At 57.3% G+C, this 50736-nt stretch carries 46 protein-coding genes; 16 read left to right on the top strand and 30 right to left on the bottom strand.

Features of this window, described 5'->3' with window-relative positions; all coding sequences use genetic code 11:
• Nucleotides 1-110: 110 nt before the first annotated feature.
• The 6 genes from J4D97_RS20470 to J4D97_RS20445 form a co-directional block, all read right to left on the bottom strand.
• A complete protein-coding gene (locus tag J4D97_RS20470; RefSeq protein ID WP_343217151.1) occupies nt 111-614 on the bottom strand; it encodes an ankyrin repeat domain-containing protein in 504 nt (167 codons plus the stop codon).
• A gap of 60 nt (nt 615-674) precedes the next feature.
• On the bottom strand, nt 675-1211 hold the full coding sequence (locus J4D97_RS20465) for a DUF4136 domain-containing protein (RefSeq protein ID WP_185281074.1): 537 nt from the start codon (nt 1209-1211) through the stop codon (nt 675-677).
• A 117-nt stretch (nt 1212-1328) separates the two neighbouring features.
• Entirely contained in the window at nt 1329-1694 is a 366-nt protein-coding gene (locus J4D97_RS20460; RefSeq protein ID WP_208309191.1) for a hypothetical protein, read from the bottom strand.
• Between the two features lie 60 nt (nt 1695-1754).
• Nucleotides 1755-2732 (bottom strand): YitT family protein, encoded by a 978-nt coding sequence (locus J4D97_RS20455; protein ID WP_208309190.1) that lies wholly within the window; start codon nt 2730-2732, stop codon nt 1755-1757.
• Nucleotides 2733-2799: 67 nt separating this feature from the next.
• Nucleotides 2800-3240 (bottom strand): DUF4174 domain-containing protein, encoded by a 441-nt coding sequence (locus tag J4D97_RS20450; protein WP_208309189.1) that lies wholly within the window; start codon nt 3238-3240, stop codon nt 2800-2802.
• Nucleotides 3241-3284: 44 nt separating this feature from the next.
• Nucleotides 3285-4442, bottom strand: a complete 1158-nt coding sequence (locus J4D97_RS20445; protein ID WP_208309188.1) for an NAD(P)/FAD-dependent oxidoreductase — start codon at nt 4440-4442, stop codon at nt 3285-3287.
• A gap of 374 nt (nt 4443-4816) precedes the next feature.
• Here J4D97_RS20445 and J4D97_RS20440 point away from each other — a divergent pair, with 374 nt between their 5' ends.
• The 5 genes from J4D97_RS20440 to meaB all read left to right on the top strand — a co-directional run bounded on the left by J4D97_RS20440 (nt 4817) and on the right by meaB (nt 9202).
• Nucleotides 4817-5419: a L,D-transpeptidase family protein gene (locus J4D97_RS20440; RefSeq protein WP_208309187.1), complete on the top strand. Its 603-nt coding sequence runs from the start codon at nt 4817-4819 to the stop codon at nt 5417-5419.
• Between the two features lie 36 nt (nt 5420-5455).
• Complete coding sequence (locus J4D97_RS20435; protein ID WP_208309186.1) at nt 5456-5992, top strand: NUDIX hydrolase; 537 nt, start codon at nt 5456-5458, stop codon at nt 5990-5992.
• 147 nt (nt 5993-6139) lie between these two features.
• The gene (locus J4D97_RS20430; RefSeq protein ID WP_208309185.1) at nt 6140-6820 is read left to right on the top strand and encodes an outer membrane beta-barrel protein; all 681 of its coding nucleotides are present in this window, start codon (nt 6140-6142) and stop codon (nt 6818-6820) included.
• Between the two features lie 87 nt (nt 6821-6907).
• Nucleotides 6908-8020, top strand: coding sequence for a WD40 repeat domain-containing protein (locus tag J4D97_RS20425; RefSeq protein WP_208309184.1), 1113 nt, complete (start codon nt 6908-6910; stop codon nt 8018-8020).
• A gap of 213 nt (nt 8021-8233) precedes the next feature.
• Complete coding sequence (gene meaB, locus J4D97_RS20420) at nt 8234-9202, top strand: methylmalonyl Co-A mutase-associated GTPase MeaB (RefSeq protein ID WP_208309183.1); 969 nt, start codon at nt 8234-8236, stop codon at nt 9200-9202.
• Nucleotides 9203-9344: 142 nt separating this feature from the next.
• On the opposite strand, the gene J4D97_RS20415 is transcribed toward meaB, so the two are convergent.
• Complete coding sequence (locus J4D97_RS20415; RefSeq protein WP_208309182.1) at nt 9345-9836, bottom strand: hypothetical protein; 492 nt, start codon at nt 9834-9836, stop codon at nt 9345-9347.
• A 318-nt stretch (nt 9837-10154) separates the two neighbouring features.
• Here J4D97_RS20415 and J4D97_RS20410 point away from each other — a divergent pair, with 318 nt between their 5' ends.
• Nucleotides 10155-10883: an NADPH-dependent F420 reductase gene (locus J4D97_RS20410; protein ID WP_208309181.1), complete on the top strand. Its 729-nt coding sequence runs from the start codon at nt 10155-10157 to the stop codon at nt 10881-10883.
• Nucleotides 10884-11147: 264 nt separating this feature from the next.
• Nucleotides 11148-11372, top strand: coding sequence for a hypothetical protein (locus J4D97_RS20405; protein WP_208309180.1), 225 nt, complete (start codon nt 11148-11150; stop codon nt 11370-11372).
• Between the two features lie 57 nt (nt 11373-11429).
• Here J4D97_RS20405 and J4D97_RS20400 read toward each other — a convergent pair whose 3' ends face one another.
• The 4 genes from J4D97_RS20400 to J4D97_RS20385 all read right to left on the bottom strand — a co-directional run bounded on the left by J4D97_RS20400 (nt 11430) and on the right by J4D97_RS20385 (nt 17590).
• Nucleotides 11430-11834, bottom strand: coding sequence for a VOC family protein (locus J4D97_RS20400; RefSeq protein WP_208309179.1), 405 nt, complete (start codon nt 11832-11834; stop codon nt 11430-11432).
• Between the two features lie 127 nt (nt 11835-11961).
• A complete protein-coding gene (locus tag J4D97_RS20395; RefSeq protein ID WP_208309178.1) occupies nt 11962-14508 on the bottom strand; it encodes a DUF5916 domain-containing protein in 2547 nt (848 codons plus the stop codon).
• A gap of 194 nt (nt 14509-14702) precedes the next feature.
• Nucleotides 14703-17186, bottom strand: coding sequence for a M56 family metallopeptidase (locus J4D97_RS20390; RefSeq protein WP_208309177.1), 2484 nt, complete (start codon nt 17184-17186; stop codon nt 14703-14705).
• Nucleotides 17183-17590 (bottom strand): BlaI/MecI/CopY family transcriptional regulator, encoded by a 408-nt coding sequence (locus J4D97_RS20385; protein ID WP_208309176.1) that lies wholly within the window; start codon nt 17588-17590, stop codon nt 17183-17185. The genes J4D97_RS20390 and J4D97_RS20385 overlap by 4 nt, the downstream gene beginning before the upstream one ends.
• A 222-nt stretch (nt 17591-17812) precedes the next feature.
• On the opposite strand from J4D97_RS20385, the gene J4D97_RS20380 reads away from it, so the two are divergent.
• Nucleotides 17813-18235 (top strand): hypothetical protein, encoded by a 423-nt coding sequence (locus J4D97_RS20380; RefSeq protein WP_185281091.1) that lies wholly within the window; start codon nt 17813-17815, stop codon nt 18233-18235.
• A gap of 164 nt (nt 18236-18399) precedes the next feature.
• Here J4D97_RS20380 and J4D97_RS20375 read toward each other — a convergent pair whose 3' ends face one another.
• From J4D97_RS20375 to J4D97_RS20365, 3 genes are all read right to left on the bottom strand, one after another.
• The gene (locus J4D97_RS20375; RefSeq protein WP_208309175.1) at nt 18400-19209 is read right to left on the bottom strand and encodes a TlpA family protein disulfide reductase; all 810 of its coding nucleotides are present in this window, start codon (nt 19207-19209) and stop codon (nt 18400-18402) included.
• Between the two features lie 652 nt (nt 19210-19861).
• A complete protein-coding gene (locus J4D97_RS20370; protein ID WP_208309174.1) occupies nt 19862-20152 on the bottom strand; it encodes a YciI family protein in 291 nt (96 codons plus the stop codon).
• Between the two features lie 164 nt (nt 20153-20316).
• Nucleotides 20317-21024 (bottom strand): arylesterase, encoded by a 708-nt coding sequence (locus J4D97_RS20365; protein WP_432207221.1) that lies wholly within the window; start codon nt 21022-21024, stop codon nt 20317-20319.
• A gap of 312 nt (nt 21025-21336) precedes the next feature.
• Here J4D97_RS20365 and J4D97_RS20360 point away from each other — a divergent pair, with 312 nt between their 5' ends.
• The gene (locus J4D97_RS20360; RefSeq protein ID WP_347879375.1) at nt 21337-22005 is read left to right on the top strand and encodes an ABC transporter ATP-binding protein; all 669 of its coding nucleotides are present in this window, start codon (nt 21337-21339) and stop codon (nt 22003-22005) included.
• A 140-nt stretch (nt 22006-22145) separates the two neighbouring features.
• Nucleotides 22146-24740 (top strand): ABC transporter permease, encoded by a 2595-nt coding sequence (locus J4D97_RS20355; protein ID WP_243900430.1) that lies wholly within the window; start codon nt 22146-22148, stop codon nt 24738-24740.
• Nucleotides 24741-24903: 163 nt separating this feature from the next.
• On the opposite strand, the gene J4D97_RS20350 is transcribed toward J4D97_RS20355, so the two are convergent.
• The 5 genes from J4D97_RS20350 to J4D97_RS20330 form a co-directional block, all read right to left on the bottom strand.
• Nucleotides 24904-27369 carry a TonB-dependent receptor domain-containing protein gene (locus J4D97_RS20350; RefSeq protein ID WP_208309172.1) on the bottom strand — a complete coding sequence of 822 codons (2466 nt, stop codon included), beginning with the start codon at nt 27367-27369 and terminating at the stop codon, nt 24904-24906.
• A 385-nt stretch (nt 27370-27754) separates the two neighbouring features.
• Nucleotides 27755-28474: a hypothetical protein gene (locus tag J4D97_RS20345; RefSeq protein WP_208309171.1), complete on the bottom strand. Its 720-nt coding sequence runs from the start codon at nt 28472-28474 to the stop codon at nt 27755-27757.
• A 50-nt stretch (nt 28475-28524) separates the two neighbouring features.
• Nucleotides 28525-29313, bottom strand: a complete 789-nt coding sequence (locus J4D97_RS20340) for a DUF4097 family beta strand repeat-containing protein (protein ID WP_208309170.1) — start codon at nt 29311-29313, stop codon at nt 28525-28527.
• 157 nt (nt 29314-29470) lie between these two features.
• Nucleotides 29471-30319: a HEAT repeat domain-containing protein gene (locus tag J4D97_RS20335; protein ID WP_208309169.1), complete on the bottom strand. Its 849-nt coding sequence runs from the start codon at nt 30317-30319 to the stop codon at nt 29471-29473.
• A gap of 18 nt (nt 30320-30337) precedes the next feature.
• Nucleotides 30338-30874 carry an RNA polymerase sigma factor gene (locus J4D97_RS20330; RefSeq protein ID WP_208309168.1) on the bottom strand — a complete coding sequence of 179 codons (537 nt, stop codon included), beginning with the start codon at nt 30872-30874 and terminating at the stop codon, nt 30338-30340.
• A 217-nt stretch (nt 30875-31091) separates the two neighbouring features.
• On the opposite strand from J4D97_RS20330, the gene J4D97_RS20325 reads away from it, so the two are divergent.
• Complete coding sequence (locus J4D97_RS20325) at nt 31092-32621, top strand: PQQ-dependent sugar dehydrogenase (protein ID WP_208309167.1); 1530 nt, start codon at nt 31092-31094, stop codon at nt 32619-32621.
• Nucleotides 32622-32626: 5 nt separating this feature from the next.
• Here J4D97_RS20325 and folB read toward each other — a convergent pair whose 3' ends face one another.
• The 3 genes from folB to J4D97_RS20310 form a co-directional block, all read right to left on the bottom strand.
• Nucleotides 32627-32983, bottom strand: a complete 357-nt coding sequence (gene folB, locus J4D97_RS20320; protein WP_208309166.1) for a dihydroneopterin aldolase — start codon at nt 32981-32983, stop codon at nt 32627-32629.
• Between the two features lie 166 nt (nt 32984-33149).
• The gene (locus J4D97_RS20315; RefSeq protein ID WP_208309165.1) at nt 33150-34190 is read right to left on the bottom strand and encodes a DivIVA domain-containing protein; all 1041 of its coding nucleotides are present in this window, start codon (nt 34188-34190) and stop codon (nt 33150-33152) included.
• A gap of 140 nt (nt 34191-34330) precedes the next feature.
• Nucleotides 34331-35269: a WD40 repeat domain-containing protein gene (locus J4D97_RS20310; protein WP_208309164.1), complete on the bottom strand. Its 939-nt coding sequence runs from the start codon at nt 35267-35269 to the stop codon at nt 34331-34333.
• Between the two features lie 76 nt (nt 35270-35345).
• Between J4D97_RS20310 and J4D97_RS20305 the strand changes: the two genes are divergently transcribed.
• On the top strand, nt 35346-36008 hold the full coding sequence (locus tag J4D97_RS20305; RefSeq protein ID WP_208309163.1) for a 4'-phosphopantetheinyl transferase family protein: 663 nt from the start codon (nt 35346-35348) through the stop codon (nt 36006-36008).
• A 52-nt stretch (nt 36009-36060) separates the two neighbouring features.
• A complete protein-coding gene (locus tag J4D97_RS20300; RefSeq protein ID WP_208309162.1) occupies nt 36061-36660 on the top strand; it encodes a redoxin domain-containing protein in 600 nt (199 codons plus the stop codon).
• A gap of 178 nt (nt 36661-36838) precedes the next feature.
• Here the strand turns inward: J4D97_RS20300 and J4D97_RS20295 are convergent, their stop codons facing one another.
• The 8 genes from J4D97_RS20295 to J4D97_RS20260 all read right to left on the bottom strand — a co-directional run bounded on the left by J4D97_RS20295 (nt 36839) and on the right by J4D97_RS20260 (nt 45825).
• Nucleotides 36839-37717, bottom strand: a complete 879-nt coding sequence (locus tag J4D97_RS20295; RefSeq protein ID WP_347879374.1) for a transglutaminase-like domain-containing protein — start codon at nt 37715-37717, stop codon at nt 36839-36841.
• Nucleotides 37718-37899: 182 nt separating this feature from the next.
• Nucleotides 37900-39636, bottom strand: a complete 1737-nt coding sequence (gene poxB, locus J4D97_RS20290) for a ubiquinone-dependent pyruvate dehydrogenase (protein ID WP_208309161.1) — start codon at nt 39634-39636, stop codon at nt 37900-37902.
• A 201-nt stretch (nt 39637-39837) separates the two neighbouring features.
• Entirely contained in the window at nt 39838-40227 is a 390-nt protein-coding gene (locus J4D97_RS20285) for a DUF3592 domain-containing protein (RefSeq protein WP_185281108.1), read from the bottom strand.
• Between the two features lie 41 nt (nt 40228-40268).
• A complete protein-coding gene (locus tag J4D97_RS20280) occupies nt 40269-41438 on the bottom strand; it encodes a hypothetical protein (RefSeq protein WP_208309160.1) in 1170 nt (389 codons plus the stop codon).
• An 86-nt stretch (nt 41439-41524) separates the two neighbouring features.
• Nucleotides 41525-41992, bottom strand: a complete 468-nt coding sequence (locus J4D97_RS20275) for a hypothetical protein (RefSeq protein ID WP_208309159.1) — start codon at nt 41990-41992, stop codon at nt 41525-41527.
• A 58-nt stretch (nt 41993-42050) separates the two neighbouring features.
• Nucleotides 42051-43679 (bottom strand): acyl-CoA carboxylase subunit beta, encoded by a 1629-nt coding sequence (locus J4D97_RS20270; protein ID WP_208309158.1) that lies wholly within the window; start codon nt 43677-43679, stop codon nt 42051-42053.
• Between the two features lie 275 nt (nt 43680-43954).
• Entirely contained in the window at nt 43955-44992 is a 1038-nt protein-coding gene (locus J4D97_RS20265; protein ID WP_208309157.1) for an MlaD family protein, read from the bottom strand.
• Between the two features lie 71 nt (nt 44993-45063).
• Entirely contained in the window at nt 45064-45825 is a 762-nt protein-coding gene (locus tag J4D97_RS20260) for an N-acetylmuramoyl-L-alanine amidase family protein (protein WP_258049129.1), read from the bottom strand.
• Between the two features lie 145 nt (nt 45826-45970).
• Between J4D97_RS20260 and J4D97_RS20255 the strand changes: the two genes are divergently transcribed.
• The 3 genes from J4D97_RS20255 (at nt 45971) to J4D97_RS20245 (ending at nt 50677) form a co-directional block, all read left to right on the top strand.
• Nucleotides 45971-48937 (top strand): putative LPS assembly protein LptD, encoded by a 2967-nt coding sequence (locus J4D97_RS20255; protein WP_208309155.1) that lies wholly within the window; start codon nt 45971-45973, stop codon nt 48935-48937.
• 162 nt (nt 48938-49099) lie between these two features.
• Nucleotides 49100-49915: a 3-methyl-2-oxobutanoate hydroxymethyltransferase gene (gene panB / locus J4D97_RS20250; protein ID WP_185281113.1), complete on the top strand. Its 816-nt coding sequence runs from the start codon at nt 49100-49102 to the stop codon at nt 49913-49915.
• Between the two features lie 105 nt (nt 49916-50020).
• Nucleotides 50021-50677: an RluA family pseudouridine synthase gene (locus J4D97_RS20245; RefSeq protein ID WP_208309154.1), complete on the top strand. Its 657-nt coding sequence runs from the start codon at nt 50021-50023 to the stop codon at nt 50675-50677.
• The last annotated feature ends 59 nt before the right edge of the window (nt 50678-50736 follow it).

Here is a 50736-nt window from a genome sequence, read left to right as displayed (position 1 = left end):
AACACCGAAAAGCCCCCTATTTTCAGAAACAAATAAAACAGCCACAGGGGCCGGCTTTAAGCACTCGCAAAACCCCCGCCCCTGTGGCTAACTGGCTTTCAGTGGCTTTTCTACAGCAGCTCCAAAGCCGCTTCGTTGCCTTGCTGAATGGCTAGATCGTGGGCCGATAGGCCGCGCACGTCGCGGATGCTGGCGTCGGCACCTGCTTCCAGCAAAATGGGTATCAACTGGTTGCGGCCAAACAGGGTGGCAAACATGAGGGCTGTGCCGCCGTTGCCGTTCTGCAAATCCAGGTTGGCGCCGTGGGCAATGAGCTGCCGGGCAATTTCGGGGTAGCCTTTGAAGCATACGCCCATCAGGGCGGTGTTGCCGGCGCGGTCTTGCACGTTTACATCGGCGCCGGCCTCTAACAGCAGTTTCGTAGCCTCTAGGTGGTCGTCGTAGGCGGCAATGATAAGCGGCGTGAAGCCTTTGGCATCCTGCGTATTAACGTCGACGCCCGTGGCGAGCAGTTCGCGCAGGTAGGCTACGTCGCCCCGACGGGCGGCATCAAACAACAGGTCTTCGGGGCGAGCGGAGGTGAATGTATTTTCCAAGGAAAAAAGCTTAGTGATGATGCTGATACGATGGCCTACGCGGCTGGTTGTACCAACCAAGCGTAGCAGCAGGATGTTTTAGCGGGCGGGCACCGGGTAGCGCGCAAACAGTTCGTCCACACTGTTGTTGATCTGCTCTACCTGCCGGTGGGGCTTTTTGGTGAGGGCGCCGGCTACGTTGCCCTGCCACACCAGCGTGTTGCGGGCGGCATCTACCACATCTACAGTAGTGGTGCCCTCGCGGTAGGCCCGCACAGGCACTTGCTGGCTTTGCCAGCCGTAGCGGCGCTGCCCCGCATACGGAGGGGCCTCCCAAATTTGCGTTTCGCGGGTTTGCATCTTATCAGCTACCACTACCCCCACGTGCACCCACACATCGGGCTGGGGGGCGCGGCGGTAGCCCCGCTGCTCTAGCTGGCGGGCAATAGCTGCCTGCCAGATGGGTAGGGTGGGACTCATTACCTGGTAGCCGGCCTCATTGCGGGCGTCGGTGGTTGGAAAGTTGTAGGTGTGGTAGACCGTAAAATCGGTTCCGGCCATTTGGTCGACAGCCGTAACCTGTGCGCTGGGAGCACAGGCACCCAACCCCAGCAAGAGTGGCAGTAGCTTCTTCATGCACTTGTGTACGCAACACGGCCTTGGGCGGCCTACCCAGAGCGGCACTACGATGCACAAAGCCCCCACCACCAGACCTAGCTGATGGTGGGGGCTTTGGCTAACTTCTCCAACTGCCTAGCGCCGGGCAAACAAGCCGCGTGTGCCGTTTCCTTTGTACTGTTTGCAATACGGACGGTGTACGTAGCCATGTCCACGCTTGAGCGCCCGGGTAAATGGGGTACCTGCTAGGGCATCTCCCATCGAAAGAAGTACGGCAACCAACACAAGAAGGACAGCACGCAGGGCAGTAGAAGAGAGCATAGGTAGGGCAATAAATGAGGTGTAGAAAAGAGCTGTACTGCCGGGCTTACCCCCGTAGTAGTTCTTCAAAACAACCCACTTAAATAGCGAAAAACCTATTTTCTCGATGTTTGCACTCTTCTTATAGCTGAAGTGATTTATTGAGCCGATGAATTGATTCAATATTGGACATTTTTCCAATATTGAGAATAAGGTTTTCTGCTTGCACAGCGAAAACGGGTTGCAGCCAGTACCTCGCTCTTAGTGCAAGGGCCTCCGTTTCACCATACCGCCCTTGGTATCGCGCACGCTGCTCATCACTACAAAAGCATTGGGGTCAATCTTGTCGATTTCGTCGGTGAGGCGGGTCACCTCCAGGCGCGTTACTAGCGTAAAGATGATATCAATAGTACCCTGATCCTGCCCTTGTGTGTTGTACCCGCTTTTGCCCACGTAGAGGGTAGCACCGCGGCCCAGCTTCTCGGTTACCATGCGCCGGATGGCTTCACTTTTGGGCGAAATGATGGTCACGCCCGTGTATTCCTCAATGCCTTCAATGATAAAATCGACCATCTTGGCAGCGGCCAGGTAGGCAAGAATGGAGTAAAGGGCCGTGGTGATGGAAAGCAGCAGCGCTGCCACGCCAAAGATGACGATGTTGATGAGCAGGATAATGTCTCCTACCGTCAGGGGGAGTTTTTTGCTGAGGTACACGGCCAGAATTTCGGTGCCATCGAGCACGGCGCCCCCGCGTACGGCCAACCCAATACCAGAACCCAGAAAGAAGCCCCCGAACACGGCGGCCAGCAACTTGTCTTCAGCCAGCACCGAAAAATGCACGGAGTACAGCACTGTGGCCAGCCCCAGAATAGCGGCCAGCGTACGCGCCGCGAAGCCGCGCCCCAGCTGAAAATACCCCATCACCACAAACGGAATGTTGAGCACCACAATCAGCAACGGCAGCGAAAGATGGGTGGTGTGGTTGGTGAGCAGCGAAATACCCGTTACGCCCCCATCGATAAAGCCATTGGGTAGCAAAAAGCTCTCGAGCCCCAGCGCGGCCGAGAAGATACCCGCTACCATCATAAGGCCCTGTACTACCTGCTTGCGCCACCAACGTGGCCCGTATACTGCCGGATGGGCCTCGTCCTCGTGCGGCGGAATGATTTCGGTGGCCGCGGTGGCGGCAGCGCCTTTGGGCTGGTTTTGCAGCTCGGCGGGGGTAGGCTTAACAGGCATGCGAAAGGGAATATGGTCCCTATACGTAGGAACGGCCCGGAGTTGGGTGCCTTAAAGCACTATCCCTTTACTTATCGCCACGCATTTCCCGGCGACGCATGGGCATTTTATCAATGGTGCCAAACAATTCGTCGGGGGGTAGGGGCGTGGCGCTACGCTGTTTCACGCCGCCGTCTTTGCCGATTAGCAGCACCGTGAAGCTAGCTGCCGGCAGCTTCAGTTCCTGGCGGGCGTACTGGCGGTCGGCCGTGCTTAGCTGGCTTTCAATGACATCGAGCACCAGCATATCGCGTGCGCGCATTCCTTCCGGCTGGGCGGCAAGTAGGGCACGCTGGCGCTTCAGTGTGGCATCGTCGGCGGTAGGTGCGTGCAGGAGCAGTACGCGCTTTTTCCAGCGGTTGGCTTTCAGGGTAGCAGAGAGTGAAGCGGGCGGCGCGGCGCTCAGCAACACGGTCAGCAGCAGACCAATGCCGCCCAACATTCCCAAACAACGAAAAGTAGTATGCATGGCTACTCCTACGCAAACCATCAGCACCGGGATAAGCGCAGCCCCTACCCGGCTACCCGCAGCAGCCACCGTTTCAGTAGCGGCTGCCGGGCCACGGCAAAGCCTACGTTCATCAGCCAGGGCCGCGGGGCTACCAAGCGCATTAGGCGGTAGCTGCGCGCCAGCTTGCTGGTGATCTGGCGGGCTACCTGGTGCTCGTAGTCAGCTAGAAAAGTAGGGCTGAAATCGTTTTGCTGACAGCTCCGTACGGCCTGCCGGGCCGCCAGTATGCCGCTCTGCATAGCCGTGTCGATGCCGTGGCCCTGCAACGGGTCGATAAGCGAGGCCGCGTCGCCGCAGAGCAGGAACCGCTCCCCTGCCAGCGGGCGTGGGCGCCCGCCCAACGGCAGGACAAAACCCTCTAAATCTGATAGTTGCTGCGCCCCAGCAAAGCGCCGCGCCAGCTCGGGGTGCGTGGCCAATAGCTGCGGCAGCATCTTTTTCAGATCCACCCGCTGCCGCGCTACAGCTTCGGAGAGCATCCCAAACCCCACATTGTACACGCCATTGCCGACCGGGAAAATCCAGCAGTAGCCGGCCATGTACTCGTGCAGAAAGAAAAACTCGGTGGTGGTGCCATCTACCCCCGCAATGTCCGAGTAGTAGGCCCGCACGGCGGCGCAATGGTAGGCCTTGTCGATGGTGCGCTGGGTGAGACGGCGGGCCGCTACGGAGTTGGCACCATCGCAGGCAATGAGTAGGCGAGCCGTCAGTGGTTTCTGCTCCGCGTCGGCTGGTAGGAGCTGCACACCCGTTGGCGTGGTCTGGATGTCGCGCACCACATAGCCCTCCCGTATGATGGTGGCCGTATGGCGTCGTACTAACTGGAGTAAATGGTCGTCGAAGTGCAGACGGGGGCTATTGAAGGTAGGCAGCTGCCAGCGGATGCGCAGCTCGCGGCCGTTGGGCGCCACCACGCGGCTGTCGCGGGTGTCGGCGCGGGGCGTGAGATTCGCCAGCAACTCGGCGTGCCAGGCCGGATTGAGCTGGCGTAATGCTTTCAGTGCTAAGCCAGGAATGGCGTCGCCGCACACTTTGTCGCGCGGGAAGGTTGCCTTGTCTACCATCACCACGCGCAGGCCGTGGCCGTGCAAGGCCAGCGCGCAGGCTGCTCCGGCGGGGCCAGCACCTAAAATGGCTACGTCGTAGTCAGGAGTTTCCACGGGTGCAAGTTAGCAGGCGCTACTTACTTCCGGGTTTTAGAGGTTCTTATACACATAGTAGGATTTACACCCAAATCGGGTGCCGTTGCGGACTCCCGCGCCGTCTACCACATCAGCAGACTGTTCGTGCAACGTCAGCAAACGGCAACCGGTCGGCTCGGGCGCAAGTCCTGATATAGTATATACAATATATATTTACCAGCCACGTTCCTAATTTTTATCCTATTTATAAAATGATACGCCTGCTGCTTTCTACAGGAGCCCTACTTCTCACATTCTTTCAATCAAGCCCTTCTCAAAGCGCCTTTCGTGACGAACAGCAGCGTTTTCCACGCGTGCGTACTGCGTATGACCATACACTTTCTGGGCTGCGCATGCGTTTGGCGGCTCACGGCATTAACCCTAGTCAACCAGAAATATTTCTACGAGCTTTCAAGGTAGGGCGGCAGTTGGAGGTATGGGCGCGCACGCGGGCCACGGCCACGCCATTTGTGCTGGTTCGCACCTTTTATATAGCGGGCACGTCGGGCACGCTGGGACCCAAGCGCCGCGAGGGCGACGGGCAGGTGCCCGAGGGCTTTTACCAACTCGACCGCTTCAACCCTACCAGCGCCTACCACCTCTCGCTCGGCCTCAACTACCCCAATGCCAGCGACCGGTGCCAGAGCGACGCCCAGCACCCCGGCGGCGACATCTTCATTCACGGTTCCAACGTCACCGTTGGCTGCCTGCCCATCACCGATGCCGGCATTGAGGAGCTGTATGTATTGGCCACGGAGGCCCGGGCCGGCGGGCAGGATACCATTGAGGTGCACATCTTTCCGTTTGCGCTCACACCAGAAAACCTAGCAGCCCGCCGCAACAGTACACACGCCATTTTTTGGCAAAACCTGAGCGCCGGCTACACGTTTTTCGAGCAAAACCACCAGCTGCCCCATCTGGCTACCGACGCTAGGGGCGCGTATACCGTACGCTAGACGTTTGGCCCTCCCGGCTTTTCCTCCTTCCTCACCATGCCTGCCCCTACCCCACCCTTGCGCGATGCCGCCGTGCTTGTTCCGCTCTACCGTGATACTGCTGGTCAGCTGCGCCTAGTCGTCATTCGGCGCACCGATTTTGGTGTACACGGCGGGCAGCTGGCGTTTCCGGGCGGCAAGCGGGAGTTGCAGGACGCTTCGCTGGAAGCCACGGCCCTGCGTGAAACAGAAGAGGAAATTGGCCTACCCGCCGCGCAGGTGCGGGTGCTGGGTGCGCTGCCGTCCATTGTTACGGAGGTTTCGGGGTTTCGCATCTGGCCGTTTGTGGGCCACATCGAGCCGCCCACGCAGTGGCGGTGGCAGCCTACCGAAATTGCCGAGGTGCTGAGCGTGGTAGTAGACGACCTGCTGCTTCCCGACGCCCGCGTGACGGGAACCTGGCAGTTGTCGGGCTGGCCCGTGCCGATGGCAGTGTCGTTCTACCGGGTAGGGCCCTACCCTTTGTGGGGTGCCAGCTACCGCATGGTGCGGACGCTGCTGCCGCGGTTGGCGGCCGGCGATTTTACTATCTGATAATTAGATAGTTATATTACACTATACAATCACACACACGTATATATTTATCCCTGTATATGTCCTAGATTTGCCGAACGATTCGGCATGTTTTCATCCTATCTTTTACTACATCATTCAGTGAAAAAAATTATTACCCTTCTGGGAGTGGCACTCCTGTCTGGTTACGCTACTACCAGCTATGGTCAGCGACTTACAGCAGCAGGTATAAGCGGCAGCTTCAACATTGCCCGGCTGCATACAGGGCAAGGTGCTTTTCAGCTCGGCAATGTGACGGTTGATCCGCAGTTTGATCAGAGTAATGACGAAACCGGCAATGGCATTACCGTATTTGGGCGGTGGCAGCTGGGTGCGCGGCCGGGTTGGTACGTGCAGCCCGAACTAGGCTATGTCTCGACGCTGACTACCCCCGTTGGCCTTACGTATAGCTCCGGCAGCGGCCCTTATTTTGGGCCGCGGGCACGGCACCTGGATGCTCGTCTGTTGGGTGGGTATCAGGCGGGGCCGTTGCGTCTGTTTGCCGGTCCAACTGTTGGCTACTTCTTGCACAGTAAAGACTACGGTACCTTTTCCTCGCAAGATGCTGAGTTGCAGACGGCACTAGCTACCCTCCGCGAATCGGGACCCAAGCGGGTGCAAGCGGCCGTTCAGGCTGGGGTTGGCGTGAATATCTGGCGTTTTGATTTGAATGCCCGCTACGAATGGGGCCTAAGCCGGTATAGCCGCCTGTATGATACTCAGTTGAAGACCAACTATTTCACCCGCAAGCAGCAACAGCTGATTTTAGAGGTAGGCTTCCGCATCTTCAATAATCCAACCGCAGAGTAACCGCCAAGTTTGCACGATTCTGGCCGTGCCGTACGTTTGTAGCGCAATTGCCCCAGGCTTACTATTTCCGGGGCGGTTGCGCTACCTATGTTTCGACTGGTTTCCCACCTGCGTTTTCTCCTACCCCTGTTCTTCGGTTTGGCGGCTCTTACCGCCCGTGCCCAAGGCGAACAAAACTTCTGGTATTTCGGCCAACAAGCTGGTCTGAGCTTCGCCAACGGTGCCCCTACCCCCCTCAACGATGGCAAGATGACTACCTACGAGGGCTGCGCCGTAGCCACTAATAAGCGCGGGCAGCTGCTGTTCTACACCAATGGCGAAACCATCTGGAACCGCCAGCATCAGGTGATGCCCAACGGCCGTAAGCTTCAGGGTAGCAACTCCAGTACCCAAAGCGCCCTAGTGGTGCCCGACCCCGGTAGTGGCAACATCTTCTACGTGTTCACGGTAGCGCCCCAGGGCACGAATGTGGGTCTGCGCTACTCCATCGTCGACATGACCCGCGACAACGGCCTCGGCGATGTACCCCGTGCCAATCTGCTGCTCATCTCGCCGGTGGCCGAGAAGCTGGCCGCCGTGCGCCACCAAAACGGCCGCGATGTGTGGGTGGTGGCCCACCGCTGGAACTCCAACGGCTTCGTGACCTACCTCGTCACGCCCGAAGGGGTAGAGGCCGGCAAGCCCATTCTGAGTAACGTGGGCTCGATGCACGCTGGCCCCGGCCGCAACGCCATTGGCGCCATGGCGTTTTCGCCCAATGGCAATCAGCTGGCCGTGGCGCTGTGGCGTGAAGCCAACAAGTTTGAGGTATTCGACTTCGACCGCACCACCGGCAAAGTGAGCAAGCCCCGCTCCTTCGGGCCCTACGAGGAAGCCTACGGCGTGGCCTTCTCCCCCGACGGCACCAAGCTCTACGGCACCCGCAACGGCGCCGGTGGCGGCGACGCCCAGATCTGGCAGTTCGACCTGAAAACCAGCAAAGCCACCCAAATCGGTAACTCCGCCAACCGCAAGGTAGGTGCCCTCCAGCTCGGCCCCGATGGCAAAATCTACGTCGCCCGCGAAGACAACGGCTACCTTGGCGTCATTCAAAACCCTAACGCCACCGGCAAAGCCGCCGACTACAAAGACGACGGCCTGAGCCTAGGTGGCCGTCGCAGCAAGCTGGGCTTGCCGAGTTTTTTGGTGGAGCCGAAGTAGATTATTCTTGAAATCAGCTGTCATCCTGAGCTTGCGAAGGACCTTCTCACATGAGAACGGCCATCGTAACAACGACTCGTTTTACTGTGAGAAGGTCCTTCGCAAGCTCAGGATGACAAACGGTTTGCGAGGATAACAGGTGGTTTTACAGACGCAACCACACTTTTCGTCTGTGCGTCTTAGCTTGCGACTTCGCTCCCTACCCTCCTCGCTATGCCCAAACGCCTTGCCGCCCACGAATACGCCGATGGCCTCCTCGCCGGCAACCGCGTGCGACTGAGCCAGGCCATTACGCTGGTGGAAAGCACCCTACCCTCCGATCAGGAGCTGGCCCAGCAGGTCATGGCTTTGGTGCTGCCCCACACGGGCAAGTCGGTGCGGGTGGGCATCACGGGCGTGCCGGGGGTAGGCAAAAGCACGTTTATTGAGGCACTAGGGCTGCATTTAGTTGAGCAAGGGCACCGGCTGGCCGTGCTGGCCGTAGACCCTACCTCCCAGCGCAGCGGCGGCAGCATCCTAGGCGATAAAACCCGTATGAACCAACTGGCGGCGCATCCGGCGGCCTACATTCGGCCGTCGCCGGCGGGCAAGTCGTTGGGGGGCGTCACGCGCAGCACCCGCGAGGCGCTGCTGCTCTGCGAGGCGGCGGGGCACGACGTTATTTTCGTGGAAACGGTAGGCGTGGGCCAGAGCGAAACCGCTGTGCACGGCATGGTCGATTTTTTCTTGCTCCTGATGCTGGCCGGGGCTGGCGACGAGCTGCAAGGCATCAAGAAGGGCATCATGGAAATGGCCGATGCCATCACCATCACCAAAGCCGACCACGGCAACGAGCAAGCCGCCCGCCTGGCCCGACGCGAGTACCAAAATGCCCTGCATCTGTTTCCATTGGCCCCCAGCGGCTGGAGCCCCGTAGTAACGACCAGCTCGGCCCTCACGGGCGCGGGCGTGCCCGAGGTGTGGGAGGTGGTGCAACAATACGTGCAGCACACCCAGGCCAGCGGCTACTTCCAGCAACGTCGCCAGGAGCAAAACCTGCACTGGCTGCACGACACCATCCGCCAAACCCTGGAAGCCCGCTTCTACGCCCAGCCCGACGTGCAGCAGCGCCTACCCGCCATCGAGCAGGCCGTGCGCGAGGGACGCCAATCGGCCTTCGGCGCGGCGCAAGAGTTGCTGTAGGGGCGCGTTGCACGCGCCCGTCGTTGCTGATGTTGTTTACTAAGTACTTACCCCACGCCTACCATGTCGGAACCTAAAGCCTAAACGGCCAATAAAAAAGCCGCTCCCAGATAGGAGCGGCTTTCTCAATGCGTGAGACTAGTTACTGAGCCGTAAATGTCATGCGGGTCTCGGTGGTTACCCCCGCCGTCGTTTCCCTTTTCACGAGCACCAGCCGGGTGGCGGAGACCGATTCAATGGTGCTACCAATTTCCATATTTGCTTCGGCCCTAGACTGAGTAGCTGGCTTAATAGTAGCTTTTAGCGTCATGCCACTGTTCGACTGAGCCCAGGTGCCCGTGCGGGTCTGTGGGTTAGTTTCTTCACAGCGGGTGGCACCCTCGTCTAGTACGCAGACTCCATCAGTCTGGAACTGGTACACATTATCCCGGAGGCAGGCTGGCTCGTCCGTATAAAGGTCCTTGGCTGGCTCACTGCCTACTTTTTCGGTAACGGCTGTCATTTTCCAGCTTTTGGCCATCAGCAAGTCAGTGGCTGATAGAATAGGGGTAGGACCTATATCAGAACTATCATCGCAGCTAGAGAGGCCGCACAACAGGGCTAGGGATAGGGCTAAAAGAGTACGCGAATACACAAGGAAGAAGGTAGAGTTTAAAAAAGGACAAAAACAAGATAGGCTTTCTGTCAAACCTGGTGCCAATATCCTATACATGCTTTATAACACTTATTTGATGGCTCTATACGTTTTACCAAATTTGCACTTAATCCTATTACAGTATTATTATTTGCTGTAACACTAGCAGTGGTAGTTCTCATTTTGTATAACTCTCATTCGATAGGATACAGACTCTGAGTAAGCAGTAGCCATCAAGCCATCAAAAAAGCAAAACGCACACTTCCGTTGTTTACCTACCCGCACCGGCACAGTGCCGGCGCGTAAACCACCCAAACTATGAACATCGGAATCATCGGCGCCGGCAACATCGGCAGCGCCTTGGCCGTGCGGCTCACTAGCCTCGGCCATACGGTATACATTGCCAACTCGCGTGGCCCTGAAACGCTAGGCGACGTAGCCCAGAATACCGGCGCTACCCCCGTCACGGTGCGGGAAGCGGCCCAGCGCGGCAGCGACTTTATCGTGGTAACCATCCCGCTGAAAAACATCCCCGACCTACCCAACGACCTGTTCGAGGGCGTGCCCGCCGAGGTGCCCGTCATCGACACGAGCAACTACTATCCCCTGCTGCGCGACGGCCAGATGACGGAGTTGGAAACCGGCGACCTCACTGAGAGCGGCTGGGTACAGCAGCACCTGGGCCGCCCCGTAGTGAAGGTGTTCAACAACATCTTTGCCGAGCACCTCGAAAAGAACGGCCAACCAGCCGGCACACCCGGCCGCATTGCCCTACCCGTAGCCAGCGACGATGACGCCGCCAAGCAGAAAGTGATGGCCCTGGTAGAGGAACTGGGCTTCGATGCCGTGGACGGTGGCACCTTGCACGAATCGTGGCGGCAGCAGCCCGGCGGCCCCATCTACTGCAATGATTTGCCGGCTGACAAGGTACGCGAGCAACTGGCTAGCCTCGGCAACGAGCGCACAGCGGCCCAGCACACCGAGTTTCTGGACAACCAGGCCAAGCAGGAACAGGCAATGGAGGCGCAAGGCATTAAGCTGAAGTAGCCGACAGCTGGATGGTTTAGCCCGTCATGCTGAGCGCAGCCGAAGTATCTCGCGTGCTGATGAAAGATAACATCTACCATCAGCACGCGAGATACTTCGACAAGCGGACGCCAGATCAAGCATGACAGGCTTTATCTTGTTCTCGAAGTCAGAAATTTTATATATTTCAGATTCTGCATTGAACACATAGTCACTTATCTTCTAATGCTATACTTACCTGTTTTCGCCAAGGGTAGCCCGCTTTGAGTACCAACTCAAAGCTCCATGAAAAGAGTTAAAAAACTCCAACAAGCCTTTGGCACCGTAGATGAAGGTGCCTTCGTATCCTTCCCGGCCAAGCTTTCCAACGTGCAGGTGTCTCGTGTTATTTTCGGCAATGCTCGCGGCTGTGCTTACTGTTTTCCGCACGGTCCTGAAGTAGACAATGCTACGCTTGCTACTCTGCAACGGACTTGGAAACGGTTTCGGCGTACGCAATGGAAAGGTTAGTCCAACAAGAAAGCGCCGCTCTAATTTTGGAGCGGCGCTTTCTTGTTGGAAACAGTCCTACTTATTCTCCGCTGCAGCCGGCCCTAGCAAATCCCACTTGTTGCCATAGCAATCAGCGAAGACCACTACCCAGCCGTAGGGTTCGTGGCGGGGCTCCTCCAGGAACTGCACGCCCTGTGCTTCCATACGACGGTAAGCGGGCCAAAACTCATCGGTGTGTAGAAACAGGAAGACGCGCCCGCCTGCCTGGTTGCCGATGCTGGCCTGCTGCGCGGGGGTAGCAGCCTGCGCCAATAGCAACGGACTGCCGGTGCTGCCAGGCGGCGCCACCAGCACCCAACGCTTGTCGTCATCTAGCGCGGTGTCTTCCAGCAGGTCGAACCCCAGCTTTTCGCAGTAGTAGGCAAGGGCTTCGTCGTAGTCGCGCACCAAGAGGGTGATGCCGCCAATGGTTTGTTTCATACGTTGAAGGTAGCAAACGACTGGTAGGGGCGCGCCCGCTGTGGCGGAGGGTGCTTGCGAAAATCGTATACGCTTTACCCCTACCCCAATAACAACATCAGCAACGATGGGCGCGTGCAACGCGCTTCTACACCCGCTTGCGGCGCAGGGCCAGGTAGTCGAGGTAGTACAGCACCTTTACCGAAACGGAGTTATTCTGCGGGGTGTTGATGGTGTTGTTGAGGTTGGCGAAGTACAGCGGCGTGGCCTCGTTACCGTCAAGCGTGGCGGTGCTGGCGGCTTTCCACACGATGCTGATCTGTGAGCCGGGCGCAAACCACCACGCGTACACCATGTCCAGGTTGAAGGCATTGTAGGTATTGTCGCGGTTGCGGCGGTAGTCGACCAGGGTTTCCGCGCCGTCTTTGTCGAGGCGGGCGAAGTCCTGGTAGTGTACGTCGCTGGTGTAGTGGCGCAGGCGCAGCGTGAGCGACATGCGGTTGGTGAAAGTATAGGCCGTCGATAGCACGTTGGTGATGGTGACTACCCGCCGACGCCCCAGCGGCACCTGCTCACGAAACACCGAATCCAGCGGCTCCGAGGCGCTTAGATTACCGTTCACATAGCCAATCTGGTTCTGGCGTAAGTCCCAATTGACGCTATAAATAAACAGCAGCTGGTTGCTGGCGCGGTAACGCGGCGACACGCCAAGGCCGTAACCCATGCGGCGCGGACGCAGCAGGCGGTCGTCCTGCGCGTACCACCGCACGGCGGCGTTCACATCATACGCTACTTTCTTGCGATAGTCGCTGGAAATAAAACCATTAGCACCGGCATTGGCTGGTACACGCACGTAGTAGTCGCCGAGGGGCAGCGTGCGCGGCTCGTAGTAGTCGCGGGTTACGGGGCTGGCGTCTAGGTTAATGCCCGCTGTCAGGAATTTCTTCGTGAAAGTAGTGTTGGCCCCGCCGTAGAAAACCAAGTTCTGGTAGCGCGTGGGCTGGTAGAGCAACGAGTGGTCGACGCCCCACCACGTATATAAGTTGTTGACTTTCCAGAACCGGTTGTACTTGTTATAGCTGAAGTTGACGCCCTGCGTGATGTTGTTGTTGCCGAACAGGATGCCTAAATCGTTGGGGTTGTAGGAGGCCGATTCGATGCCGTGGCTGACAGTCCAGGTGAAGTTGCCGCTGATTTTGCCAGCGCTCAGCTTGTACTTATACCCGTTCTGGTCGTCGATGGGCGTATCAGTACCAAACTCATTGCCACGCCGGCGCGAGTACACCACTTGCCCGTTCACGGCGTAGGCGTTCTTCTTATCGGCCAGGCGAAACAGGCCGCTGGTCACGTTGGCATCGTAGGTGCGTCCGAAGCGCGTGACGTTGGTGTTGATGAGCGACACGTAGCTGTTGTTTTTCAGCGACTGATCCAGCACCATGATACTATAGTTGCTGAAGGGCTGGGTGAGCACCTCGCGCTCCTGCCCGGTTTCAGTGTCGCGCAGGGTAGCGTACACGTTGTTGCTCAACGCGTTGAACACGCCAATCCCCAGTCCCTTGCTGGTGCGGCCCGATACTTTGGTGGCGTTCAGCAGGCGCGTTTCGCCGGGGTTGCGGATGATTTTTTCGTTTTCTCCAGCCCGCACGCTGCCGTAGCCAATGGGCTGCGCCCCTACCCTACGCGAGTAGAACAGGCCACCTTTGTTGAACAGCTCCGTGCCCTCGGTGAAAAACTGCCGGTTTTCGTTGAACTGCACCTCAAACGGCGACAGGTTCAGCACTTGGTTGTCGCTCTGCACCTGCCCAAAGTCGGGCACCAGGGTAGCATCCAGCGTAAAGCTCTCGTTGATGCCCCACTTCACATCGGCGCCGCCATTGAAGCTGGTAGTGGTGCGGCGCTGGCCTTCCACGCTCACGGCGTTGCGGTTCAGGTAGGAAGAAACGTAGGGCGTGAGCGAGAGGCGCAGCGGCGGCTTCACGTCGCGAATGCCGCGCAGCTCGCCCCACTGGTTCACGAAGCCATCCACGGCGGGCTTCACCTCGTTCCAGAAAAACCCCTGGTTGTCGCGCTTGCGCTGGCGCATAAAGTTGAGGCCCCACAGTTGCTCCGGCACCCCGCTGAAACGAATAGCGGAGTAGGGAATCCGGATTTCGGCCACCCAGTCGGTGCCGCGCAGGGCAGTGCGCGAGTCCCACACGGCATTCCAGTTGAAGTCCTCGCCGCCGGCAGGCGAGTAGCGCGCATCGCATTGCACACCGCCCGTGGTCACGAAGAAGCCGTAGCCATTCAGCTTGTCGTGGTAGGTATCGAGGAAGATGCCGAAGAAGTCGGTGTTGCCGTCGAGGTCGTCGCGCTGGGTGAGCTGGCGCGGAATGGAATCGGCGCTAACGTCGTGCATCACGGCCCCGATGTAGAGGTTGGCGTCGTCGTAGAGAATGCGCACCTCCGTGGGGTGCCGCTCGGGTAGGCCGGGCGCAGGGCGGTTCTGGATGAACTGCGAGGCCACCGGCGCCTGCTGCCACACGGCTTCGTCGAGCACCCCGTCCAACTTAATGCCCTCCGTGATGCGTAGGGCCTGAAGCTGCCGCTTCGGGGCCGACGTAGCAGCCGTACTAGCAGACGTTGCCGGGTGTTGCGCCCTACTTACCAGGCACCACAAAAGAAGGCCTAGCAGCAGGCCAAAACGACGAAACACGGGAAATTGGGTGGGGGTAGAAGTGGGACGATGAGAGGAAAATCAGGTCAGTAGAGCAGCTACACGGCGCCATAGATGCATACCTGCACACAAGCGTTGCTTAGCGGCCGAAGAATAAAAGCGGCGGCAGCCAATAGTGCTACTGCTTCAACAAAAAAGGCCGGTAGCGTAGTGCTACCGGCCTTTTGTTCTTCTCATTCACTCACTGACACTTGCACCATGCGGTTGGAGTTGCCGCTCGTAGGTATATCATAGATTCGGCGGTATTTGGCCGTCATTGCCGCCGGTTGTGGCTTGCCGTTCACACGCAGGCCTTCTTTATCGAGTTGAAACTGAAAGCTTTTTTCATCGGCTCCTAATAGTCCGTCTTTGCGCAGTTGTGCGCGTAGCTCGTTAGTGCTGAGCGTGGGCGGGGTAGGCGGTGCGGGCAGTGCCGGCACGGCAGGAGCGGCCGGGGCAGCTGGCGGCGCAGGCGGTGCCGGTGGCGCTGGCATAGCAGCAGCGCTAGGCGCTGCCGGCGGAGCAGGTGGCGCGGGCGGGGTAGGCATCACCCGACCGGTACCGGAGCGCGTCACAGAACCTGATAACCGCGTGCTACCTCGCGGCCCACTGATGATGTTGGTGCGGCCCGTGCTGTTCTTGTTGATGTTCACGGAGGCCGTACCGCTCAGTTTGCGTCCGCTCACCGATTCGTAGAGCGCCAGATATTTCTTCTGTAGCGCAGCCGACTGCTTGGTGCCGTTCACGGTCAGTTCCGTTGGGCTAAGCCGTAGCTGGTAGCTGTCGGCAGATTTAATCAAGCCGTCTTTCAGCAGCTCCGTTTCCAAGGTTTCGTCTAGCTCGTTGCGTCGTTCCTCCTCTGCTTCTCGGCGCGCTTTTCCCATTTCATAACGGGCTTCCGCAATGCTATTTCCTAGCTCGTGCTTTTTCTCCAGCATCTCGGCAAATTTTTCCTGGACTAATTCCCGCTCCTCAACCGTTTTGGCATCTTGTGCAGCAGTGTGCAGCGAAGCTTCTGCTTCTCGCAGAGCATCACGGGTAATGGCATTGATATCGATGTTACTGAGCGCCGCATCGGCCGTAGCCAAGGCGTCGTGGGTGATGCCGTTGATGTCGATACTGGCTAGCTCGCGTTGCGCAATTCGTAGCGCGTCGCGGGTGATGGCGCTGACGTTGATGTTGATGTCCTCGTCAAAGCTCTCGTTTTGAGGCAACTGTACCACCTGCACTTGCTCGCCTTTGACTTTTTTGCCTTTGGGCTCGTCCAGCTCCACGCGGCTGCCATCTACGTACAGCTCTTTCAGGCGCCCTTTTTTGTCTTTTTTGATGACTACGGTGCCGTTGTTGTTGCCGCGCTCAATGCGGCCCAGGGCTCGCAGTTGGCGCATCACGTTCGGGTTCAGGGTAGTATCAAAGCTCACTTGCATGGCGCCGATTTGCGCCAGTGCTTTACCATCGGCCGAAATGCTGAGAATACGCATTTCGGTGGGTGCTACGGCCGGCGCAAGGGCCGTGGTTTCGCGTACCAGCACAGGGTCCGGTTCCACCGCAACTGTCTCAGAAGAAGCCGTGAGGGCATTGTACGAATCGGCTGTGGCGTGCGGACCGGCCAGCGTTACGGCTGTGCTCAGCAGCACCAACCCCACCAGCACTACGCAAGCGGCCATAAAGCCCTCCGTGAAGGTAGGGGCCGTGCGGCCCTGCACCAGCCGCCGGATACGGCCCAGTAACGAGCCATCGGGCCCTACTGCCGACAAGGCCAGCTGTGGCGTTGCTTTCGGGGTCAGGCTGTGCTCGGCCAACGCGGCCAGGGCGCGGGCCAGCGTGAGCGGGTTGCCGCCTACTAGCGTCGTAGCCATGTCATCGCAGCAGTTTTCGCGCTCGGTGCGCAGGCAGGCCGTCATAAACCACACGGCAGGGTGGTAGAAGAAGAGGATTTCGGCTACGGATTGCAGCAGGTTCATCAGGTAGTCGCGGCGCGCTACGTGGGCTAGCTCGTGGGCCAGAATGGCTTCCATGTACGTCTGGCTCAAACCGGTTACGGTGCCCAGCGGCAGCAGAATCACCGGCCGCAGGTGCCCTACCACCAGCGGGGCTTTCACCTTCGCCGATTCCAGCAGCTGTATAGGGCGTTGCAGGCCGGCGCGCTGGGCTAGCTCAGCCAATCGACGCTGCCAGTCCTGGCCCAGCGGCTGCACGCGGTAGTGGCGCAGACGCTGCACGTAGGCCAGTCCGCCCAGCAGGCGCAGCGTCATGGCCAGCAGACCCAGCAACCAGGCCGCTACCAGCACCGGCATGTTCTGATCGAAGTATTGCAACCCGCGCTGCCACACCGATGCGGTGGCAGTTGATCTGGCAGCAGGTAGCACCGAGGCTACCTCGCCAGTACCAGTAGGCGCCGCCAGTTTCACTACCTCATACGTGACAGCCGCTTGGGCTGGCGCCACGGGCGATGCCAGCAGATAGTACTTGCTAAACGTAACAGCCGACAGCACCAGCAAGGTGAGTAGGGCCACGGCGGCCGTGGTGTAGCGCACCTGGGCGCTGTGGCGGCGCAGCAGCAACAGCAGCCCTACCAGCGCCAGCGCCACTACGGCACCCTGCCAGAGCGAATGGAGTAGCGTCCAGCCCAGGGCGCGTACCAGGGCGGGCGAGAGAGTTTGTTCGAGCCAGTTCATTGCTTGTCTGCGTTAGGGTGGTCGGTATCGCCTAATTCATTCAGTAAATTCCGAATCTGATCTAGCTCGGCCTGCGAGGTGCGGCCGCTGCCCAGGGCCTGCATCACCAGTTTCATGGCCGAGCCACCGAAGGCCGTGTCTACAAACCGGTCGAGGAGCAGGCTTTGGGTTTCCTCCTGCCGCACGGCGGCGCGGTAGATGTGCGTGCGTGCGTCGTCGTCGCGCAGCACTAGGCCTTTTTCAAGCATGAGCTGCAACAGCTTGAGGGCAGTCGTGTAGCCAACTTCGCGCTTGCGGTTCAGCTCGTCGTTCACGAAGCGAACAGTGCTAGGGCCGTATTGCCAAAGCACTTGCAGGATTTCCAGCTCCGATTCGGTAGGCTTGGGGATGGGGGTTTCGGACATGATGTGTGGCGTTTTTTATATACGAATCAATTCGTATTACAAGTATATACGAAACATATCGTAGAAACAAGATTAATCTACGATTTTTTTCGTATAATATATAAATTGATTTTCTGGTCGCCTTATTAGCACACCATTTTTTCTCTTGCCTATAGTTTTATAAGAGCTTTGTATCCTGATTAGAGTACAGTAATTCTTATCTATTCATCTTGCCTAATCCTAATGAAACCTTTTCTACGCTTCGCTTTATTTGCTGCTAGCCTGTGCTTTATGCAGTGTACCCAGGAAGAAGCAACACCTACTATCGATTACGACCAAAAAAGCATCGAGTTGATGAATCAGCTTACCCCACAGATAGTAGGCGAATGGTCGCTTCAACGTGTATCCATCAAAAGGCAGTCGCACAATGGCAGCCAAGCCGAAATCGGTATTAAGCGCGATACCGTGCTGCAAAACTTAGCTATTCTTTCTATTAGGCAGGCCGCGGTTCCGCGAAGCAACCCTAAGTACCTACGCCACCCCGATTTTGACTGCACTATTCAGTACAAAGACAAGACTTATCCGCTGTCATTTTCGCTGCTTTCTAATCCTACTCGCATCGTACAGGGGATAGGGCCGCAAGCATTTTTTTCTGTTGCAGTATAGCTTTCCAACAGATTCACATGTAGTAGAGCCTAAGGAGGAATTTCTTCAGTTGTTGGGTCTGATTGACAATTTTTCTGTGGAAACCACGGCCAATCCGACTACCATGACGTGGCGTGGGCTGAATCGGGGTGTAGAGAAGATTGAGCTACGGAGGCGGTAACCGTCTATAAGGTGCTTTGCAGCTTTTTCTTGAGCTTGGGGTAGGGAATGTCCACGGCCACAATCTTGCCCGTCTCGTCCACGAGCAGGTTCGCCGGGATGGCATTGATGCCAAACCGCTGCATATCCTCCCCGCTCGTGCCTTTTAGCTCCGACAGGTGCGGCATCTGCAAGCTGTCCTCAGCAATAGCTTGCTGCCACTTGTTGTGGTTGGTATCCAGCGAGACGCCTACCATACCAAAGCCCCTGCCCTTATATTGTTTGTGCAGGCCGTAGTACTTGGGCATCTCCATGCGGCAGGGGCCGCACCAGCTAGCCCAGAACTCGACCAGCGTGAACTTATTCTGCTGGAAGACCTGCGCGGCATTCAGCTCTTGGCCATCTGGGGTCTTGCCAGCCAGGCTCTGCACGCGCTGACCCACAAAGCGCTGGTTGTTCACGTCGCGCTTTTCGTTTCTAGCCAGTTCTTCATCCAGTCGGCGGCCATAAAAACTCTGTTGCAACTCGGCCGGCATGGCCTGGTAGTATTGGCGGAAGCGCTCCGTCGAAGGCCGGTCGCTGCGGTTGTCGAGCATAGCGTAGAGCGACACCACGGAGGTAGGATGCTGCCGGACGAAGGCATCAGCCGCCGCGGCCAAATAGCCGGAAAACCTATAGTCAAAGTTCTTTACAGAATCGGCCCACTGCTCGACCAACGCCTTATCGCCTGAATCGAATGTCTGAGTAAACTTCGTCTTGATCAGTTCTCTGTCTACAGAGAATTGATGGCTGAGACTGTCTTCCAATAAAAAATACTGCTCCAACTCCTTTTGCAAGGGAGAAGGGGAGGAAATGACTACATATTTCTGGGGAGAATCAGCATCAGATACCTTGTGAAACTTCGTCTGAGCGCTACTTTCTATAGTCTTAATATGAACGGAGTCTGCTGGCAGATATACCGTCAACCAATCTGCTATAGTCTTATTCGTTTGACTTTGATAAAATATTTTATAGAAGCCAGGCTGGGCGATTTTGCCTTGCAACGTAAAACGTCCGTCTCGGGCTGCTGTACTATCAATAAGATCGTTACCATCAGGATTGTGCATAAAAAACAGCCTGACGTAGCAGTCTTTACATTCTTTTATATCAGCAACTATTTTGTAACTGTATTTCTCTTTTTTTTCTTGCTTGCACCCTACAAGCAAGGCTAGCAGGAGAAAAATCGGCAAGTACTTTTTGCTACAGTTCCACATACCTTCTGTCTGATTAATAGTAGTTAAACAATTGATAATAAGCTTTGGGGAATAATATATAAATTTCTATACATAGAACAATAAGCATCTTATTTATCACAAGCTAGCCCACGCAACAACCGCCCACAAACAACAAAGCGCTACCGACTAGCCACGGAGTAAGTAACTAGTCGGTAGCGCTCTGATTCGTCTCGTTTTATTCGCTCTTTTTAGGAATCAACGACACTGTTTGGCTTCACACATTCGCCATTCGAAACGGCTGTATCTCTACCTTTTCCCACACGCGGCCGGTAAGGTAGGGCTCGTCAAGCTGCCAGGCTTCTAGGTCATCGGTTGAAGCAAACTGCGCCACCATCATCGAGCCGATCATCTTGCCTTCTGCATCCAGAATGGCGCCGCCCGTGAGGAAGTTGCCGCTTTCTTTGAGCCGACGCGCTCCGGCCAAATGGTTTTCGCGCACCGCCAGGCGACGTTCCAGGGCCTCAGTGTCGGTGTAGTCGTAGGCGGTAATCAGGTATTGTTGCATGGTTTGTAAGGAAAGATTAAAGGAAACAACAAGTACCCCACTCCCGGCCCACCTCGCTTGATGCGCGACATCCTCCGGGAGAGGGGTGCCAGACGACGCTGATAGCCAATAGCTCTATCGGAACGCACCCCTCTCCCAGAGGGGGACCAGGGGTGGGGTCAACGCTAGCTACCCGCCGCCGGCTGGGGCTGTTGTAACACTGGCCTCAGAATACCCCACACGGTGCGCGCCAACAGCCGGTGGCCGGCGGGCGTGGGATGGATGCCGTCGCGCTGGTTGAGCTTGGCTACCCCCCCTACCCCTTCGAGCAGGAAAGGTATCAGCACAAGGTTATTTTTTTGTGCTAGCTCGCCGTAGAGCTGCTTGAACTCGGCGGCGTAGTCGGCGCCTAGGTTGGGCGGAATTTGCATGCCAGCCAGCACAATTTGCGCCTGCGGGCTCAGTTGCCGCACCGTGTCGATGATGGCTTGCAGGTTGCGGCGCGTGTCGGTGAGCGGGATGCCGCGTAGGCCGTCGTTGCCGCCCAGCTCTAGCACAAATACGGCTACGGGCTTGCGTAGCACCCAGCCTACCCGGCTGCGGCCGCCGGCGGTGGTTTCGCCGCTTAGGCCGGCGTTTACCACGGTGTATCTTAGGCCCGCAGAATCAATTTTTTGGCCGATCAGGGCCGGGAAGGCTTCGTCGGGTTCTACTCCCAGGCCGGCCGTGAGGCTGTTGCCGAAGAACAGAATGGTAGGCTTGCCCGTGGCGGTTGAGGCGGCGGGCTTGCTGGCCGCGGGGGGCGCGTCGGTGGTGGTTGGGGTGTCGTTAGTGCTACAGCCCGCCAGCGCGAGTAGCAGCCAGCCGCAGAAGACAGTCCAGGTTAGTTTCATCATCGAAGAAAGTAAGAAGTAGAGGGATAACGACAGAACCCGCCGCAAAGGTTAACCTAACCGGGGCAGGCGCGTTTGGGTAGGGGCCGCGTATGCGCTTTGTTGTTCTCTTATCCAGCGGTTTCACGCAGATGTAGTCGTTGAATAACTCGTGGTTGAATATCAGCTGGCGCGGACGACGAGACGCGAATACGCGTCTCTACACCGTTCGATGCATCCGTTCTACGAAACAGAAAACTCTCACACGCCTAAAGTATTCTGCGCGTTGCCTCGTTACCTAACTATATACTTCCTTCATTTGCCTTTCTCTCAGTGCTTAAAATAGAAAACCTTACCAAGTCCTACACCAGCGGCGGACGGGCGCTTACGGTGCTCCAAAACGTTAGCTTCGAGCTGACGGCCGGTGATACGCTGGCCATTGTTGGCTCATCGGGAAGCGGCAAAACCACGCTGCTGGGCCTGTGCGCCGGCCTCGACCGCGCTACCTCTGGCAGCGTGTGGCTCAACGGCATCCAGCTCGATAGCCTTAGTGAAGACCAGCGGGCGGCGGTGCGCAACGAGCATGTGGGCTTTATCTTCCAGAACTTTCAGTTGCTGCCTACCCTCACGGCCCTGGAAAACGTGCTGGTGCCCTTGGAGTTGCGCGGCATTTCCAATGGTACCGCCACGGCCCAGGGCCTGCTGGAGCGGGTAGGGCTGGGCGGGCGCGGGCACCACTACCCTACCCAGCTTTCGGGCGGCGAGCAGCAGCGCGTGTCGTTGGCGCGGGCGTTTGCCAATCGGCCTAAAATCCTGTTTGCCGACGAGCCCACCGGCAACCTCGACGCTGAAACCAGCGCTACAGTGGAGGAACTGCTATTTGAGCTGAACCGTGAAGCCGGCACTACCCTGGTGCTCGTTACACACGACCCGGAGCTGGCCAATAAAACTCAGCGCGTGATTCGATTAAAAGGCGGGCAGCTGATTTCTGACAGCCTGTAGGGGCGCGCTGCACGCGACCGTTGTTCAACGACAGGTGCGTGTTCTTCTTCGCCCTTTTCCATCGCGTGGTAGCGGGCGCGTGTAACGCGCCCCTACCCTAACCCACAACGACGGGCGCGTGCAACGCGCCCCTACTGCATATGACAAACTTCCTCTGGCTCTGGCGCATGGCCTGGCGCGACAGTCGCCGTAGCCGCTCCCGGCTCTTGCTGTTCAGCGCGGCCATTGTGCTGGGCATTGCGGCGCTGGTGGGCATCAACGGCTTCGGGGCCAACCTGGCGCGCAGCATCGATGAGCAGGCCCGCGAGCTGCTAGGGGCCGATTTGGTGCTGTCCAGCAGTCAGCCATTTCAGCCAAACTTCAAGCCCACGTTGCACCCACGCAACCAAGGCAATTTCATCCTGGACTACAGTGCAGAAGCGGCGTTTGCGTCGCTGGTGTCGTTTCCGCGGGGTGGGGGCGTGCGGCTGGCACAGGTGCGCGCCGTTACGGGCAACTTTCCGCTCTATGGCGAGTGGCTGACGGAGCCCACCAGCGCCGTGCAAACCTTCCGCGACGCGGCGCGCCGCAACCAGCCCGTGGCGTTGGTGGATGATGAACTCATGGCGCAATTTGCAGCCCATGTGGGCGACTCTGTGCGGGTAGGCAACGTGACGTTTCGCATTGCCGGACGGGTGCGCGAAACGCCCGGCCAATCCGGTTTCAGCGCTTCGGTAGCCCCTACCGTGTTCATCCCCGGTGATGCGGCGCAAGTCACGACGGGCAAAGCCGATTCCACATCGTTGCTGGCGCGCACCGCCCTCATTCAACCTGGCAGCCGCGTGCAATATAAGCAGTATTTCACTCTGGAACCAGGTATTCCGGAAGCCCGTCTGCGGGAGCCGTTGGAGGATGTAAAAGACCAGGAAAACGTCAATGCAGAGACCGTGGCCAGCCGCAAGCAGCAAACCGGCCGCTCCTTCGCCGACCTCACCCGCTTCCTAAACCTAGTGGCGTTCGTGGCTCTGCTGCTGGGCTGCGTAGGCGTGGCGAGTGCCGTGAGTTTGTACGTGCGCGAGAAAATCACCTCGGTGGCTATACTGCGCTGCCTGGGTGCCAGCGGCAGCCAGGCACTGCTGATTTATCTGTTGCAGGTAGCGGCCCTGGGCTTTGCCGGTGCTCTGTTAGGAGCGGCACTTGGCACAGCGGTGCAGCTATTGCTTCCCCGCGTGTTTGCCGATTTCCTACCCGTGGCGGTCGACATTCAGGTGTCGTGGGGGGCGGTGGCGCAGGGCGTGTTCACGGGTGTGCTGGTGGCGGTGCTGTTTGCCTTGCTGCCGTTGCTGAGCATTCGGCGGGTGTCGCCGCTGCGCACGTTGCGGGCGTCGTTTGAGGAAGACACCACTGCGCCCGACCCGCTGCGCTACCTCGTCTACGGGTTGATATTCGTGTTTATTACGGGTTTCGCCTACCTCCAAACCCGCGAGGTGAAGCTGGCCCTGGGTTTTGCGGCGGGCTTGCTGGTGGCGCTAGGCGGCCTGGCGGGCGTAGCAGCGGGCCTGCGCTGGCTGGTGCGCCGCTTCTTCCCTACCTCTTGGAGCTACGTGTGGCGGCAGGGCTTGGCCAATCTGTATCGCCCCAACAACCAGACGCTGCTGCTCATCATCTCCATTGGGCTGGGCGTGTTTTTGATGGCGACGCTCTACATCACCCAAGGCTTGCTGCTCAGCCGGGTACAGGTGGCCAGCGGCGAGAATCAGCCCAATCTAGTGCTATTTGACATTCAGCCGGCCCAGCGAGTAGGCGTGGCCCAACTGCTCACGCAGCGCCGCCTACCCGTATTGCAGCAAGTACCCATTGTGACGATGCGGTTGACGGAGCTGAACGGCAAGCCTACCTCCGAACTGAAAAAGGACAGCACCAGCGGCCGTTCGCGCGGCTCCCTTACCCGCGAATACCGCGTCACGTACCGCGATTGGCTTATCAGCTCCGAGCAGCTAGCCGAAGGAAAGCTTCCCTACCTCGCCGCCGATGGCACCCCGCATATTTCCATCGAAACGGGATTTTTTGAGCGCCTGAAGCTTAAGCTGGGCGACACGCTGACTTTCAACGTGCAGGGCGCACCGCTCCTGACCATCGTCAGCGGCACGCGCACCGTGGACTGGACGCGGGTGCAGACCAACTTCGGGGTAGTATTCCCTAGCGGCGTGCTAGAGCCCGCGCCGCAGTTCTACGTACTCCTCACCCGCGTACCCGACAACACCGTGCTTGGCAGCGTGCAGCGCGAGTTGGTGCAGCGCTTCCCCAACGTTTCGGCCATCGACTTGGGCCTGATCCTGCAAACCCTGGACGACATCCTGAGCAAGATTTCCTTCGTGATTCGCTTCATGGCCTTTTTCAGCATTGCCACGGGCCTGGTAGTGCTCATCAGCTCTGTGATTGTGAGTCGCTACCAACGCGTGCAGGAAAGCGTGCTGCTCCGAACCTTGGGCGCCAGTCGCCGCCAAATGCTGCGCATCACGCTGGTGGAATATGCACTGCTAGGGTTACTCGCCGCGGCCACCGGCCTTGTGCTGGCCGTGCTGGCGGGCTGGGCGCTGGCCTTTTGGGTGTTCGATATCGGCTTCACCACCGCGCCCCTACCCTTGTTGCTACTCGCTGCACTTACCACTGTACTGACCGTCGTCATCGGCCTCTTCAACAGCCGCGACGTGCTGACACGGCCGCCGCTGGCGGTGCTGCGCGGTGAAGGGTGAGTAGTGAAGTGGTGCGTTAAAACTCGGCTGTCATCCTGAGCTTGCGAAGGACCTTCTCACGCGTGAACGAGTCGTTGGTACGCTTGTCGTTCACGCGTGAGAAGGTCCTTCGCAAGCTCAGGATGACAGCCGAGTTTTAACGCACCATTTCACTACTCACCATCTATCCCTTCCCACCTTGCCGATCATCATTGCTGATGGTTTTGCGGGCTTTTTTGGGTGCGTCATCCATCTTGCCGAACTGCCAGTTGAAGCTCAGGCGCACGGCGCGGTTGTAGGCGTAGGTCACTTCTTGGGAGGAAAACAGGTCTGCCTGCGTGATGGTGGTGCGGAAGCGAATGGTGCGGGCAAATGGGTTGTCGAGGCCCAGCGTGAGGCTGCCTTTCTTGTCAAACAGCTCTTTCTTCACCGACAGGTTGTGCCACACGTTGCCGTTGGTACGGCCTTGCAGAAACACCCGCGGCGAGTTGATATATACGGCAGCCTGCGCGCTCAACCCATGCTCGAAGGTCCAAGCAGACGTGAGGTTACCGTTGTAGACCCAGCCTTGATTGGAAGCGCCCAGCTCCTTGCTTTTCACCGACACGTAATAGGCGTTGATACTGCTGTTCAGCGTCCATTTATCCGTCAGCTTGGTCGAGCCATACACGTTGGCGCCGTAGGTAGCGCGCTGGCCCACGTTTTCTGGGTTGGTAAAGAAGACCGTGGTATTGCTGGTATCGGTAGGGAAAACCTGGCTGGTGGGCACCGTGCGCGCCACCCGCTGAAACGCGTTGCTGGCACTGCGCGCATAAACCGACATGTTCAGCGTGGTTTTCTGGATGGTCGTGCTATAGCCCAACTCGTAGGCGTTGGTCAGTTCGGCCGTCAGGTTGGGGTTGCCGGTGCTCACCACGCGCCGATTGCTCACATCGATGTAGGGATTCAGCAGGTAGATAGATGGACGCTGGAGCCGGCGCGAGTAGCCCACATTCAGCTTGTGCTCCTTTTCCTTACCAAATTCGTGGGAGATGTTCAGGGTAGGAATAAAATTGGTATAGCGCTGCCGTACGCTGGTGCTGCTGGTCAAGAAGTCGCCATCCACGCGGGTGTGCTCTACCCTTGCCCCGGCTTTCAGGTTATAGCTTCGGAGCAAGCGCAGACCATAGGAAGCATAGCCAGCCACCACGTTTTGCTGGTAGTTGAACTCGTTGGAGCGCGACGGCAATAACGCAAACCCTTCCCCATTGAGGCTATCGGCGCTGATACGGTAGTCGCTCTGCTCGTTGCGCAGGATGGTTTTGGCGCCCAGCTCCAGCACGCTAGTGCTATCGAGGGGCTGGGTGTAGTCGAGTTGCAGGGTGGTTTCGCGGCTGCGGCTGCGGTTGTTGCCGGTTTCGAGGTAGTCTAGGCCCTGCTCGGGGCGTGTTTGGTCGAGGTTATAGGCAGAGGTGTTCGACACGTAGTTTTGCAGGGCCAGCAGGCTCAGCTCGTGCTTCGGCTTGAAAGTGTGCGTGTAGCTGCCATTCAGGCTCAGCTCTGGCCACCAGTTGGCTCCCCACGGCCGGCGAATGTCGCGGGCAAACTGGTCGAAGCTCAGCGGCGCCACGTAGGTAGAAGCCAGGTGCTGCGTGGCAGTAGAGCGGTAGAGGTCGGTGTAGGCGCCCACGGTCACGGCGTCCTTTTCGGTCAGGTCGTAGTCGAAGCCCAGGCGGGCGTAGATGCCACCACCACCGTTGCGCCGACTGTTTTGCTGGCTAAGTTGGGCCGTTTGGTTGTCTCCTAGAAAATCGGTGCGGTCGATGCTGCCCCGGCTGCGGTTGTAGTGAGCATAAGAACCCGCTTCGGACGTGATACCCAGCTTCCCCCGCCGAATAGTCAGGTTTGTATTGACATTGCTATAGCGCGTGCCCGCCGTGGCGTCTATCGAGCCTGTCATCCCCGTTAAGTCATTCTTTTTCAGAATAATATTAATCACCCCACCCGAGCCTTCGGCGTCGTATTTCGCGCCCGGCGACGTAATTACCTCCACCGCTTTGACCTTGTCGGCGGGTAGGCGGCGCAGGGCGTCGGCCACGCTGCTAGCCAGGATGGAACTGGGCTTGCCGTTGATGAGCACCCGCACGCTAGTAGAGCCGCGTAGCTCCACGTTGCCGTCGTTGTCAACCGTAAGTAATGGCACCTTCCGCAGCATTTCCGCGGCCGTGGCGCCCGCGTTGCTGATGTCTTTTTCGGCGTTGTAGACGATGCGGTCGGCGTGGGTTTCTACTAGCTCCTTTTGCCCTACCACCTGCACCTCACCCAGTTGCTGCGTGGTAGGTGTCAGCAATACTTGGCCTAGGTTTACAGTTGCCGCGCCCGGTGTCACGTTCTCCACCACCTTCGTCTCAAAGCCTACAAAGCTGATGGAAACGCTGTACTCGCCCGGTGCTACCTTCTCAAAGACGAAAGCGCCTTTGTCGTTGCAAACGGTCCCGTCCAGTGGCTTGCTGGTGGCCTTGCTCAGCAGCGCTACCGTGGCAAATTCCACGGGTTGTTTGGTGGTGGCGTTGAGCACCGTGCCTGTAATGCGACTGGTGCTAGTGGTTTGGGCTACAACCGGGCACAGCACGCCCAGCAGCACCCACAACAGAGCGATATATTTCATCATATCAGGGAGTTATAAGGAGCCAAATGGCTCTAATGAAGGCACGTAGTGGACCGTACTACCACTTAAGCGGGCAGTAGCAGCAAGAAGGCAGAGGGGTAGTAGAAAGCAACGCTACAGCAGTTGCGCGGTGCCTGGCAGTGGAGCCGATGGAATAGGAATAAGGCGGATAACAGGCATCTCAACAGGCACGCCAGCGAGAAAGTATACGAGCTATTTTGTCAGTACGAATAGTTTCGTAATACAAACATATAGTACGGTTCCTATAAATACAATAGCATCTACGAAATATTTCGTTGATTAAAATATTATTCTGCTGGAAGCCGCCCGGCACCTACAACCCTGACAGGGCTTCAAGCCCCTGTTAGGGTTACACAAGTCCGATTATCTACTTTCGCTTACGAAAGAACACGTCGCCGCTGATGGATTCGAGGCGGACGGCGGGGCCACCGTTGCCACCCAGCGTACCGCGTAGCTGATAGCCCACAATAGGGTTCTCTTTGCGGTTGACGAAGGCAATGTCCTGATCGGTATACACCTCTCCGGTAATGGTCTTAAACGCTACCTCGGCCCCCTGTCGGGCCGGCCAGCTCACATCCACGAAGCCGCTAATCGACTTGGCTTCCAGCGGAGCCGTCAGGTCGGTTACCTCAATATTGCCGCTGATGGTGTTCACGCGCACCGCCACGCCGGCCGGCACCGTCACGTCTACCTCAATCTTGAAGCACAAAGCCGGACCTTCTGCTTTGCCATTGCGCCAGCTGCCGCCCCACCGGGTGTAGCCCTGCCCGTCTGGACACTCTGCGCCCTGGCTGTTTTTCACCAGGTTATCATCGAAGGCCGAGGTGATGGTAACTTCCTCGTCGGTCTTGCTGGTCGTGAGCAGCAGCGCGTCGTTCAACTGCCCGCCGTTGATGGTAGCCGTGGCGCGCAGCACCACCTGCGAGCCGCTGCCCGCATGAATTTTAATGGTCGACGCCTGTTTCAGCTCCAAATTCAGCCGCTGGCCGGCTTTCATCGAAGCGGTTTGTTCCAGTACTTTTTGGGCGTACGCCCCCAGGCTGCTCAGCCCTACCAGGACCGACAGCAGTAGCAAAAAACGAAACATGGGAAGAAGAATAGCTGGTGAGAAGAAAGACTATACTCTGATGCTGAGAGCTATTTGGTTTTGCGCACGTACACGTCGCCGCTCACGTTTTTCAGCGAAATGGCCGTGCCGCCGCCGTTCACGGCCCCGTTGAGGGTTTGGCCGCCAATCTGCACGAGGCTGTTGGCATTGGCCGGCTTGGGTAGGGCCATGTCGAAGTCGGTGTATACCTCGCCCGAAATAGTCCGCATGGTCAGGGAGGCTTTGGTGCTGGCCGGCATGGCTACATCAATAGCGCCGCTGATGTTGCTGATGGAGCTGGGGCCGGCCTTCAATGTGGAGTACACCACCGTAATGTCGCCGCTGGTGCTGTTGGCTACCACGGGGCCAGTCACGTTCAGGAGCTTGGCATCGCCGCTTTTCATCATCACTTCCAGCTTGCCTTGCAGGTTTTGCAGCAGCACGTGGTTGCCGCCCCACTGGGCCTCGCGATACACCACATCGGCCGTGCGCGGCACCCGAATCACGTAGCCGCCCTCTCGGCGCGAGGCTTTCACGATACGAACGGTGTTGCCTTCTTTGGTCACACCTAGCCCCAGGCGGGTGTTATCTACCGTGGAGTTGTACACGGGCCGCAGTCCTTCGGCGCGCTTGGGCGCCTCCTCGGTGGCCTTACCCCCTTCACCCTTGATTAGTACTTCGTCGCCATCGTAGCCTTCTACGGTTACGTGGTCACTATTCTGCATTTCGATAACCACTTTGCATTCATTACCAGTGAGTTTGATTTTGAATTCCTGGGCCTGAACGGTTGAGCAGGCAGCCAGCACGCTGACGAACAAGAGAAACAGATGCTTTTTCATGGAGAGTTGACGTTGAGGAAGAGCAGGAAGCAACCATCCGAAGCCGCGGACTTCGGTAGATAGCACTGCGTGAGAGAGAAAATTTTGCTGAAGGATGTCGCTATTGCTGGCGCTACAGGGTAGGCGAATCAATGGGACAGTGTAGAGACCGTTCTGGTTAAATCAGGAGGCTGACGCCTTGCTTGGCTTGGTCGCGCACGGCGGGTAGGGCGTCGGGGCGTTGGGAGAGGCGCCGGAGCTGGGGCAGGGCCTGCTTGTCGCGCAGCTTCACCAGCAGCTCAATCAGCGTGATCTGCACGTTAGGGTCGGTCTGCACGGGTAGGGCCTGGATGAGAGCTGGCCCTACCAACGAATCGGCCCGCAGGCGGTAGAGGGCTTCGGCGGCGGCCAGGCGCACGTTGGGGTTTGGGTCGGCATTCAGAGTATTGATGAGCACTAGCACGGTAGGGTCGCCGGGGCGGGTGCTGCCGGGAGCGTCGCTCACCAGCTGAATGCGGTGACTGGCGGTGGCAGGCTGCTGGGTGGCTGCTGTGAGTTGCGCCGCTAAGGTCTGCGCTTCTTTGGCAGGCGCAACCGCTACCACCGGCACGGCTGAGCGGTTTAGGAGCAGCCCCAGCACGGTACCTACTGCCAACAGCGCTATGCTGGCGGCAATGCGCAGCCACAATGCAGTATTGCTCGCCGCCGACGGATACAACGGTACTGGCTGCTTTTCAGGCGCTGCTACCGGCGCAACGGTGGGTAGCAATTCCTTCTCCGCGTTCAGCATAGCCAGAAAGTTGTCGCGCAGAGCGAGTGGCGGCATGGCAAGCGGCTGGCCTTCGAATGCGTCCAGCAAAGTGGCATACTGAGCTACCCGTGCCTGACAATTGGGGCACTGGGGCAAGTGTGCTGCTACCCGTGCCCTATCGGCCGGCGGCAGGGCCTGAGCTGCATAGTCGGCCAGCAAGGGCTCCAAGGCAGCGCATTCGGGTGAGGTGAGGAAGTGGTTGTTATCGTCGGGCATCACAGAGCAGTCAGAGTATTAGCTGAAGTAAATTTTGCGGAGCGCCTCCAGGGCGCGGTGGGCTTTCACGCGGGCAGTTCCTTCCGAGCAGCCCAGCATCTCCCCTATTTCGGCGTAGTCGAAGCCCTGGAAGCGGTGCAGCACCAGGATTTCGCGTTGGGCTTCGGGTAGCAGCGTTAGGGCCTCTTGCAGGTGCTCACCATCGGAGCTGGCTGCCACCCCGGCCAGAGCGGCGCGGCGCAGGGTAGGCGTGCGCTCGGCCGTTTCCAGGTCGCCGGCCGGCACGGGCTGTCGCTGCCAGTGGTCGGCGTGCACGTGGCGGGCCAACTGGTACACCCACGCCCGGAACGGTTGGGCCGGTTGGTAGCTGGCGCGGTATTTCAACACCCGCAGAAACACGTTTTGCACGAGGTCCTGCGCCGTGTCGCGGTCATTCGTCAGTCGCAGCAGAAACCCAAACAGCGGTCCTTGGTAACGCTCGAACAGCGGCGTGAGCTGATCGAGGTCGTTGTCGCGGACCTGCGCCATCAAGGTTTCGTCGCTGGGGCTATGCACGGCGGAAAGTAGGCGTTTGAGGGAGAGTTGAAGAGAGTACCGTCGATTTCGGCATTCGTTACAAGCCCCGCAAAAAATATTTCTCTTCTGCTATATCCTATAACTCATCCATAACACCGCGCCGTGGATTACGTGTATGCAGATGCCTATTCTTTCCTGCTGCTAACCAGGCACTATTCACCTGTTCAGCTGATCTGCCTTCTTCCTTTCTTCTGCCATGTTTCGTTTGCTTCTGTACCTGTGCTTATTGGTTAGCTACCTACCCGCCCACGCCCAAACTAACTTCACGGGCCCCGCGGGCGAGAAGTTCACTCGTCGTATCGTAGCCAAAGGACTCAGCGACCCGTGGGAAGTGACCTACGGACCCGATAACTACCTCTGGATTACGGAAGCCCGCGGCTACCGCGTCAGCCGCATCAACCCGGCCAACGGCGCCAAAACCGTCTTGCTCGACCTCCACAATGCCAAGAACTTTCCGCGCTATGATAAAATCCCGGATAGTCTCGACGGTGGCAAGCCCTGGCCGCAAGGTGGCCTGATGGGCATGGCGCTGCACCCGCAACTATTGCAAGGCAAGCCCTACGTATACCTGGTGTATATCTACCATTTTGCGGGCGCTGCTGAGAAAGGCAAAGGCAGCAAGCCCAACTACGGCGGCAGTTTCTTCACCGCCAAGCTGGTGCGCTACGAGTACAACCGCCAGGCCCAGACGCTAGGCAAGCCCGTGACCCTCTGCGATACCCTACCCAGCAGCAACGACCACACGGCCGGCCGCCTACTCATTGCGCCCGTTGAAGGCAAAGATTATCTGTTTCTATCCACCGGCGACTTGGGCGCCGGGCAATTCTCCAACGGCGGCCGCCCCAACCATGCGCAGGAAATCAGTAGATACGAAGGCAAACTGTTGCGCTTCAACCTGGAGACCGATACCGACCCTACCCCTACCGACCAATGGATTCCAAACGACAACCCGTTTACGGGAGCCCGACAAAACGCCGTGTGGAGCTATGGGCACCGCAACCCGCAAGGGTTGGCCTATGCGGAAATAGGCGGCACCGGCCGGTTCTACTCTTCCGAGCACGGCCCCTACTCCGATGATGAAATCAACCTTATCGAGAAAGGCAAAAACTATGGCCACCCGCTCGTTCTTGGCTACGCCGATGGCAATTACGATGGGCTGGCTGCGGGCGTCAGCAACCACGATTCGCTACCGGGTCGCTGGCATACTACTTACCCTACTATCGGCAGTGAGCGGGCCAATGCAGACGCTATTGGGCCAGGCACCTACCGCGACCCCATCAAGACGCTTTACCCAAGCTCTGCTGCCTTTCTGCAAAAGCTCTACCGCAACGAGCAGCGCCCCAAGCCCGAGAAAATGCAGTGGTTTTCTGAAGCACCCAGCAGCCTGGCCATGTACACCGCAACGACCATTCCCGGCTGGCAAAACTCGCTCTTAATTCCTGGCTTGAAGCACGGCAAACTGATCCGACTGAAGCTGAACGCAGCCGGCAACAGTATCAGCGGCGACACGCTGATGTACTTCCAGGCACCTGCCCGCTACCGCGACGTGACCCTTTCGCCCGATGGACGCAAGATTTACCTGGCCTTAGACAGTGCTGCCATTAGCTCCGGCCCCTCCAAAAAAGACCCGAAGAAAGCAGCCATCAGCGGCTGTATCCTGGAGTTCACTTACCGCAGTGGTGGAATGCCCGTTGGCGAGGCCGATAAACCGAAACGCACGCGGTAACAAGTTTACCGCGTGCGTTCCAGCGTGATGCGGGCACGGTGGCAGATGCCGCCCAACGGTGGGTTGAACTTCGACACGCTTACCCGCGCCCCGTGGATGTAGGGAAACTCGGCCAGCACCCGGTCTAGCACCCGATGGCCGAGGTGCTCAAGTAGGCGGGCGGGTGCCTGCATTTCTTCTGACACCACCCGGTACAGCACTTCATAATTCACGGTTTCCTGTAACTTATCCGAAGCCCCGGCGGCGTGTAAGTCCGTGTCGATATACAGATCGACACCATACTTGTTGCCGATCTTTTGCTCTTCGTCGTAGTAGCCGTGAAAAGCGAAAAACTCCATGCCTTCCAGCGCAATCTGGCCCATATGGTGAAATGATGAGTGTTGGAGTTGGTTGAATAGTAAGTAAAAACGCCTGTCATCCTGAGCGGAGCGCAGGACCTTCTCACGTCTGAACGACAAGCGCAACAACGGTTCGTTCGCACGTGAGAGGGCCCTGCGTTCCGCTCAGGATGACAGGCGCTTAGTATCTCTAAATCTCGTCGAAAAATGACTTTTCGGCTACAGCTGGCTCAGTTTTAAAGCCTGGACCAGGGCTACCCGTGCCGGGCTGCGGCGCGGGGGCCGGCGGCACAATCTCGGGGTGGCTAGGACCTACGGGCTGAATATCGGGCCGCACGGGCTCTACGTTAGGCGAGTCGGGCTCGATGATGCGCGAGGGAGCCGGCTCGTCAATGCGCGAGGGCGGCACCTGGCCTGGGTTTTCATTGGGGATAGGGTCGGGGCTGATTTCCGGGCCAGGAATTTGCGCGGGCGCACCGGGGTCGGGTTGCTGGCCGGGCTTGGGATTATAGGCGCCGGGCTGCGGGCCAATGGGGCGAGTAGTGGTAACAGCGGCGCTACCAAATTGGGTGGCAACCAGCGCGCCGCCTACGGCAGCGGCCGAGGAAGTGGCAGCAGTGTCAATATGCATGGTGGGAGTGGCTTCAGGTGAATGTTCAGGTTTACTCACCTTTACGCTAGCCGCTTGCGAAAGGATGGCCGCCGTGCCGCCTTTAGGTCGGTTGCGGGCTTTTTCGGCCTTCTCCATGGTGTCGGTAGCCAAGTGCTGCAAGTCGCGCACCAGGGAATCCAGCGCGCCTTCCAGGCGCTGATGCTCTTGGTTGAGGCGGCTCACCTCCACCTGCATTTCCGTCACACTACGCTCGGCTTGCTTATAGGCATCTTCTACCAGTGTACGCGCTTTTTGCCGGGCCTGCGACAGCAGTTCCTCGGCTTGTAGTTGGGCCTCGCGCAGACGTATTTCCGCGTTGCGCTGGGCTTGCTCGGTGATATTCTGGCCGGTGTCCTCGGCGGTTTTGAGGGTGCGATAGAGCGAGCTTTCTATCTCGCGCATTTTCTGCACTTCCTGCGTGGCGTAGTCGAGTTTGTTGCGCAGGTCGCGGTTTTCGTCGCCCATCCGCTCCCACTGCTGCGAGAGCGTGAGTAGGAAGGCATTTACTTCGTCGGCATCAAGGCCTCGGAAGGCTTTTTCAAAGGTCTTTTGCCGAATGTCGAGGGCAGATATTTTCATGTGTAGCGGTTGGCTAGTAGCTGTTAGCTCATAGCCAGCAGCCTTTGCGTGAAGTAGGAATACGTCACAACCTGACAATCTATTGCAGCATCGCTATACGCTGCGTGGTTATCCACCATAAAGCCAACGGCTAACAGCCATCAGCTGTCAGCCCACGTAAGCTCCCACACCGCCAGGCTGCGGTCGTCGCTACACGAAACTAGCCGATTTTGCTGCCCCGACCAAAATAACTTGTTCACAGAGGTGCCGTGGCCGGCGTGGCGTGCCCGGTCTACCACCCGCAGCAAGCGCAGCGTATCGGCCTCCCACAGCTTGATGGATTTGTCCATGCTGCACGTGGCCAAATAGCGGCCATCGGGGGAGAACGTGAGGTGGTTGATGGTGAACATGTGCGCTACCACCGTGTCGGCTAGAGCGTAGCCAGCGGCCGCGTCGTAGCGACGCAGGTGGGCGTCGCGGCCGGCGGCCAGCAGGTAGCGGCCATCAGGGGAGTAGGCCACGGTGAAAACGGAGTTGGTGGCGTCGGAGAGCGTGTGCAGGGCATCCAGCGTGTGCACGTCCAGCACGCGCACGGTGGCGTCGCTACTGCCTACGGCCAGCTCTGGGCGGGTAGGGTGCAGGGCCAGGCAGCGCAGACTTTTGTCGGCGAGGCGCAGGAGCTTTTCCAGACTGAAATCGGCGGCGCGCAGCACGGCCAACGTGCCATCGGCCAGGGCCACAAACAGGCGTTGCGCTTCCTCGGAGTACGCCAGATCGAAGATAGCCAGCGGAGGTAGGGCCGTGGCGTGCGCCAACTGGCGGTTGTGCAGATCAATTACCTGCACGCCCTCGTAATTGTGCCCCAGTACCAGCAGTTGCCGCCCCGGCAGGTAGCGCAATGCATACACCGATTTCTCTACCTTCGCTACTAGCGTGCCGTCGGCTTCGGGGTCCAGCACGTTCCAACTTGCTACCAGCCCATCGGCCCCAGCCGAGTAAAACGTGGCGTCGTCGGGGCCGCCGCTCAGGGTATACACACAGTCGCGGTGCCCAGTGAGGGTAGCGAGTTTCTGGACCTGAGGACGAGCGGGAACGGACATGCGCACGAGAATTTAGGCGAAATTACGCCAGATTTGCTTGTGCCGCGCCACTTCGGGTGGGCGGCGCTCCTACCCTATGCCCCTGCACTCCATCACTCCCCTGCCCCACGGCGCCATCCTCGGCCTGTGGCGCCTCACCGAAACCACCGCCGAACTGCTGCCGCAGCTCCCCTACCCTACTGTGTACCAGGCCCTGTACCCGGCCGGCCGCGACCCTACCCGGGCGGCGCAGTGGGCCGCGGGCCGCTTGCTGTTGCACGCGCTGCTTCCCGAACTGACGGCCGCCCCCGCGACCCTGGCCAATGACGCCAATGGCCGCCCCTATCTCCCTGCCCTACCCCATTACGCCGTGTCGCTGTCGCACTCCGGCGAGTGGGTGGCCGGAATAGTTGCGGCCCAAGGCAGAGTTGGCATAGATGTTGAATTAATTCGTGGAAAAGCACAAAAACTGGCCCCACGGTTTCTATCGGAAGCCGAGCGGGCCGATGCCGGCGACGATGCAGCCAAATACAGTCTCTATTGGAGTGCCAAGGAGACGCTTTATAAGCTGCATAGTCGCCGGGGGCTGGTGTTCAAAGAGCAATTATTGCTCGACCCGTTTTGGCTGCGGGAGGCAGGCGAGTTGACGGCTCACCTGCTGCTCGAAAACTCCCGCAGCCAGCACCAGCTGACCTACTTGCGCCCGGCGCCCGGCTATGTGCTCACGTATTGCGTTGAATTGATGAACTTGGAGCAATAGCCATTTGCGCTGGAACTCCATAATCGACGCTTCTCACCTTTTACTTCCCGCTATGTCTTTCCGCCGACTTTCGCTTCTCGCTGCTGCTACCCTGGTTTTTTGCACCGTGGGTATAGGGGTAGCGCGCGCCCAAGGCACGCGCACCGTCACCGATTTCACGCTGAAAAACGCGGCTAATTCGTCGGTGTCGCTCAGCAGCTACGCTGGCAGCAAGGCCGTGGTGGTGGTGTTTATCAACCAGAACTGCCCCTTTTCCAAGTCGTACCAAGGTCGCCTCAATGCGCTGGCCTCCACGTACGGCGGGCAAGGCGTGCAGTTTCTGTATATCGATGCCCCCATCAACATAGATGCGGCCGGCGACGCGCAAAAGCTCGTGCTGAAAAGCGACAGCAACAACATCACCTACCTCACCGACGAAGGCCAGAAGGTGAGTAACCAGCTCGGCGCCACCAAAACCCCAGAGGTAGTAGTGCTCCAACCCGCCGGTAACGGCTTCACCGTACGCTACAAAGGCGCCATCGACGACAACCCCCAAGTGGAAAGCGACGTGCGCCAGCGCTACCTCGCCCAGGTGCTCGACAACCTGCTAGCTGGCCGCCCCGCCGGCATAGCCGACACCCGCGTTGCGGGTTGTTTGATTAAGAAGTTTTAGAGGTAGCAATTAGGAGGGTGAATAGATATATTCTGTCATCCTGAGCTTGCGAAGGACCTTCTCACGGCAGAACGAGTCGTTGGTACGCTTGTCGTTCTGCCGTGAGAAGGTCCTTCGCAAGCTCAGGATGACACACTCCTTTACTTCCTACCCCCATACCCTCACAAACTTCCTACCCTTACTCCTCCCCTTCATTATCCGTCAGCGGTTCACCTTCGTCTGTCAGGATAGCCAGCAATTCAGCTACTTCGCCAGCTTTTGCAGGTTCCTGCATTTTCTCGAAGCTCAATTGCAAGTTGCGCAGGGCACGGCGCACGATGTCGAGGTGCGAGCAGGGCTCGAAGAACACTTCGTTGGGCGTGAGGTTGAGTTGGGCAATGTAGTGCTCAATATCGGTGCGGGATAGGATCAGGCCGCGGTTGTAGCAGTTGATGTAGAACGGCTCTACGTTGGGGTTGGTAGGGCGAAACAGCAGCACAAACAAGTTGGGCAGGTTCACGCCGTAGATGGGCAGCATTAGGCGCTGTGCCACCAGTAGGTAGATTACGCAGAGCGTGAGCGGGTTGCCGCGCCGGGTTTCCAGCACTAAGTGCAACATGGAGTTGGCCGGCGAGTGGAAATTCTGCGTGTTGGCCGCCAGCTTGTGCGTACGAAACAACACGTAGTTGAGGACCTGCACTTGGTCGGCGGGGTGCATGCCGGGGCGCATTTGGGTCCAGGCTTCGAAGCGCAGCTGCTCAATGGCGCGGTTCAGAGCCTGAAAATCGGCATCGGGATACTGGTAGGAGTTCAGCAGCCACATGCCTTCTAGCAGACTGTCGCCCCCTGTGTCGCGCCACACGCGCAGGCGCTGCTTCAGCCCATCGAATTGCAGGTTATGAATGAGGTCTTCGAGGCGTTGCTGTTGCTGCGGGTCCAGCGTTTCTTCCCACGATTCTTCCAAAAACGGAATGATACTTTCTCCCAGATTCTGGATAGTGCCCTGAATCTGAGGCGCTATTTCCGGATCATCGAGCAGCGAGATAAGCGCTTTTATTTCTTTGTTGGTCATAGACATGGCCGAGGCTTCGGCGGCGGGAGCCAGAACTGGCAGAGCGGAGATACTGAATAAAAGTAGCCGGTTTGATGCCTCGCACCAAACCGGCTATTGTCAACACCGCTAACTACGGCAAATGTTCATTTAAAAGCTATTGACGCGGCATTTTTGACTATCAAGCTCGGAATGACGGGCTAGATGCTCTACAGCCCTAGTAGGTTCAGGTTGTCCTTTGCCAAGTCCAGAATTTCGTTGCCGCGGCCACTCATCACGGCTTTCAGAGCGTAGAGGCTGAAGCCTTTGGCCTGCTCCAACTCGATGGTCGGCGGCATTGATAGCTCGGCGCGTTTCACGATGGCGTCAATCACCACTGGGCCGGGGTGAGCAAAGGCTTCTGCCAGGGAAGCATGTAGGTCGCCGGGGTCAGCGACGCGTATTCCCCGAATGCCCACGCTTTCGGCCAGGGCCGCGAAGTCGGGGTTATCAAGCGTTGTTTCGAAGGGTAACAGACCGGCTTCTTTCATTTCCAATTCCACAAAACCCAGGGAGCTGTTGTTGTAGATAACGAGCTTCACGGGCAAGTTTAACTGCTTCAGCGTCAGCAGGTCGCCGAGCAGCATGGCAAAGCCACCGTCGCCGGCTAAGGCTACTACCTGCCGGTTGGGATAGACCAGTTGTGCTCCAATGGCCTGGGGCATGGCATTGGCCATGCTGCCGTGGTTGAACGAGCCCAGCAAACGCCGCTGGCCGTTCATGGAAAGGTAGCGGGCTGCCCACACGGTAGGCGTACCCACATCACAAGTAAAAATGGCATCTTCCGCGGCCAGCTCGTTTACCAATTTGGTGAGGTACTGCGGGTGCATGGAGTCGTCGCCGGGCTTGCCGATGGCCAACTCGTCCAGATTCTCGCGCGAGTCTTTGTAGTCGCTGAGCGCCTTATCCAAGTGTGCCCGCTCTGTTTTGGTGGTTAGGTGGGGTAGCAGCTGCCGAATGGTTTCGCCCACGTCGCCAGCCAGGCCAATGTCTACCCGAGTGCGGCGGCCAATGTGCTCGGCCCGGCAATCCACTTGAATGGTTTTGGACTCTTGTGGCAGGAATTGGGTGTAAGGGAAATCAGTGCCCAACATTAACAGCACGTTGGCGTCCATGATGGCGTGGTAGCCCGAGGCGAAGCCCAGCAGGCCGGTCATGCCCACATCAAAGGGATTTTCATATTCAATGTACTCCTTGCCGCGCAGAGCATGCACAATGGGCGCTTTCAGCGCACTGGCTACCTGCATTAGCTCGGCGTGCGCTTTGGCACAGCCGGCCCCAGCCAGAATAGTTATTTTCTCTGCCCCGTTCAGCAGAGTAGCAGCATCGGCTATATCGGCATCCGAAGGGCGCAAGGTAGCGGAGCGGTGCCGAGCGGGCAAGCGTGGCTCTGGCGCCTCTACCTCCATTTCCGACACGTCGCCGGGTAGCACAATCACAGCCACGCCGCGTTTCACCAAGGCCGTTTGGATGGCACTTTCAATCACGCGCACGGCGTGTTCGGGGGTAGAAATCAACTCGCAATAGTCGCTGCACTCCTGAAACAGCCGCTCGGGGTGGGTTTCCTGGAAATACTGCGTCCCGATTTCTACACTCGGAATCTGGGAGGCAATGGCCAGCACCGGCACGCGGCTGCGGTGGCAGTCGTAGAGGCCGTTGATGAGGTGGGTGTTGCCAGGGCCGCAGCTACCCGCGCACACGGCCAATTCTTGGGTGAGGTGGGCCTCGGCACCGGCGGCAAAGGCGCCGGCCTCTTCGTGCCGCACGTGCACCCAGCCAATGCCGTCGCGCTGCCGGATGATGTCCGTTACGCCGTTGAGCGAGTCGCCTACTACGCCGTACACGCGCTGCACACCAGCGGCCAGCAGCGTATCAATCAGTATTTCGGATACTTTCTTCTTCGCCATCGTCTTCAATTCTTGTTTTGAAGACTATACGGGAAGTGTAGGGGTAGGGACGTGTAGCTGGGTTAATGCCTACACAGAGTAACTGAACAACAGCTTCCGCAAAACGCTATCAAGGATAGGCCCAATGGTCTACGCCTTTCAGTGGATGTACACCTTGTTACGACTGAAACACAGATCTACATTTCAGTACCGTATCAACAATCAGTTGCTGATACTTTCAAACAGCTTATTTGCAAAGTAATGACCGCCCCCTACCACGAGCATTGCGAGTGAGACTATCAACAGAATAACTATCATCCCAAAGGCTTCGAAAAAGCTTAGCATGATGGCATCAACGGGATTTTCCGGATCATATACAATCCGCACTTGTTCGCCTACCTCCCATGCTGCCGGATTGGTAGAGGAAGTCTGGGTATAGATGAGTTCCTGATTGTTGCGTGTGGTATACCTAAAAATTGCCCTATAGGTATTATCGCCCTCATTATCCTTTTCACAATCTATTCTGATAACTGTTGCTGTCGTACTTTCCTGGGTCTTGATGGTATGTATTCTGCTTCTCAAGGAAAGCAGGCTAACCACCAGAAAAAACACACCCGCTATACAGATTATATTGTATCCCATTGTACAGCTTTCTACAGTGGCAGCGACACCAGCATCAGCCCTGGCCCATCTTTCGGAATCTTGTAGGTTTTCAGAAAGGCTTTCACCGCGGCCGGGTCGTGCCCAAAGGCTAGCACTTCGGCGGCTAACTGCTTGATTTTGGCTTGCAGTTGACTTTTCTGGCGGCGGTAGTCCAGGTCCATGGCGGCAGGCGAGGTAAGGGCATACCACGGCTGCCCAGTGAAGGCCGATAGGTCCATCCGCTCAGCTTGCAGGGCATCCTCCAGCTCACGGGCCTGCTCACTCAGCAACTTGTTGTAGTAGTGCAACTGCTCTTCAGCCATGTTTTCGAGGTGGGCCTGGTCGATGCGATTCAGCTCTAGCTGAAGGCGCAGCAGCGTTAATAGCTCATTGGCCTCGTAGGCCGTGGTCACTTGTTTCAGCAGCTCGGTTTTGCGGGCTTTTTCTGCTTCGTCGGGCTCCCGGTCGGGGTGCAGGTGCTTCACCAGGTCCATGTAGAGCGTGCGTACGGCCTTGGTGCTATTCTTTTCCTCGGCTTGCTTTTTCTCTTCGGCTGCCTGCTGCTTGGGGCTTTTTTTGCGTTTAGCCCGACGCTCGGCCCGCTGTGCTTCCTCGGCAGCAAACTCCTCTTCCTGCGCGGCCATTTGTTGCGCCACGTAAGCCTGAAACTTCTCGGGCGTATTCACATCAGCATCAGCTTCAAACTCAATCCCGAACTGCTGACTAAACAACTGCTTCATCATCTCAGCGGTCTGGGCGTTGGCCGCTTCCGCCTCGGCCGTTTCTTCGGCTCTCAGGGGCGGGTCGTGCTTATCGAAAATAGGCTCCAGGTCGTCGTAGCCCCAGTCCAGCAAGTCAACGCAGCCATACACAATGATATCCACAATTTTGTCGCGCTCAGTTTTAGTGAGCTTGTATTCGTCGTGGGCATGGTCGAGTACGCGCACTAGGGCGGCGCGCTGGTCGTTGTGCTGCTGTTGCAAGGGGCGATATTCGTTCTGCACCCGCTGGCGCAGGTGGGTAGCAGCCTCACGAAAATCGGCTACTTCCTTTTCCAGCTTGCTGATACGCTTGGTGAAGCGGTTGAAGGCCTTTTGCTCTTTGGAAAGGGTGCTGCCAGTTGCCCCTGCCGCTGGGATGTGCACAATTTGAGGCGAGGCAGGAACAGATTTCTTAGTCATGAGAAATATAACTAGATAAGCGCCCCAAGATACAACCAGACGTTATCTGCGCCGGACAGGCCAGTTGCAATCTACTTTGATACTCCCTACCCCAGCAGACCAGCCAGGCCCTTCACATTCAGGCGGGCAAATTTGCGGACACGCTCAAACGTATCTATCGTGGTGGCTAGCTCTTCGTCTTCGGGTAGCTTGGTAGGCACGTGCGTGCTCAGCAGCGCAAATACGCTGGCAGCAATATCCAGGTAGCCCAGCAGCAGCAGGTACAGTTGCTTCTTCTCGTCCTCGGTGTAGGCCTTGGTGCGAATGGCTTTTACCAGTGTGCCGAGCTGGGCGGTTTCGTCGGTGTATAGGTCGCGCAGGGCGCGGCGGGCCTGTTGGTAATCGGCTTGTTGCTCCTCCGTGGCTACATGTAGCGCAAACGGAAACGCCTCAACGAAAGCGGTAGCCGCCAAGAAAGATTTCTCCGCGCTGTATACGGCCGCTAAGTGTTTTTGCAAGCTGACCCACAGGCCGGCGCGGGCTTTTTCGAAGGCGGAAGGATTTTGTTCGGTCACAAAGGGTAGGGCTGGGTGAGTGGCAAAGGTAGGAACAGAGATAGAATCGGAACTGCTCTCACACCTGAATCACCCCCACATTATACGCCTTCTCAATCGGTGCATGATTGGCCGCGGCTATGCCCTGCGAAATGACCTTACGCGTTTCCAGCGGGTCAATAATAGCGTCTACCCAGAGGCGGGCGGCGGCGTAATAGGGCGAGAGTTGCTCCTCGTAACGGGCCTTGATGGTGTCGAGTAGCTCCTTCTCAGCTTCGGGCGTGATTTCCTGGCCTTTGGCTTTCAGCGAGGCTACCTGAATTTGCAAGAGCGTGTTGGCGGCGGCGGCTCCGCTCATCACGGCTAGTTGGGCGGTCGGCCAGGCCACAATAAGGCGTGGGTCGTAGGCTTTGCCGCACATGGCGTAGTTGCCGGCGCCGTAGCTGTTGCCCACAATCACCGAGAACTTCGGCACCACGCTGTTGGCCATGGCATTCACCATCTTGGCGCCATCCTTAATGATGCCGCCCTGCTCGCTCTGGCTGCCTACCATGAAGCCAGACACATCGTGCAGGAACACCAGCGGAATGCGCTTCTGGTTGCAATTCATGATGAAGCGCGCCGCCTTGTCGGCTGAGTCGGAGTAGATGACACCGCCCATCTGCATGCCGGTTTTCTTCGACTTCACGATTTTGCGCTGGTTGGCTACGATGCCTACCGCCCAGCCATCAATACGCGCCAGGCCGCAGATGAGCGTCTGGCCATAAAGGTCTTTGTAAGGCTCGAACTCCGAATCATCAACCAGCCGGTTGATAATATCCATCATATCGTAGGGCTTGGCGCGGTCGGCGGGTAGGAGGCCGTAGATGTCCTGCGGATTTGCTTTCGGCTCAGCAGCAGCGGCGCGGTTGAATCCGGCTTTGGGCGTGTCACCCAGCTTGTCAAAGATGTTGCGAATGTGGTCGAGGCACTCTTCGTCCGTTGCAAACTTATAGTCCGTGACGCCCGAAATTTCGGAGTGCGTGGTAGCGCCGCCCAGCGTTTCGTTGTCGATGGTTTCGCCAATGGCCGATTTCACGAGGTAGGAACCCGCCAAAAACACCGACCCCGTACCCTCCACAATCATGGCCTCATCGGACATGATGGGCAGGTAGGCCCCGCCCGCCACGCACGGCCCCATAATGGCCGAAATCTGCACAATGCCCATTGACGACATCACGGCATTATTGCGGAAGATGCGACCGAAGTGCTCTTTATCCGGAAAAATCTCGTCCTGCATCGGCAGGTACACCCCCGCCGAATCGACCAGGTAGATGATAGGCAGGCGGTTTTCAATGCTGATTTCCTGTGCCCGCAGGTTCTTTTTGGCCGTGATGGGAAACCACGCGCCGGCCTTTACGGTGGCATCGTTGGCCACTACCACGCACTGCCTACCCTGCACGTACCCGAGTACCACCACTACCCCGCCGCTGGGGCAGCCGCCTTCATCGGCATACATGCCTTCGCCGGCAAACGCGCCTACCTCTACCGTTTCCGCATCCTTATCGAGCAGGTAGGCTATCCGCTCGCGGGCAGTCAGCTTGCCCTTCTCCTTGTGCTTGGCAATGCGCTTCTCGCCGCCCCCAAGCGCTACTTTCTGCAAACGCTTCGAGAGCTGGTAGGTGAGTTGCTTGAGGTAGTCTTCGTTTTTGTTGAATTCGATATCCATGGGTGGGTGGGGGTAGGGTGGGTGGTGAGGTAGTGAAATTGTGAGTTTGTGAATAGCAAAAGCGCCTGTCATCCTGAGCGGAGCGAAGGACCTTATCACGCAAGGATGCGTCGTTCGTACGATGGTCGTTCAACTGGCATAAGATCCTTCGCAAGCTCAGGATGACAGAAGTTTTTTCAGCTCACAATTTCACCGTTTTACTATTCGTAAAAAGCAAGAAATCCGCCCTTTCGAGCGGATTTCAAATCTATCAAAATAACTGACCGGATAAATGCTTATTGGCCGGTGGGGGTAGTAGCAGGCTGCACAATGCCGCCGGGCGTACCATCTACCCGCTTCGTCTCAACTTCTACCTCGCCGTTAGGCTTTTTGGTTACTTCTTTCTTCACCTTGTCTTTGCCACCGCCAAACACCGAGAAGTGCACATAGCGCTTGGGATTAGCCTGAAAATCAGTGAGCAGGGAGTTGGTGCTGGCTGCCGTCGCGTTGAGGTTGTTGTAGAGCGAATCGTCGTTCATGAGCTTGTTAAGCGAGCCTTCCTGATTTGCCAAACCTTGGTTTAGGGTAGTCATGGCCGTTTGCGCTTCAGTCATGGTCGCATTGAGCTTACGCATGGTAGGGCCAATGGGCGCTTGTTTCAATGAGTCGCTGAGCTGGTTGAAGTTGGCCGCAATCTTGTCAAACTTCTGGCTGGTCACGGCCAGGTCGTGGGTGAGGCGGGCCATGTTGGTCGTAATCTGGTTGATGTTGCGCTGGTTCATCAGCAGCAAATTCTTGAAGGCTTCCGACGACCCCTCTGCGTTCTGTAGCGTTTGCTGCAAGCTCAGACGGGCATCCTTGCTCAGGAAGCTGTTCACTTTAATCAGCGTAGAGTCTACGGTACCAAGCACGGGTAGGGCTTTGGCCTGAAACGCATCCGTGATGCTGGCTACCGTATACGAGCGTAGTTCCTCGCCCCCGTCGTACACTTTAGAGTTTTTGCCCAGAAACAGCGTGATGGTCTTGCTGCCCAGCAACGAGCCCGACAAGCTGGCCGTGGTAGAGTCGCCTACCACCACATCTTTGGCAAGCTCCAACGCCACTTTTACGCGGTTGTGCTCGCTTGGCAGCAGCTCCATCTGCTTCACCTGCCCTACCTTGATACCATTGAGTACCACTGGGTTGCCCACAGCCAAACCATCTACGTTATCGTATTTTGCGTAGTACGTGCGGTCTGAAGACAGCAGATTAGAGCCTTTCAGAAAGTTGAACCCAATGAACAGGATTGCTATGGCTACGATACCCAGCAACGCTACTTTTATTTCTTTTGACACGTTCGGTCAGAATAAAGATGAGATAATAAAGCACTGGGAAACTGAAAAGGCTGATGCAACAGCTGGATGGACTATCCTTCGCTGGTGCCTTCCAATTCGTTACGATACGTGCGGAAAGCACGGTATATTCCCGAGGCCATATACGACTGCCCCGATTTATCGTTGAGGTATTGTTCTTCCTTGCGGTTGGTCAGGAAGCCTAACTCGATAAGTACCGACGGCATAGCCGTTTTCCAGAGCACCAGAAAGCCCGCCTGTTTCACGCCGCGCGAGTGGCGCTGCACGCGGGTTTTAAACTCTGCATCAACGTGTTGCGCAAAGCGTATGCTGTTTACCATGTACGCACTCTGGAACAGCGAAAACAGGATGTGGCTCTGTGGCGAGCGGGGGTCGAAACCGTTGTATCGCTCTTTATAATCGTCTTCTTGCAGAATTACGGCGTTTTCGCGCTTGGCTAGGGCCAGGTTCGCCTCGGTTTTGTGCGGACCCATCGTCCAGACCTCCGTGCCGTAGGCGACCGATGGCCCCGAGTTGCAGTGCACCGAAATAAATAGGTCGGCGTTGTGCTTATTGGCAATCCCGGCGCGGTCGGCTAGTTCCACAAATACATCGGTTTTGCGGGTATACACTACCTTCACGTCGGGCATATTTTGCTCAATCAGGCGGCCAAGTTCCAGCACGGTTTTTAGAGCTACCTGGGCCTCGCGGGCCGCGGAGCCGGCACAGCCTCTATCTTTGCCACCATGCCCGGCATCGAGCACTACGGTTCTGATCCGGTACTTTTGGGGTGGTAGTTTAGCAGTGTGCGCCACCACACCCGGCGCAAGGGCCACCGACGGTCCGGCAAAAAACACCAGCACAGCGGTGCAGACAATGACAATATTCCGCACAGTTTTCGTTAGTTGGAGCAGCTACCCGCTACCTTTGTAAGCAGCCACAAAATAAACGAATTAAAACTACGTGGCCCGGACCATCTCCTTGTCTTCGCTATTCTTTTTACGCTTTATCCGGCAGCTATTGCCCTCCACTATCCTACTGCTACTCTCATGGGTAGGGGTGGCAGGGCATGCAATAGCCCAAACCAATAAGCGTCCGCAAACCACTGCCGTGCCGGCCAACGCCGACGTTCGCCCCGGCCCCATCATTCGGCCCAATGCCAATGATACCGCCCGCGTCGTAACGCTGCAACCCGTGCCGGATTCTGTGCGCGTAGCCGACTCGCTACGAGTGGCAGCCCGGCCCAAGGGTCCCATTCAGACCACTGTTAAGTACGCTGCCAAAGACTCCATTGAGTTCGACATCGACGCCAAGATTGCCAAGCTATACGACAAGGCAACTGTTGATTATGGTGACATGTCGCTGAAAGCGGCCATCATTACCGTTGACTACAATAAAAACCTGATGTCGGCCGTGGGGGTACCCGATTCTACGGGGCGCACGCAGGGGCAGCCGCTGTTCAAGCAGGGCGCCACCACCTACCAGGCCGGCAAGATTGACTACAACTTCAAAACCCGCAAAGGCAAAATTGGGGAAGTAGTGACGCAGCAGGGTGAGGGATTTGTGCACGCCGAGGTGGTCAAGAAAAACAACCTGGATGAGATATACGGCCGCAATGGCCGTTATACCACCTGCAACCTCGCCGATCCGCACTTCTACATCAACACGGCCAAGATGAAGGTGATACCGGGCCAAAAGGTAATTACCGGGCCGTTCAACCTAGTGATTGGTGGTATTCCTACCCCTCTGGGCCTACCGTTTGGCTACTTCCCTACCCCACGCAAGGGCCGGGCTTCGGGTCTGATCATCCCTACCTTCGGGCAGAGTGCCGACCGGGGCTTTTTCCTGCGCAATGGGGGCTACTACTGGGTGCCCAACCAGAATATTGGCGTCCGCTTCACCGGCGACGTGTACTCTGGCAATGCCGAAACCTTTGGGGGCTTCCGCGGGCAGGCCGAGGCGCAGTATACCAAGCGCTACGCCTACTCCGGCCTGTTCAGCTTCAGCTACGACCAGCGCCCGGCCCAACGCATCCTGAACCCAGGGGGTATACAGCTGGAAAGTACAGCCGGCCGCGTGTACACGCCCCGCACGTTTTGGCTGAGCTGGTCGCACACACCGGTGGCGCGCCCCGGCGGTGGCCGCTTCTCGGCCAGCGTGCAGGCAGGTAGTAATAACTACAACCGCCAAAACAACTTCAACGCTCGCAACTACCTCACGCCGGCGTTCAGCTCCAACATTTCCTACTCTAAGCAACTGCGCTACCTGCCTATCAACTACTCCATTCAGGCCAGCCAAAGCCAGAATACTACTACCGGCACGATGGATTTCGTTCTACCTAACGCAACGGTAGGCGTAGCTCGCCAATATTTATACAGCCTATTTGGCTTACAACCGAAGGGACGTTTTTATGAGCAATTCGCGGTGGCCTACACGCTCACGGCAAGCAACCGCATCAGCAATTCTATTCCGTCACGATTATTACAAAATGGCGCTATCCCAGTAATTGGAGGTTCTAATTCTGCGCAGATATTACCCGTCAAACTCTCTAATTTGAATACGCTGCTGCGCAACTCGCAAACTGATATTCAACATGCCTTCCAGATTACACTGGGTAGTTATACTGCTGATCAGTTTTTCGGTGGCTTACTTGATCGGGTAGCTTTTTTGAAATACTTAACTGTGCAACCTTCTATTAATTATGGAGAAAGCTGGTATTTCAAACGTCTGGAATATAGTTATGTGGAGGAAGCACGCGCAGTACGTATTGATACAATACCGGGCTTCAACCGAGTATACAACTACTCTGGCGGCTTGAATATGGGCACAAACTTATATGGTATTTATCAAATCAAGGGTAAGAAGGTTGAGGCCATTCGCCACAAGATTACGCCCAGCTTAAATTTTCAGTATTCACCAAATTTCGCGGCTAACGATGCCTATTTCACGCTGCTAAACACAGGTAGCTTAGTAGATGCACAAGGCTTGCGATATAATCAGTTCGACATTGATAGAAATGGTATTCCGCAACGGGACGGGAGTGGCAATTTGGTTCCGCTGAATCCTAATATTCCAATTAATCCACTAGCTCTGTCGCGCTATAATGGTTTTGGTGGCAACGTACCTAGTGGAACAGGAACTAAAATATTAACTTTCTCTCTCCAAAACTCTTTGGAGATGAAGGTGCGTGATGACAAGGATACTACCGGTACTACACCGTTCAAAAAAGTGAGTTTGATTGATGGGTTTGACTTTAGTACAAACTACAATTTCGCACTTGATTCATTGAATTTTCAGCCGATTAACGTCACGTTCCGCACGCAGGTGGCGCGCAAGCTCAATATTCTAGTTAGCGGTTTTTTCGAGGTGTACCAACGTGACTCCACGGGCAGGCTGATTAACGAATACCTTTTTGATCAGCCGAAGCGTCGCCTGGCTCGCTTAGCTTCAGGGTCTGCAACGTTGTCATACCAGTTTAACCCTACAACTGGGAATAAAAAGTCAACGATACCGCGTGCTGTAGCTCCTGCCAACGACCCCATATTAGGCTCACCCATTCCGGTCAATCCGTACGAAGACTACGTAGATTTCACGCTACCTTGGGAGTTAAGCACAAACTTTACGGTAGGCTATACAGATCCAGGTCCCCGTGCCTTTAGTCGCTATAATAACCGTCTCTCTGCATTACGGGCTGCATCTTTAAGTTTGAGCGGTTCTGTGAAGCTAACTGACAATCTGCGCTTGGGCTACAACACAGGCTACGACTTTGTAAACAACACCGTATCCTTCACATCCTTAGACTTCTCACGCGACTTGCACTGCTGGCAGATTACCGGCAACTGGCGCCCCTTTGGCTATACGCAGGGCTACTACGTGACCATTGCGGCCAAATCGGCGCTGTTGCAGAGCTTGAAGCTAAACCGCAACAAGACCTTCCTGAACAACTAAGGACCGGTGAGTGGGCTCGTACCACTTAAATCCTGATTTTTTAGGAGCTTTGGGCCCTGTTCCTGCTGCCACGTGAGTTTCCGGTGCCACAGATTGTTTGCATCGTTGCCTAACCACACGTCCGCAAGACCCCCTACGTCCTTAAGACCCCAAGACCCTAAAATGTCTCAACACAAAGAAGTGAAGCTCGTGACCACCCACCAGCTGCTGGCCATGAAGCAGCGCGGCGAGAAAATCTCGATGCTGACGGCGTACGACTTTTCGATGGCCTCCATTCTGGACGGCGCTGGTATCGACGTGCTGCTGGTGGGCGACTCGGCCTCCAATGTGATGGCTGGCCACGAGACTACCCTACCCATCACCCTGGATCAGATGATCTATCACGCGCAGTCGGTGATACGGGCGGTAAAGCGGGCCTTTGTGGTAGTAGACTTGCCGTTCGGCTCCTACCAGGGCAATTCGTCGGAGGCGCTACGCTCGGCTGTGCGTGTGATGAAGGAAAGCGGTGCGCACGCGCTCAAGCTGGAAGGCGGCGCTGAAATCAAGGACAGCATCACGCGGATTCTCACGGCGGGCATTCCGGTAATGGGTCATTTGGGCCTTACCCCGCAAAGTATTTATAAATTTGGCACCTACTCAGTGCGGGCCAAGGAAGAAGCCGAGGCGCAAAAGCTAATTGAAGATGCCCTGTTGCTCCAGGAAATTGGCTGCTTCGCGGTAGTACTGGAAAAAATTCCGTCGAAGCTGGCCAAGCAAGTAGCCGAGCAGCTTACCATTCCCGTAATCGGGATTGGGGCTGGTCCTGATGTGGACGGCCAAGTGTTGGTAGTACATGATATGCTGGGCATCAATAAAGAATTCAAGCCCCGCTTCTTGCGGCGCTACGCCGAGTTACACGAAATCATGAGCGACGCCGTGCGTCACTATGTGCAAGACGTAAAAAGCCGCGACTTCCCTACCCAAGAAGAAGCGTATTAATCAATTAAAAATGAGGAATGAAGAATTAAAAATGATTAGCTGTACAGTATATCTACTATGTCCTCAGCTTTTAATTTTTAATTATTAATTTTTAATTCCCTATCCGTGAATCGTCCGAATATCTGGGCCGAGGGCCGTGAAATCCTATTTGAGGACAACCACTTACTGATTATCAACAAACCCGCCGGCTTGCTGGTGCAGGGCGACGCCACCGGCGATGAGCCGCTATCGGCCAAAGCGGAGGAATACCTACGGTTTAAGTACAAAAAGCCGGGCGCTGCCTTCATCGGCGTGGCGCACCGCCTCGACCGGCCCGTAAGTGGTGTAGTAGCATTGGCCAAGACCAGCAAAGCCCTTAGCCGCCTCAATGAGATGTTTCGGGATAATAAGGTGCACAAAACCTACTGGGCGCTGGTAGGTAAAGCGCCCGAGTTGCTGGAAGGGCACCTCACACACTGGCTGGTGAAAGACCCTATCCGCAACGTTACGAAGGCTTACCCCAAGCTGCACCCACAAGGCCAAAAGTCGGAGTTGGACTACCAAGTGCTGGGCCAGGCCGGTTCGCGCTGGCTGGTGCAGGTAAACCCTATCACCGGCCGGCCGCATCAGATCCGGACGCAACTGAGCACGGGCTTAGGTACTCCCATCGTGGGTGATGTGAAATACGGCTTCCTGGCTCCCCTACCCGACGTCAGCATTGCCCTACACGCACGGCAACTGGAATTTAGTCATCCCGTCACCAAAGAAGCCATGGAACAATAAGATGTAGAGTGTTAGGTAGGAAAAAGCGTGTCATCCTGAGCGGAGCGACGGCCCCTTAT

The sequence above is a fragment of the Hymenobacter defluvii genome (assembly GCF_017589435.1).
GTDB lineage: Bacteria > Bacteroidota > Bacteroidia > Cytophagales > Hymenobacteraceae > Hymenobacter > Hymenobacter profundi.
Note: the sequence above shows the minus strand (reverse complement) of the source record. Positions and strands in the feature narration are given on the sequence as shown.

What these genes read in the sequence shown, in the direction of transcription:
- J4D97_RS20465 (WP_185281074.1), bottom strand. Translation starts at nt 1,211, where the DNA reads ATGAAGAAGCTACTGCCACTCTTGCTGGGGTTGGGTGCCTGTGCTCCC.
- J4D97_RS20455 (WP_208309190.1), bottom strand. Translation starts at nt 2,732, where the DNA reads ATGCCTGTTAAGCCTACCCCCGCCGAGCTGCAAAACCAGCCCAAAGGC.
- J4D97_RS20450 (WP_208309189.1), bottom strand. Translation starts at nt 3,240, where the DNA reads ATGCATACTACTTTTCGTTGTTTGGGAATGTTGGGCGGCATTGGTCTG.
- J4D97_RS20440 (WP_208309187.1), top strand. Translation starts at nt 4,817, where the DNA reads ATGCGTTTGGCGGCTCACGGCATTAACCCTAGTCAACCAGAAATATTT.
- J4D97_RS20435 (WP_208309186.1), top strand. Translation starts at nt 5,456, where the DNA reads ATGCCTGCCCCTACCCCACCCTTGCGCGATGCCGCCGTGCTTGTTCCG.
- J4D97_RS20425 (WP_208309184.1), top strand. Translation starts at nt 6,908, where the DNA reads ATGTTTCGACTGGTTTCCCACCTGCGTTTTCTCCTACCCCTGTTCTTC.
- meaB (WP_208309183.1), top strand. Translation starts at nt 8,234, where the DNA reads ATGCCCAAACGCCTTGCCGCCCACGAATACGCCGATGGCCTCCTCGCC.
- J4D97_RS20410 (WP_208309181.1), top strand. Translation starts at nt 10,155, where the DNA reads ATGAACATCGGAATCATCGGCGCCGGCAACATCGGCAGCGCCTTGGCC.
- J4D97_RS20405 (WP_208309180.1), top strand. Translation starts at nt 11,148, where the DNA reads ATGAAAAGAGTTAAAAAACTCCAACAAGCCTTTGGCACCGTAGATGAA.
- J4D97_RS20400 (WP_208309179.1), bottom strand. Translation starts at nt 11,834, where the DNA reads ATGAAACAAACCATTGGCGGCATCACCCTCTTGGTGCGCGACTACGAC.
- J4D97_RS20390 (WP_208309177.1), bottom strand. Translation starts at nt 17,186, where the DNA reads ATGAACTGGCTCGAACAAACTCTCTCGCCCGCCCTGGTACGCGCCCTG.
- J4D97_RS20385 (WP_208309176.1), bottom strand. Translation starts at nt 17,590, where the DNA reads ATGTCCGAAACCCCCATCCCCAAGCCTACCGAATCGGAGCTGGAAATC.
- J4D97_RS20380 (WP_185281091.1), top strand. Translation starts at nt 17,813, where the DNA reads ATGAAACCTTTTCTACGCTTCGCTTTATTTGCTGCTAGCCTGTGCTTT.
- J4D97_RS20370 (WP_208309174.1), bottom strand. Translation starts at nt 20,152, where the DNA reads ATGCAACAATACCTGATTACCGCCTACGACTACACCGACACTGAGGCC.
- J4D97_RS20365 (WP_432207221.1), bottom strand. Translation starts at nt 21,024, where the DNA reads ATGAAACTAACCTGGACTGTCTTCTGCGGCTGGCTGCTACTCGCGCTG.
- J4D97_RS20355 (WP_243900430.1), top strand. Translation starts at nt 22,146, where the DNA reads ATGACAAACTTCCTCTGGCTCTGGCGCATGGCCTGGCGCGACAGTCGC.
- J4D97_RS20350 (WP_208309172.1), bottom strand. Translation starts at nt 27,369, where the DNA reads ATGATGAAATATATCGCTCTGTTGTGGGTGCTGCTGGGCGTGCTGTGC.
- J4D97_RS20345 (WP_208309171.1), bottom strand. Translation starts at nt 28,474, where the DNA reads ATGTTTCGTTTTTTGCTACTGCTGTCGGTCCTGGTAGGGCTGAGCAGC.
- J4D97_RS20340 (WP_208309170.1), bottom strand. Translation starts at nt 29,313, where the DNA reads ATGAAAAAGCATCTGTTTCTCTTGTTCGTCAGCGTGCTGGCTGCCTGC.
- J4D97_RS20335 (WP_208309169.1), bottom strand. Translation starts at nt 30,319, where the DNA reads ATGCCCGACGATAACAACCACTTCCTCACCTCACCCGAATGCGCTGCC.
- J4D97_RS20325 (WP_208309167.1), top strand. Translation starts at nt 31,092, where the DNA reads ATGTTTCGTTTGCTTCTGTACCTGTGCTTATTGGTTAGCTACCTACCC.
- folB (WP_208309166.1), bottom strand. Translation starts at nt 32,983, where the DNA reads ATGGGCCAGATTGCGCTGGAAGGCATGGAGTTTTTCGCTTTTCACGGC.
- J4D97_RS20315 (WP_208309165.1), bottom strand. Translation starts at nt 34,190, where the DNA reads ATGAAAATATCTGCCCTCGACATTCGGCAAAAGACCTTTGAAAAAGCC.
- J4D97_RS20310 (WP_208309164.1), bottom strand. Translation starts at nt 35,269, where the DNA reads ATGTCCGTTCCCGCTCGTCCTCAGGTCCAGAAACTCGCTACCCTCACT.
- J4D97_RS20305 (WP_208309163.1), top strand. Translation starts at nt 35,346, where the DNA reads ATGCCCCTGCACTCCATCACTCCCCTGCCCCACGGCGCCATCCTCGGC.
- J4D97_RS20300 (WP_208309162.1), top strand. Translation starts at nt 36,061, where the DNA reads ATGTCTTTCCGCCGACTTTCGCTTCTCGCTGCTGCTACCCTGGTTTTT.
- J4D97_RS20295 (WP_347879374.1), bottom strand. Translation starts at nt 37,717, where the DNA reads ATGTCTATGACCAACAAAGAAATAAAAGCGCTTATCTCGCTGCTCGAT.
- poxB (WP_208309161.1), bottom strand. Translation starts at nt 39,636, where the DNA reads ATGGCGAAGAAGAAAGTATCCGAAATACTGATTGATACGCTGCTGGCC.
- J4D97_RS20280 (WP_208309160.1), bottom strand. Translation starts at nt 41,438, where the DNA reads ATGACTAAGAAATCTGTTCCTGCCTCGCCTCAAATTGTGCACATCCCA.
- J4D97_RS20270 (WP_208309158.1), bottom strand. Translation starts at nt 43,679, where the DNA reads ATGGATATCGAATTCAACAAAAACGAAGACTACCTCAAGCAACTCACC.
- panB (WP_185281113.1), top strand. Translation starts at nt 49,100, where the DNA reads ATGTCTCAACACAAAGAAGTGAAGCTCGTGACCACCCACCAGCTGCTG.